The 57,671-nt window shown below is 42.8% G+C and carries 63 protein-coding genes (1 of these 63 running past the window's edge); 48 read left to right on the top strand and 15 right to left on the bottom strand.

Annotation, left to right across the window (positions count from 1 at the left end):
• Both cysI and ACIFSR_RS02700 read left to right on the top strand, forming a co-directional pair.
• A protein-coding gene (cysI, locus tag ACIFSR_RS02705; protein WP_430054760.1) for an assimilatory sulfite reductase (NADPH) hemoprotein subunit crosses the window boundary here: on the top strand, positions 1-306 show its 3' end. The gene continues 1,419 nt to the left of window position 1, outside the view; only the last 306 of its 1,725 coding nucleotides appear in the window; its start codon lies off the left edge, out of view; its stop codon occupies positions 304-306.
• A gap of 149 nt (positions 307-455) precedes the next feature.
• Positions 456-983 (top strand): GNAT family N-acetyltransferase, encoded by a 528-nt coding sequence (locus ACIFSR_RS02700; RefSeq protein WP_430054757.1) that lies wholly within the window; start codon positions 456-458, stop codon positions 981-983.
• Positions 984-1,004: 21 nt separating this feature from the next.
• Here the strand turns inward: ACIFSR_RS02700 and ACIFSR_RS02695 are convergent, their stop codons facing one another.
• From ACIFSR_RS02695 to ACIFSR_RS02685, 3 genes are all read right to left on the bottom strand, one after another.
• The gene (locus tag ACIFSR_RS02695) at positions 1,005-1,364 is read right to left on the bottom strand and encodes a VOC family protein (RefSeq protein WP_430054754.1); all 360 of its coding nucleotides are present in this window, start codon (positions 1,362-1,364) and stop codon (positions 1,005-1,007) included.
• Between the two features lie 120 nt (positions 1,365-1,484).
• Positions 1,485-1,775: a DUF3817 domain-containing protein gene (locus tag ACIFSR_RS02690; RefSeq protein ID WP_076269299.1), complete on the bottom strand. Its 291-nt coding sequence runs from the start codon at positions 1,773-1,775 to the stop codon at positions 1,485-1,487.
• A 23-nt stretch (positions 1,776-1,798) separates the two neighbouring features.
• On the bottom strand, positions 1,799-2,416 hold the full coding sequence (locus ACIFSR_RS02685) for a TetR/AcrR family transcriptional regulator (protein WP_339209096.1): 618 nt from the start codon (positions 2,414-2,416) through the stop codon (positions 1,799-1,801).
• A gap of 133 nt (positions 2,417-2,549) precedes the next feature.
• Here ACIFSR_RS02685 and ACIFSR_RS02680 point away from each other — a divergent pair, with 133 nt between their 5' ends.
• Positions 2,550-4,772 carry an MMPL family transporter gene (locus ACIFSR_RS02680; protein WP_430054751.1) on the top strand — a complete coding sequence of 741 codons (2,223 nt, stop codon included), beginning with the start codon at positions 2,550-2,552 and terminating at the stop codon, positions 4,770-4,772.
• Positions 4,773-4,917: 145 nt separating this feature from the next.
• Entirely contained in the window at positions 4,918-5,499 is a 582-nt protein-coding gene (locus ACIFSR_RS02675) for a hypothetical protein (protein ID WP_430054749.1), read from the top strand.
• On the opposite strand, the gene ACIFSR_RS02670 is transcribed toward ACIFSR_RS02675, so the two are convergent.
• On the bottom strand, positions 5,483-6,895 hold the full coding sequence (locus ACIFSR_RS02670; protein ID WP_430054747.1) for a hypothetical protein: 1,413 nt from the start codon (positions 6,893-6,895) through the stop codon (positions 5,483-5,485). The two genes, ACIFSR_RS02675 and ACIFSR_RS02670, sit on opposite strands and share 17 nt — an antisense overlap.
• Positions 6,896-7,018: 123 nt before the next feature.
• Here ACIFSR_RS02670 and ACIFSR_RS02665 point away from each other — a divergent pair, with 123 nt between their 5' ends.
• Complete coding sequence (locus ACIFSR_RS02665; RefSeq protein ID WP_076269304.1) at positions 7,019-7,459, top strand: DUF6376 family protein; 441 nt, start codon at positions 7,019-7,021, stop codon at positions 7,457-7,459.
• Positions 7,460-7,485: 26 nt separating this feature from the next.
• Positions 7,486-7,770 carry a hypothetical protein gene (locus ACIFSR_RS02660; RefSeq protein WP_430054745.1) on the top strand — a complete coding sequence of 95 codons (285 nt, stop codon included), beginning with the start codon at positions 7,486-7,488 and terminating at the stop codon, positions 7,768-7,770.
• Between the two features lie 61 nt (positions 7,771-7,831).
• Here ACIFSR_RS02660 and ACIFSR_RS02655 read toward each other — a convergent pair whose 3' ends face one another.
• On the bottom strand, positions 7,832-9,283 hold the full coding sequence (locus ACIFSR_RS02655) for a SulP family inorganic anion transporter (RefSeq protein ID WP_076269306.1): 1,452 nt from the start codon (positions 9,281-9,283) through the stop codon (positions 7,832-7,834).
• A gap of 282 nt (positions 9,284-9,565) precedes the next feature.
• On the bottom strand, positions 9,566-10,183 hold the full coding sequence (locus ACIFSR_RS02650; protein WP_339209103.1) for a DedA family protein: 618 nt from the start codon (positions 10,181-10,183) through the stop codon (positions 9,566-9,568).
• A gap of 550 nt (positions 10,184-10,733) precedes the next feature.
• Here ACIFSR_RS02650 and ACIFSR_RS02645 point away from each other — a divergent pair.
• The 13 genes from ACIFSR_RS02645 (at position 10,734) to ACIFSR_RS02585 (ending at position 25,476) form a co-directional block, all read left to right on the top strand.
• Positions 10,734-12,137 carry an MDR family MFS transporter gene (locus ACIFSR_RS02645; protein WP_430054743.1) on the top strand — a complete coding sequence of 468 codons (1,404 nt, stop codon included), beginning with the start codon at positions 10,734-10,736 and terminating at the stop codon, positions 12,135-12,137.
• A 17-nt stretch (positions 12,138-12,154) separates the two neighbouring features.
• Positions 12,155-13,099 carry a serine hydrolase domain-containing protein gene (locus tag ACIFSR_RS02640; protein WP_430054740.1) on the top strand — a complete coding sequence of 315 codons (945 nt, stop codon included), beginning with the start codon at positions 12,155-12,157 and terminating at the stop codon, positions 13,097-13,099.
• A gap of 339 nt (positions 13,100-13,438) precedes the next feature.
• The gene (locus ACIFSR_RS02635) at positions 13,439-14,764 is read left to right on the top strand and encodes a 5'-deoxyadenosine deaminase (RefSeq protein ID WP_430054738.1); all 1,326 of its coding nucleotides are present in this window, start codon (positions 13,439-13,441) and stop codon (positions 14,762-14,764) included.
• Positions 14,765-14,839: 75 nt separating this feature from the next.
• On the top strand, positions 14,840-15,946 hold the full coding sequence (locus tag ACIFSR_RS02630; RefSeq protein ID WP_430054736.1) for an XdhC family protein: 1,107 nt from the start codon (positions 14,840-14,842) through the stop codon (positions 15,944-15,946).
• Positions 15,855-16,484, top strand: a complete 630-nt coding sequence (locus ACIFSR_RS02625; RefSeq protein WP_430054733.1) for a nucleotidyltransferase family protein — start codon at positions 15,855-15,857, stop codon at positions 16,482-16,484. Before ACIFSR_RS02630 ends, ACIFSR_RS02625 begins: the two co-directional genes overlap by 92 nt.
• Before the next feature lie 123 nt (positions 16,485-16,607).
• Positions 16,608-17,534 carry an FAD binding domain-containing protein gene (locus ACIFSR_RS02620; protein ID WP_430054730.1) on the top strand — a complete coding sequence of 309 codons (927 nt, stop codon included), beginning with the start codon at positions 16,608-16,610 and terminating at the stop codon, positions 17,532-17,534.
• A gap of 24 nt (positions 17,535-17,558) precedes the next feature.
• Positions 17,559-19,835: a xanthine dehydrogenase subunit D gene (gene pucD, locus ACIFSR_RS02615; RefSeq protein ID WP_430054727.1), complete on the top strand. Its 2,277-nt coding sequence runs from the start codon at positions 17,559-17,561 to the stop codon at positions 19,833-19,835.
• Between the two features lie 6 nt (positions 19,836-19,841).
• Positions 19,842-20,342: a (2Fe-2S)-binding protein gene (locus ACIFSR_RS02610; RefSeq protein ID WP_430054725.1), complete on the top strand. Its 501-nt coding sequence runs from the start codon at positions 19,842-19,844 to the stop codon at positions 20,340-20,342.
• Positions 20,339-20,881, top strand: a complete 543-nt coding sequence (gene uraD, locus ACIFSR_RS02605) for a 2-oxo-4-hydroxy-4-carboxy-5-ureidoimidazoline decarboxylase (RefSeq protein WP_430054722.1) — start codon at positions 20,339-20,341, stop codon at positions 20,879-20,881. The genes ACIFSR_RS02610 and uraD overlap by 4 nt, the downstream gene beginning before the upstream one ends.
• 17 nt (positions 20,882-20,898) lie before the next feature.
• A complete protein-coding gene (gene pucL / locus ACIFSR_RS02600; RefSeq protein WP_430054720.1) occupies positions 20,899-21,849 on the top strand; it encodes a factor-independent urate hydroxylase in 951 nt (316 codons plus the stop codon).
• A 6-nt stretch (positions 21,850-21,855) separates the two neighbouring features.
• Positions 21,856-22,233 (top strand): hydroxyisourate hydrolase, encoded by a 378-nt coding sequence (uraH, locus tag ACIFSR_RS02595; RefSeq protein ID WP_430054718.1) that lies wholly within the window; start codon positions 21,856-21,858, stop codon positions 22,231-22,233.
• A 67-nt stretch (positions 22,234-22,300) separates the two neighbouring features.
• Positions 22,301-23,362: an adenosine deaminase gene (gene add, locus ACIFSR_RS02590; protein WP_430054716.1), complete on the top strand. Its 1,062-nt coding sequence runs from the start codon at positions 22,301-22,303 to the stop codon at positions 23,360-23,362.
• 188 nt (positions 23,363-23,550) lie between these two features.
• A complete protein-coding gene (locus tag ACIFSR_RS02585; protein ID WP_430054714.1) occupies positions 23,551-25,476 on the top strand; it encodes an ABC transporter ATP-binding protein in 1,926 nt (641 codons plus the stop codon).
• 129 nt (positions 25,477-25,605) lie between these two features.
• On the opposite strand, the gene ACIFSR_RS02580 is transcribed toward ACIFSR_RS02585, so the two are convergent.
• Together ACIFSR_RS02580 and ACIFSR_RS02575 are read right to left on the bottom strand one after the other, a co-directional pair.
• Entirely contained in the window at positions 25,606-26,955 is a 1,350-nt protein-coding gene (locus tag ACIFSR_RS02580; RefSeq protein WP_430054712.1) for a lytic polysaccharide monooxygenase, read from the bottom strand.
• Positions 26,956-27,633: 678 nt separating this feature from the next.
• Positions 27,634-28,473 carry a phytanoyl-CoA dioxygenase family protein gene (locus ACIFSR_RS02575; protein WP_430054710.1) on the bottom strand — a complete coding sequence of 280 codons (840 nt, stop codon included), beginning with the start codon at positions 28,471-28,473 and terminating at the stop codon, positions 27,634-27,636.
• Between the two features lie 132 nt (positions 28,474-28,605).
• On the opposite strand from ACIFSR_RS02575, the gene ACIFSR_RS02570 reads away from it, so the two are divergent.
• The 7 genes from ACIFSR_RS02570 (at position 28,606) to fabI (ending at position 33,687) form a co-directional block, all read left to right on the top strand.
• Positions 28,606-29,502, top strand: a complete 897-nt coding sequence (locus tag ACIFSR_RS02570; protein ID WP_430054708.1) for an AraC family transcriptional regulator — start codon at positions 28,606-28,608, stop codon at positions 29,500-29,502.
• Between the two features lie 75 nt (positions 29,503-29,577).
• Positions 29,578-30,123, top strand: a complete 546-nt coding sequence (locus ACIFSR_RS02565) for a hypothetical protein (RefSeq protein WP_430054706.1) — start codon at positions 29,578-29,580, stop codon at positions 30,121-30,123.
• A gap of 14 nt (positions 30,124-30,137) precedes the next feature.
• Positions 30,138-30,413, top strand: coding sequence for a hypothetical protein (locus ACIFSR_RS02560; RefSeq protein ID WP_430054704.1), 276 nt, complete (start codon positions 30,138-30,140; stop codon positions 30,411-30,413).
• Positions 30,414-30,586: 173 nt separating this feature from the next.
• A complete protein-coding gene (locus ACIFSR_RS02555; protein ID WP_430054702.1) occupies positions 30,587-31,303 on the top strand; it encodes a class I SAM-dependent methyltransferase in 717 nt (238 codons plus the stop codon).
• A 780-nt stretch (positions 31,304-32,083) separates the two neighbouring features.
• The gene (locus ACIFSR_RS02550) at positions 32,084-32,218 is read left to right on the top strand and encodes a DinB family protein (protein WP_430054699.1); all 135 of its coding nucleotides are present in this window, start codon (positions 32,084-32,086) and stop codon (positions 32,216-32,218) included.
• A gap of 69 nt (positions 32,219-32,287) precedes the next feature.
• Positions 32,288-32,878, top strand: a complete 591-nt coding sequence (locus ACIFSR_RS02545) for an AAA family ATPase (RefSeq protein WP_430054697.1) — start codon at positions 32,288-32,290, stop codon at positions 32,876-32,878.
• Positions 32,879-32,910: 32 nt separating this feature from the next.
• Entirely contained in the window at positions 32,911-33,687 is a 777-nt protein-coding gene (fabI, locus tag ACIFSR_RS02540; RefSeq protein WP_076269326.1) for an enoyl-ACP reductase FabI, read from the top strand.
• Between the two features lie 121 nt (positions 33,688-33,808).
• On the opposite strand, the gene nagZ is transcribed toward fabI, so the two are convergent.
• A complete protein-coding gene (nagZ, locus tag ACIFSR_RS02535) occupies positions 33,809-35,074 on the bottom strand; it encodes a beta-N-acetylhexosaminidase (RefSeq protein WP_430054694.1) in 1,266 nt (421 codons plus the stop codon).
• A 137-nt stretch (positions 35,075-35,211) separates the two neighbouring features.
• Here nagZ and ACIFSR_RS02530 point away from each other — a divergent pair, with 137 nt between their 5' ends.
• The 7 genes from ACIFSR_RS02530 (at position 35,212) to ACIFSR_RS02500 (ending at position 41,711) form a co-directional block, all read left to right on the top strand.
• A complete protein-coding gene (locus tag ACIFSR_RS02530; protein ID WP_430054692.1) occupies positions 35,212-36,411 on the top strand; it encodes an oxalate decarboxylase family bicupin in 1,200 nt (399 codons plus the stop codon).
• Positions 36,412-36,585: 174 nt separating this feature from the next.
• A complete protein-coding gene (locus ACIFSR_RS02525; protein WP_430054690.1) occupies positions 36,586-37,134 on the top strand; it encodes an NUDIX hydrolase in 549 nt (182 codons plus the stop codon).
• 28 nt (positions 37,135-37,162) lie between these two features.
• Entirely contained in the window at positions 37,163-37,849 is a 687-nt protein-coding gene (locus tag ACIFSR_RS02520; RefSeq protein ID WP_430054688.1) for an HAD family hydrolase, read from the top strand.
• A gap of 117 nt (positions 37,850-37,966) precedes the next feature.
• Positions 37,967-38,716, top strand: coding sequence for a phosphoribosylformimino-5-aminoimidazole carboxamide ribotide isomerase (hisA, locus tag ACIFSR_RS02515; RefSeq protein ID WP_339209142.1), 750 nt, complete (start codon positions 37,967-37,969; stop codon positions 38,714-38,716).
• 58 nt (positions 38,717-38,774) lie between these two features.
• Complete coding sequence (locus ACIFSR_RS02510) at positions 38,775-40,562, top strand: ABC transporter substrate-binding protein (protein WP_430054684.1); 1,788 nt, start codon at positions 38,775-38,777, stop codon at positions 40,560-40,562.
• Positions 40,563-40,723: 161 nt separating this feature from the next.
• Positions 40,724-41,290, top strand: coding sequence for an aminoglycoside phosphotransferase family protein (locus ACIFSR_RS02505; RefSeq protein ID WP_430054681.1), 567 nt, complete (start codon positions 40,724-40,726; stop codon positions 41,288-41,290).
• Positions 41,271-41,711: a hypothetical protein gene (locus tag ACIFSR_RS02500; RefSeq protein ID WP_430054679.1), complete on the top strand. Its 441-nt coding sequence runs from the start codon at positions 41,271-41,273 to the stop codon at positions 41,709-41,711. Before ACIFSR_RS02505 ends, ACIFSR_RS02500 begins: the two co-directional genes overlap by 20 nt.
• 56 nt (positions 41,712-41,767) lie before the next feature.
• On the opposite strand, the gene ACIFSR_RS02495 is transcribed toward ACIFSR_RS02500, so the two are convergent.
• Genes ACIFSR_RS02495 through ACIFSR_RS02485 form a run of 3 tightly spaced genes read right to left on the bottom strand, consistent with a single transcriptional unit; the run spans position 41,768 to position 42,886 of the window.
• Positions 41,768-41,989, bottom strand: coding sequence for a DUF2642 domain-containing protein (locus tag ACIFSR_RS02495; RefSeq protein ID WP_076269334.1), 222 nt, complete (start codon positions 41,987-41,989; stop codon positions 41,768-41,770).
• A 28-nt stretch (positions 41,990-42,017) separates the two neighbouring features.
• Positions 42,018-42,233 (bottom strand): hypothetical protein, encoded by a 216-nt coding sequence (locus tag ACIFSR_RS02490; protein WP_339209148.1) that lies wholly within the window; start codon positions 42,231-42,233, stop codon positions 42,018-42,020.
• 26 nt (positions 42,234-42,259) lie between these two features.
• Positions 42,260-42,886 carry a hypothetical protein gene (locus ACIFSR_RS02485; protein WP_339209149.1) on the bottom strand — a complete coding sequence of 209 codons (627 nt, stop codon included), beginning with the start codon at positions 42,884-42,886 and terminating at the stop codon, positions 42,260-42,262.
• A 228-nt stretch (positions 42,887-43,114) separates the two neighbouring features.
• On the opposite strand from ACIFSR_RS02485, the gene ACIFSR_RS02480 reads away from it, so the two are divergent.
• From ACIFSR_RS02480 to ACIFSR_RS02445, 8 genes are all read left to right on the top strand, one after another.
• Positions 43,115-43,510: a GNAT family N-acetyltransferase gene (locus ACIFSR_RS02480; protein ID WP_430054676.1), complete on the top strand. Its 396-nt coding sequence runs from the start codon at positions 43,115-43,117 to the stop codon at positions 43,508-43,510.
• Positions 43,511-43,543: 33 nt separating this feature from the next.
• Entirely contained in the window at positions 43,544-44,257 is a 714-nt protein-coding gene (locus ACIFSR_RS02475) for an alpha/beta fold hydrolase (RefSeq protein WP_430054674.1), read from the top strand.
• Positions 44,258-44,391: 134 nt separating this feature from the next.
• Positions 44,392-45,360, top strand: a complete 969-nt coding sequence (locus ACIFSR_RS02470; protein WP_430054672.1) for an ABC transporter substrate-binding protein — start codon at positions 44,392-44,394, stop codon at positions 45,358-45,360.
• A 143-nt stretch (positions 45,361-45,503) separates the two neighbouring features.
• Positions 45,504-45,881, top strand: a complete 378-nt coding sequence (locus tag ACIFSR_RS02465) for a glyoxalase superfamily protein (RefSeq protein ID WP_339209156.1) — start codon at positions 45,504-45,506, stop codon at positions 45,879-45,881.
• A 38-nt stretch (positions 45,882-45,919) separates the two neighbouring features.
• Positions 45,920-46,723: an inositol monophosphatase family protein gene (locus ACIFSR_RS02460; RefSeq protein ID WP_430054670.1), complete on the top strand. Its 804-nt coding sequence runs from the start codon at positions 45,920-45,922 to the stop codon at positions 46,721-46,723.
• An 81-nt stretch (positions 46,724-46,804) separates the two neighbouring features.
• Positions 46,805-47,536, top strand: a complete 732-nt coding sequence (locus tag ACIFSR_RS02455; protein WP_054024887.1) for a ZIP family metal transporter — start codon at positions 46,805-46,807, stop codon at positions 47,534-47,536.
• Between the two features lie 112 nt (positions 47,537-47,648).
• Positions 47,649-48,614, top strand: a complete 966-nt coding sequence (locus ACIFSR_RS02450) for a nucleoside hydrolase (RefSeq protein ID WP_430054668.1) — start codon at positions 47,649-47,651, stop codon at positions 48,612-48,614.
• Positions 48,615-48,620: 6 nt separating this feature from the next.
• Positions 48,621-49,133, top strand: coding sequence for an acyl-CoA thioesterase (locus tag ACIFSR_RS02445; protein WP_339209163.1), 513 nt, complete (start codon positions 48,621-48,623; stop codon positions 49,131-49,133).
• A gap of 424 nt (positions 49,134-49,557) precedes the next feature.
• On the opposite strand, the gene ACIFSR_RS02440 is transcribed toward ACIFSR_RS02445, so the two are convergent.
• Positions 49,558-49,686 (bottom strand): hypothetical protein, encoded by a 129-nt coding sequence (locus ACIFSR_RS02440; protein WP_256710960.1) that lies wholly within the window; start codon positions 49,684-49,686, stop codon positions 49,558-49,560.
• A 155-nt stretch (positions 49,687-49,841) separates the two neighbouring features.
• Between ACIFSR_RS02440 and ACIFSR_RS02435 the strand changes: the two genes are divergently transcribed.
• From ACIFSR_RS02435 to ACIFSR_RS02420, 4 genes are all read left to right on the top strand, one after another.
• Positions 49,842-50,492 carry a phosphatase PAP2 family protein gene (locus ACIFSR_RS02435; protein ID WP_339209167.1) on the top strand — a complete coding sequence of 217 codons (651 nt, stop codon included), beginning with the start codon at positions 49,842-49,844 and terminating at the stop codon, positions 50,490-50,492.
• 186 nt (positions 50,493-50,678) lie between these two features.
• Entirely contained in the window at positions 50,679-50,975 is a 297-nt protein-coding gene (locus tag ACIFSR_RS02430) for a hypothetical protein (RefSeq protein ID WP_339209169.1), read from the top strand.
• Between the two features lie 339 nt (positions 50,976-51,314).
• On the top strand, positions 51,315-52,265 hold the full coding sequence (locus ACIFSR_RS02425; RefSeq protein ID WP_339209170.1) for an alpha/beta fold hydrolase: 951 nt from the start codon (positions 51,315-51,317) through the stop codon (positions 52,263-52,265).
• 445 nt (positions 52,266-52,710) lie between these two features.
• Complete coding sequence (locus ACIFSR_RS02420; RefSeq protein WP_339209172.1) at positions 52,711-53,388, top strand: stalk domain-containing protein; 678 nt, start codon at positions 52,711-52,713, stop codon at positions 53,386-53,388.
• A gap of 103 nt (positions 53,389-53,491) precedes the next feature.
• Here the strand turns inward: ACIFSR_RS02420 and ACIFSR_RS02415 are convergent, their stop codons facing one another.
• Positions 53,492-54,043: a TetR/AcrR family transcriptional regulator gene (locus tag ACIFSR_RS02415; protein WP_430054663.1), complete on the bottom strand. Its 552-nt coding sequence runs from the start codon at positions 54,041-54,043 to the stop codon at positions 53,492-53,494.
• Positions 54,044-54,192: 149 nt separating this feature from the next.
• Between ACIFSR_RS02415 and ACIFSR_RS02410 the strand changes: the two genes are divergently transcribed.
• The gene (locus tag ACIFSR_RS02410; protein WP_430054661.1) at positions 54,193-55,116 is read left to right on the top strand and encodes a ketopantoate reductase family protein; all 924 of its coding nucleotides are present in this window, start codon (positions 54,193-54,195) and stop codon (positions 55,114-55,116) included.
• 28 nt (positions 55,117-55,144) lie between these two features.
• Positions 55,145-55,762, top strand: a complete 618-nt coding sequence (locus tag ACIFSR_RS02405; RefSeq protein ID WP_430054658.1) for a hypothetical protein — start codon at positions 55,145-55,147, stop codon at positions 55,760-55,762.
• A 306-nt stretch (positions 55,763-56,068) separates the two neighbouring features.
• On the opposite strand, the gene ACIFSR_RS02400 is transcribed toward ACIFSR_RS02405, so the two are convergent.
• Positions 56,069-56,920 carry an SDR family NAD(P)-dependent oxidoreductase gene (locus tag ACIFSR_RS02400; protein ID WP_430054655.1) on the bottom strand — a complete coding sequence of 284 codons (852 nt, stop codon included), beginning with the start codon at positions 56,918-56,920 and terminating at the stop codon, positions 56,069-56,071.
• Between the two features lie 166 nt (positions 56,921-57,086).
• On the opposite strand from ACIFSR_RS02400, the gene ACIFSR_RS02395 reads away from it, so the two are divergent.
• Positions 57,087-57,593 carry a MerR family transcriptional regulator gene (locus tag ACIFSR_RS02395; RefSeq protein ID WP_430054652.1) on the top strand — a complete coding sequence of 169 codons (507 nt, stop codon included), beginning with the start codon at positions 57,087-57,089 and terminating at the stop codon, positions 57,591-57,593.
• Positions 57,594-57,671 lie beyond the last annotated feature (78 nt).

The following is a 57,671-nucleotide window of genomic DNA, read 5'->3' as shown; positions in this document are numbered from 1 at the left end:
GACCAGGAGATCAACATTAGGATGACTGGATGCCCGAACGGCTGCGCAAGACCAGCGCTTGGAGAAATCTCATTTATCGGCAAGGCACTCGGCAAATACAATATGTATATGGGCGCGGGCTATGCAGGTGATAGATTAAACAAGCTTTACCGTGAAAATATCGATGAGACCGAAATACTCGATACTTTAAAACCGATTATTAATCAGTATGCGAAGGAACGGGAAACGGGCGAGCATTTCGGAGATTTCGTAATCCGCGCGGGTTATGTAAAGGCTGTTCATGATGGTCAACAATTCCATAACTAATATAAGCATAATTTAAGCAAAAGAAGACTAAGGCGATATGCCTTAGTCTTCTTTGTTATGAAGAGCACGATGAATCATCGATGAAATAAGATTGACCCTATTCATTAAATGTGTTAATTTGGTGAAAATCATCGGAGTGGAGCGTGCTTATGCCAAAATCAGCGATATTAATTAAACCAACGATCGAATACCGCGACGCGTATATATCCTTTTATGAGGACTGGATAAAGAGCGGCGAAGATATGGTGCCGTGGGTCATTGAGAGAGAACCGGAAGATTTTAATGCCATGATAGATTTTTTGTATGCTGAAGATACCGAATCCAAAATATCAAGCAGTGATCGTGTTCCACATTCCACTTATTGGCTCCTAAGTGAGGACAACTTAATTGTAGGAGCGGTTAATATTCGGCATCGCTTAAATGAAAAACTGCTCAATCAAGGCGGCCATATCGGATATGGCGTTCGTCCATCGGAGAGAAGAAAAGGGTATGCTAATATCATATTATCAAACACGTTGGAGCTGTTAAAAGATTGGGGCCATCAAAAAGTGCTAGTTGTTTGCGATAAAGGGAATATCGGGTCAGAAAAAACGATTTTAAAAAACGGTGGCGTGATGGAATCAGAATTCGTAGAGGAAAATGGCAATATTATTAAAAGGTTTTGGATAGACCTATAATCAATGCAGCTAGCTATTTTTTTAGCATTTGCAAACCATAAGCAGGTTTCCGTCAGGGTCTTTAAAGCTGAAAAAGTGACCATGTTCAATTTCGCTTACAAGCTCTACATTCTTATCACGCATGAATTGAAAAGCTGCATGGATGTCATCCGTATTAAAATGAAAAATAGGTGTTCTTGCATAGGTGTCTTCTGTATAGATTTTACTGTCTAAAACAAGGTTTTGGCCGTTGTTATCTAAAGGAATACAGCATAAATGACCTGCGATGATATCATAGGTAGGATCCAATTCAAGAATGGAGCAATACCATTCACGAGCTTTTTCAATATCGCTAACCGTAACAAAGATTGCTCCTACTCTATTCATAATAATACCCATCATGAAACACTCTCCTTTAATTTTACATTTATTCTATCATGCTTTGAGGGCTAGCTCACATCATTTCTTCCATTATTATTAAAAAAAGAGGTTATTCCAATTGCTCGGAATAACCTCTTTAACTTATTGATCGCGAAGCAGTTTCTTATCAAGAATAAATGTGCCAAACGGAAGGAAAGCTGCGATAAACGCTGCTGCTGCCTTTAGAATCGACCAGCGGTGTTTAATCCATACATGGAAGACAGCAAGGATATAAAGAACGAATAAGAGGCCATGAAGTCCGCCTACAATAGTCACGGGTTCTGGAATATCAGCCCAGTATTTGAGGGGCATTGCTATTAAAAGCAGTAATAGAAAAGATAACCCTTCGATGAAACCAACGACCCGCAGACGACCCATTGCGGTTTTAAGCATTAAAAAACCTCCAATTAATAAGATTACGAGCGAGGCTCTAGTCCTGCCCACAATAGTTCTACGATTTCGAACGCGGCTTGTTCCACTGTTTTTTCATTATTAATGATTTCTTTACGATTTCGAACCGTTAACATAGCTGTAAAGACATGAGCAAGCAGCATCGAATCACCTCGTTTGATTTCGCCCTCGTCCATTGCCTTCTGAAATACACTCCCAATTAATTCGTGTATCGCTTGCTCACTCGTACGAATGCTCGTAATTTGCTCCTCAGTCAAACCGCTGGAAGCTTCTCGCATCATCGTTTCAAACTCAACATGAGCATTGTTCATATGGCGTTCAGCAACAACAAGCATTCTTTCCTTCAGTGACCCGGTGCTGCTAACAATTTTTGAAGTTTGATCATAAGCCATCTTTAGAACAAATTGAAGACATTCCGTGAACAAAACGCTTTTATTATTAAAATAATAATAAACGCTTGCTTTAGTAACCCCGCATGCTTGGGCTACACTTTCTAATGAAACTTTTTCGAAACCTTGCTCCATAAATAAAAAGGCTGCTGTGCGCAAAATTTGCTGCATCGTCTGAATTGAACCTGTGCCTTTGGGCCGGCCTGGTTTGCGTTTTATTTGGTCCTCGCTCATCGACATGCCCTCCATTCATCAAATTGTAATAAATATGAATTGATTAATTAACCTTTCGGTATATATAATTAAATTATCGCTTGAGTTAATTTTAAACGATATTAGTCGTAATGTGAAATGGAGGATTTGTCAAATGATCGAAAGATTAGCAGGAATGGTCGCTGGACGACGTACAAGGTGGATAACATTAGTTGCGTGGATTGTATTAGCCGGGCTGCTAACTGTATTTCTGCCAGCTGTGGGCGACAAAGAAGTAAGCAATGCTCCAAACCTAGAGGCTGACAGCCCGTCCGTTGTCGCTGATCAATTAATAAAGGATAAGTTTCCAAGCTCCTCTGGCATTCCAGCTTTGGTGGTCTGGCATCGAGAAGGCGGCTTAACAGAAGCGGATTATGCGCTTATTCAAAAAACGACGCAGAAGATTGTTGAAAATCCGTTGAAAGAGCAAGGCGAGGTTATACCTCTTCATCAAATGCCTTTACCTGCTTTGCAAAAATTTGCTTCTGAAGACGGAACGACACTCGTTCAGCCGATTCAGTTCGGTGAAGCAACAGAAACTGAAGTTTTGAAGGAAAATATTGAGTCCATAAAAGCTATCATCGGAGAAGCATCAGGTAAAGAACCTTTTTCCGTACCTATCGATGATGATGCTGAATTAAGCGTGCGTGTTAGCGGTCCTGTTGGTATTTCAGTTGATGCAACCGATTTGTTCAAAGGAGCGGATGTATCACTGATGATCGCAACGGTACTTATCGTACTAGTCTTGCTGCTCCTCATCTACCGCTCACCGATTCTTGCTATCATTCCACTAATTGGTGTTGGATTTGCTTATGCTGTTACAGGACCATTGCTTGGCTTTATGGCAGGTGAAGGCTGGATAACGGTGGATGGGCAAGCTATATCCATTATGACTGTGCTCTTATTCGGAGCGGGTACTGATTATTGTTTATTTTTCATCTCGCATTTCCGTCAAGAGCTTACTCGTGAAAGTGATAAAATGAAAGCACTAAAACGATCGTTCAAGGACGCCTCAGGTGCTATTGCAATGAGCGGCTTTACGGTAGTTCTTTCTTTGCTAGCTTTGCTTGCGGCTAAGTACGGTGCTTATGATCGCTTCGCAATTCCATTCAGTTTATCGATCCTTATTATGGGAATCGCAAGTTTGACGCTGGTTCCGGCATTGCTTTCAATTATTGGAAGAGCCTCATTTTACCCGTTTATTCCGCGTACAGATGCAATGGCGCATGCACATGCGGACAAAAAAGGAAAAGTGTACCGTAAGCCGAACACGGAGAAGAAGCTCGGCACCAAAATTGGAAAGCTTGTTATAACGAAGCCGTGGATGGTTGTTATCACCTCTGTTTTGATACTAGGAATTTTCGCAAGCTTCTCCAGTCAAATTAAATTTACTTATGATCTGCTGTCTTCTTTTCCAGAGGATATGCCTTCAAGAGAGGGTTTTGAAGTAATTTCGAAGTCATTTACGCCAGGAGATTTAGCACCGATTACAGTGGTTGCTGCGACGGATGGTGCAGTGCCTGAGTTAGCAGAAAAGCTTGCTGCTGTGCCGCTTGTTGATCATGTTCAGGAGCCGCAGCCGAGCGTTAATGACCCTAATTTACAATCGTATACGGTCATCTTGAATACGAATCCATATTCCCAGGAAGCAATGGAGACGATTCCGTTACTCCGTGCGGCGGCAGAAGCTGCGCTTACGAATGGAAACGTTGCTGAGGCTGATCAAAAAGTATGGATCGCTGGCCAGACAGCTACGCAATATGATGCCAAGGTGCTGACGGATCATGATAATAATGTCATTATTCCTTTAGTTATCGGACTCATCATGATTCTGCTGTTTGCTTATTTAAGATCCATTACTGCAACATTGTACTTAATCGGCACTGTATTGCTGTCGTATGCAGCCGCACTAGGCTTAGGCTGGGTGATCCTGCATTACATCATGGGCGTTGACGCCATTCAAGGTGCAATTCCGCTTTATGCATTCGTTTTCCTCATTGCGCTTGGTGAAGATTACAATATATTTATGATCTCAAGCATTTGGAAAAAGAGCAAAACGCTGCCGCTGAAGCAAGCCATCAAAGAAGGGGTAAGCGAAACAGGCGGCGTTATCACTTCAGCAGGACTTATACTTGCGGCTACGTTTGCCGTGCTTGCAACGCTTCCTATCCAAGTGCTTGTCCAGTTTGGCCTCATAACAGCGATTGGGGTATTAATGGATACCTTTATCGTTCGTCCATTCCTCGTACCGGCTATTACGACTTTACTAGGCAAGAGAGCGTTCTGGCCAGCGAAAGTATCGCTAGTAGAGGAATCCAAGCAGAAGGTAAAAGGATAACAACTAAAAAAGCTGTTTCGAACGTAGCTTCCACTACGGGAGAAACAGCTTTTTTATTGCTATAAATGAAACATTTTTCCAAAAGAAACCGTCTTAACCTAAAGGCATAAATGCCTGCTATAGAGAAAAGGTTGGGGGAGTAGATATGATCAATAAAAAACAGAGACTTTCAGTTGGATTCATTTTCATATTTTTTATTAGCAGCTTATTGTTTATTCCATCGAATGTCCAAGCCTGTTCTTGCGTAAAACCAGGTACGGTGGAGGAGAGCAAAATCAAAAGTGACGCAGTGTTTGAAGGAACGGCAACTTCTGTTAAAACATCCTCACAATCCTTGTTTCGCTCCTCTGAGAGAGCGGTCAAAGCCAGCTTCCAAGTCAATGAAGTGTGGAAAGGACATGTTGCTCCAACGCTTGAAGTGAAAACGGCTGAAAGCGAAGACAGCTGCGGCTATACGTTTAAAGAAGGAGAACGTTATTTGGTTTACGCAAAAACAACTGGAAAATCGCTACAAGCACTCTGCAGCGCAACATTATTGCATAGTGAAGCAAATGAACATATCAAGCTGCTTGGTATTGGTTCATTGCCGCCGCAGCCGGAGATCCCCTTGCAGAAAACGAAAAGCTCATTAACACAAGGCTGGTACATAGGGCTTGGCGGTATTGCTGTAGTATCACTCATCTCCGTATTTTATCGTCAACGAAAGCAATCTAAATCAAGAACATAGCAACGATTGTTGTGACACAAAGCCCGATGAGCACCGGTTTTAAATTGCGACGCGCAAGTTCAAACGGATCTACCCCGCAAATGGCTGCAGCAGGGATAAGCGCCCAAGGAATGATTGTACCGCCGCCTACCCAGATTGCAGCAACTTGACCAAGAGCCGTCAAAGTGGCAATCCCGGAGCCTATGGCGTGGCCAAAGAGCTGCGCGATCGAGCCTGCAAGCGAGATACCAGAGAAGCCTGAGCCATCAAGGCCTGTCACTGCTCCGACTACTGTTAACGTAATCGAGCCAACAACTCCATTAACGGGCACGACATGAGCAAGGGCAATGCCGAGGTCATTAACTATTCCGTGCGACGCTTCAGGAAGCTTGTCGCCGAACATGGCTAGAAATCCAGAGTCGCCCAAGTAAAAGAAAGCCGCAATCGGTATAACCGGTCCAAATACTTTGAAGCCGAATAGGAAGCCTTCAATTAAATAACTAGTCGTTTTCTCGAACCCTTTGCCACGGTGTGTCAGCATTGTAATGAACAGCATAATGAGTATGGCTGTTCCGCCAATCAGCGCAGTGGCATCACCGCCTTGAAGCTTAAGCACGAACATGGCTGCCACATCAAGTGCGAATAACAAAGGAATAATTGCTGCGAGCCAGCGCTTTGTACTCAGTGACAGCGCATTCCGGTCGGCATCGAAGCTGGGGTCGTTTGATGGATCTGGCCCTGTGGCTGAAAGGACAAGTCCATCACGCCATGTACCAAGTTTCTGATCACGTCGCATTATCCAGTAGGCAGCGACGGTTGTGACAACCCCCATGACAATGACTAACGGAATGCTGGCCTGCATGACGGAGCTGACAGGAATACCAGCAGCATCCGCAGTAAGCTTAGGTGCGCCTTGGATGATATAATCACCAGACAAGGCGATGCCATGTCCGAATAAATTCATCGCGACTGCTGCTCCGAGTGCAGGCAGCCCAACACGCAAAGCTACAGGGAGTAAGACGGCACCGATGAGTGCAACCGCTGGCGAAGGCCAGAAGAAAAATGAGGTTACCATCATAATTAAGCCGATTCCCCAGAAGGCGAGCGCGGGTGTTCTAAGAAAACGGGTAAACGGAGATATCATAATCTCGTTTATACCGGTTCGAATAAGGATACGACTCATGGCGACGATGATGGATATAATTAAAATCGTTCCCAGCAATTCTTTTATGGCAAAGATAAAGCTGTTAAAAATACCGCTTACAGAACCGCTTGCCGATGTGGTTGCTAGTATTCCAATTCCTAAGATCCCGGCAATACAAATAAGCGTTGTATCGCGTCGCATCAGCATAAATCCAATGATTGCGATAATAAAGGTCAAATAAACCCAGTGAATCGCCGATAAATGAATATCCATCTCGATCATCTCCTTGTGACATACACGAAACCAGCATGAGCTGTTAATCGTACAGTAATGTATGCATCAACTCGAATAGGCGTTCATCTCGGTAGTAGGATGATTATGACAAGGAGGTTGCTTATGATTAAACGGGGCGTTTCGATAATATTGCTCTCCATAATGCTAATGACATCTGGGTGTGGTATTATTGATCAAGTAGGTCAAACGGTAAATTTTGCAACAGAAACGACGGATTACTTACAAACGTTAACGGATTTCGGACAAGATATGAATACACTTGCAGAGCAAGCAGTGACGGATTTGGACAAAAGAACGGATTTAAAGGAGAAGCTTCTTGCTTTGAAGGAACAGGTTGTCCATTATGAGGGACTGCAGGTACCTGATTACGCAAAAGATATCCATCAATCGATTGCCGATTACAACGCGACGCTGCAGCAAGGTATCGATCAAGCTCTAACGAATATTGAGCAGGGTAGAGCTGCTTTTGAATCGACGGGTATTCCAGATACGATCAACAAAATTAACGAGCTGTTAAATCAAATCAATCAGCTCGCACCGTAATGAACGATGAGAAAGGAAGAACAGAAGTGATTAACATCAATGTATTACAGGCCACTATGACGTATTCGAAAGAAGACGGTTACGTAGGCAATGTTCAATTTGGGGTAGAAGGACATAAGAATGAGTATGAAATTGCACTGCACAGTAAGCGGGGCAAAGAGTGGGGTTATGGCTTGTTTTTCCTTCATGAATCAGGCAAGGAAGAAGAACTGCTGGCACTTGAGGATTTGTTAGAGGAAGATGACGAGTTGTTTGATTTCTTCATCGATACAGCCAAGGAAAAGCTAGTTAAGGAAGAAAAACAGGAATAAAAAATGATTAGAAAAGCTCATGCTGGCACACCGACAGGTGCACTTGCATGAGCTTTGTTTGTTAATGACCGCCTGATGAAGTTAAGCCCAAATGACGTATAATTAATTTGCTTTCCTCATTGAGCCCCGTAAATGAAACTTTCTTGTTCAGCTGCTCATATTTGTTTTTAACCTTCGCTATGGCGGTTACCGCGGATTGATCCCATACATGCGAGCCGCTAAAGTTAATGGTCACATGTGTTGGATCGTCTTTATAATTAAAAAGAGTCACAAAACGACTGGTTGTCCCGAAAAACAACTGTCCGGTTACATGATACGTAAGATTCTTTGAGCGTTCACCTGCGATGGAAACGCGGATTTTCGCCATTTTACCAACGAATACAAATGCACTTAGCACAACTCCAGCAAATACGCCTTTAGACAAGTCATGTGTGATAAGAACAATAACTACTGTAACGATCATGATTAGCGCATCGGTACGTGGAACTTTATGAATATGAAATACTGATTTCCAATCAAATGTGCTAATAGATACCATAATCATGACGCCGACTAAAGCAGCCATCGGAATTTTATTGACGACATCACTTAATACCATAATAAGAAAGAGCAGGAACGAGCCAGCTACGAATGTGGAAAGCCTAGTTCGGCCGCCTGATTTCACATTGATAACCGATTGACCAATTAATGCACAGCCTGCCATTCCGCCAAAGAAGCCTGTCACCATGTTTGCAATGCCTTGACCGCGTACCTCTTTGTTTTTGTTGCTTGTTGTATCTGTCATTTCATCAAGCACCGAAGCTGTTAAAAGCGACTCCAAAATTCCTACGATGGAAAGTGAGAAGGAGTACGGCAATATGATCCACAACGTATGAAGCGAAAATAAGGTATCCGGAATATGAAATAGCGGCAATGTACTTTCGATTAAACCTCTGTCGCCAACGGTTTTGAGATCCGCGCCAATGGCAACGGCTATAATGGAAACGATAATAATTGCAGCCAGCGGCGAAGGTATAACCTTTGTGAATTTAGGCAGCGTATAGATAATGACTAATGTTAATGCAACGAGAGCATACATAATCCAAGTAGCACCCACAAAATGAACAAGCTGGGTAGTGAAGATGAGGATGCCTAATGCATTGACAAAGCCGAGCATGACGGATTGCGGAATAAATTGAATAAGCTGCCCTAGCTTGAGAACGCCCATAATATACTGCAATACACCCGCCAAAATCGTAGCAGCGAACAAATACTCGATGCCATGATCTTTAACTAGAGAGACCATCAGTAACGCCATCGCTCCTGTCGCAGCGGAAATCATTCCGGGCCTGCCGCCAACAATGGAAATAATGACAGCGATGCAAAAGGAGGCGTACAATCCAACCATTGGCCCAACACCTACCATTAAAGAAAAAGAGATAGACTCCGGTATGAGCGCTAACGCAACTGTAATGCCCGCCAAAATATCACCGCGTACATTTGAAAACCAAGATTTTTTTAGTTGTTCAAGCAAAGCAAATAAACCTCCCAAATTGCAGTCATTTGTCTAATTTTACTGACACCAATAACATAACAATGATATTGATTGACTTTCCTCTCGCAGAAAAGTCGGGGCCGTTGCACACTGTTCGTTATTATACAACAAATAACGTGAAAACAACGAGGCACGATGTCTTGAGAAAGCGATTACATCCAGTGAATTCGCCAGTTATCTTACATTATCTAATTTTCAGGCATAAGGCTAGGAATAGAAAAGAACCACCGCGGCTTGCGATGGTTCTTAAATCTGTAACGGCTACATTGGCCGTTCGATATGATCCTTTTGTTGTTTGCTTTTATAATATTTATAAATGATAAAACCAACAACGATAACAATGATGGCATAAATGACCCATATTAAGTATTTGTAAATATGATCAGAGAGGTCTTGCACTTGATCTCCCACGAACGTACCAATAATAAAGTAGATGAGTGTCCATACAAATGCGGATGGGTAAGCGAAGATTGCGAATCTTTTGTAAGGCATGCGATTCATCCCCATAACATAAGGCGTGACATGTCTTAAAAAAGGAAGACAAAGGCTAAGGCTGATGGCGTAGCCGCCGTACTTTTCACTTAACTGTTCGGATTTAGCGACAAATTTACTTATGTTTTTCTTCTGGCTGAACCAGTTGGACAACTTGCTTCCTGCAAATCTACCGATGCTGAATCCAAAGGTCATCGCGGAGCAAATACCAAGACACGTCATAATAAAAGCGGGTATCGGCGATAATACACCGGATTCAGCTAAGGCTCCGCCAGTCATCACGACTGCTTCGTTAGGTATGGGCAAACCGATTAAACCAAGACATAAAACGAGGAATAAAGCGAAATAACCAAAATCATCTATTATGTTCAATAATAAATCATACACTCGGCAACATCCTAACCTACCAAAAAATAGAATTTTTATTATTCCACTTCAAACATGTTAACATATCCGAATCCGAAAGGATACCATACATACGATTGGTGAGAGGAAAGGATTCAAATTTAACCATTTCGTAACTAATTGCTTTTCAGGAACAGTTACAATAGGGAATAGGTTTTATGTGTATGAAGGGGCGACTATTCTCATGCTGGATTTCCAAAAAAAGGTGGATGCGTTACGGCGATATGAATCGCTATGTTTTACGGTTTGCGTCACAATCTTAATAGAAGAACATGCTTCATATAAAACAGCTGAACAGGCTTTATGTCAGCTTTTTGGCGATCGTGAATTTTGGCGTACAGCTGAAGTTGATCGATCACAATATATATTGCGGGTTTGTACTAAATTATGCATGCAAAAGAAGGAGATTCGTTTATCGCGAACGTCTTGATTGAAATAAATACGTTGATATTTCATGCTTCCAGCGACCATAATAGAAAGGTCGTGTGAATATTTTTTTTATTTATCATGTTATTCACAGAAAGGATGAACAATGAACGCTAATCAGACTCGGAAAAAAGTAACCATTGCATTATTCGTCGCCACATTTCTTGCTGCCATCGAGGGGACGATCGTTAGTACAGCCATGCCTAGCATTACGGGAGAACTTCAAGGAATCCAGCAGTACAGCTGGATTATTTCGATCTATTTGCTCGCAACCGTTATTACTACTCCTGTTTACGGCAAGCTATCCGATCTTTACGGTCGAAAGAAAATTTTTATTATCGGTGCATTGATTTTTCTTGCAGGCTCCATGTTATCTGGTGTAGCGCAATCCATGAATCAGCTTATTATGTTTCGTGCTTTGCAAGGACTCGGAGCAGGTGCGCTCACGACGATACCTTATACGATCATTGGAGATTTATATCCCTATGAACAGCGTGCGAAGGTACAGGGCTGGATGTCAAGCATATGGGGGATAGCGGGTATTTCAGGCCCATTGTTTGGCGGTCTGTTGGTCGATTACATATCCTGGCGGGCAATCTTCTATATGAATTTGCCGTTTGGAATCGTTGCTATTTATTTGCTCTCCACTTCACTGCGGGAGACATTGGAGAAGAAAAAGAGACATATTGATTATCCTGGCATCATTACCTTTACGATCGCTATGTTTAGCTTCTTATATGCGATGACGCTAATTCGCGATGCCGATGGTGGCAACGGCGGAAAACTAACGATTAGCGTATTATTTGGTGTAGCTGTACTATTTTTCGTCATTTTTGCTCGTATCGAAAAACGTTCTCCAGAACCGATCATTCCATTCCAGCTATTTCGGAATCCGATTATTAGCATGGCGAATCTTAGCAGTTTCTTATTGTGTGTGATCAATGTCGTCATAATATTTTATTTGCCTTTATGGATTCAAGGCGTTTACGGCAAACCAGCTACCTATTCTGGACTTGCCATGATTCCATTATCCGTAGCATGGCCGCTGGGCTCAATATTAGCAGGAAACTGGATAGCCAAAAAAGGATTGCGCTTTATTAGTGTGGCGGGCTCTTGCTTCTTGTTCGTCAGCAGTATTGGTTTCGCTTTTATGACAGCTTCAACATCCATTGTATTATTTATCATTTATACGTTTTTGGCGGGACTTTCGTTTGGCCTTTCTCTTACATCCATAACGGTAGCCGTATCTTCAGCTGTTGGCTGGGAGCTTCGTGGATCTGCTGTGGCCAGCAACAATTTCATTCGTACACTCGGCCAGACCATTGGGATTACTGTGTTTGGTTTGCTGCTTCATACCGGTCAAGCTGATCGAATTGAAGCAACGGTTCTTGCAGGAAGCTTGCATACGATATTCATATGGGTAGCGGTATTATCTGTTTTTGTTGTATTTGTATCAATTGGCATGCCTAAGATTAAGCAGCCTGAACAGCAGCAAAGAAATGCTTCTTAGAAAGGTCGATTAAACAGATGAATCCTATAGATTTGGAAGCAAGTAACAAGCTGTTAGCCGAATGGAAAATGAAATCTGTTATCGTGCTTCAAGGACAAAAGCTGCTTGGCGAATGGTATGAGAGCGGACAGGATTCAATCGGTCCGCTCTATTCTTGTACAAAAAGCGTCTTATCCGCGTTGATTGGAATCTCGATTGATAAACATTTTCTGAAGAGTGTGGACGAGCCCATTACGAATTATTTGGAGCATCCGCCGGAAATAAGCGAAGCGCTCAGCCAAATCTCAATCAAGCATTTGCTTACCATGACGCCTGGGTTTGATTGGCCTGACTTTGACAAGCCATATAAAGCCTTGAAAGCAGCGAGAGATCCCATACAATTCGTATTTAATCAGCCACTGATTTCTGAACCTGGAACGGCTTTTGCTTATAACTCGGGTGGATCTCATCTGTTGTCTGCGATATTGACTTCAGCGACTGGGATGCCTGCTCTTTCGTTTGCCAAAGATTATTTGTTTGGTCCGCTTGGCTTTCGCAGTGCGAGATGGATGGAACGGGCAGGTATTAATGAAGGCGGAACCGGGCTTCAACTGTATGGCAGAGATCTTGCGAAGATAGGCAGTTTATTTGTAGGTAGTGGACATTTTGACAACGAGCAGCTGCTGTCAGCTTCATGGATAGCAGAATCGACGCAGCTCCATCATCGCGGATTGATGCAGTATGAACCGCCGATATATGGCGGCTATGGCTATCACTGGTGGTATTCGCCGGAGAGTCACAACGGGCAATGCGATTGTTATTTTGCTTTTGGCCATGGCGGTCAATATTTGCTCATCGCGCCAGAACATGAGCTTGTGATCGTCGTTCGAAAACAAATAACGAAACGAAATGAGGCAATATGGTCAAGACGCCTTATATTTGAACATATTATTCCGTCTTGTTTAGGAACAAATAAACAATAAACGGTATGTGAATAAATCAAAAGCCGCTCCAAACGCGATTTTTTCGTGTTTGGAGCGGCTTTTGTTCTTTTTGCTGAATTGAATTTTTTCGATGGAACATTAATGTCACATTAATGTTAAGTAGTTCCGATATTTCATAGTGAAGCATATAAATATTTAAATAAACGTATTGCCTAACGATCAATTCTGCATTATTATGTTAGATAACCTTACACAAAGAAAGTGAATGCCTGCATTGTCTTTCCGTTTGTAGGATGACGGTGATGCTGTAATTAATAAAGGCAGAATATTTGGTGAATTTTACATACTAGCACTTGAGGCATGAGGGGGAATTTTTGAATGACAACTATACTTATTCGGAACGCAGTAGTTATGACTATGAACCACGACAATCAGATTTTCACAGGTGATGTCTTAATAGAGGGAAGCCGAATTGCCCAAATGGGCGAACGGTTGGAGACACAGAATGTTGATCGTGTTATTGAAGCAGGCGGCAAAGTGCTGCTGCCCGGGTTTGTACAAACGCATATCCATTTATGCCAAACGCTGTTTCGAGGGAGGGCTGATGATTTATCGCTCATTGAATGGTTGAAGGAAAAGATTTGGCCGCTTGAGGCTGCTCATAGTGAGGATTCTGTTTACTACTCAGCCATGCTCGGGATTGGCGAACTGATTCGCAGCGGTACAACGACAATTCTGGATATGGAGACGGTTCATTATACAGAATCGGCTTTCCAAGCTATTAAAGAAAGCGGCATTCGAGCACTCTCTGGAAAAGTGATGATGGATCATGGTACGGAGGTGCCGCTTGCTCTGCAGGAAAATACTCAAAAATCGCTGCAGGACAGTGTGGATCTTCTCGAAAAATGGCATGGTGCTGAAAATGGGAGAATTCAATACGCCTTTTGCCCGCGTTTTGTTGTTTCATGCACCGAGGAATTGCTTATTGGCGTTCGTGACTTGTCTGCCAAGTATGGCGTAATGGTGCACACGCATGCATCGGAAAACCAGGGCGAAATTGCAATGGTTGAGGCGGAACGCGGAATGAGAAATGTCGTCTATCTCGATCATATTGGACTTGCGAAGCCGAATCTCATTTTGGCACATAGCATTTGGTTAGATGAAGAGGAAAAAAGAATTATACGGGAGAGGGGAGTCAAGATTACTCATTGTCCGGGCTCTAATATGAAGCTTGCGTCAGGAGTTGCAGAAATTCCGCATCTTCTTGAGCAAGGGATTGATATTGGCATTGGTGCGGATGGCGCGCCTTGCAACAATAATTTGGATATGTTTCAGGAGATGCGCTTAACCGCTTATATGCAAAAAGTGAAGCATGGTCCTACGATTATGAATGCAAAAACGGTACTGCGGATGGCGACGATGGGCGGTGCGAAGGTGCTTGGCTTAGAAAATGAGATTGGCAGTATTGAGACTGGGAAACTCGCGGATTTGCAGCTGCATGATTTGGAGGATTTCCATGTGTATCCATCATTCGATGCAGATTGGTATTCAAGAGTTGTTTATGCGGCGACAAGAGGCGATGTTGATACCGTTCTTATCGATGGGCAAGTGGTCATGGAAAACAAGATTGTGAGAACGGTTGATAAAAAAGTTGTCTTAAAGGAAGCGGATCGCTCGCTCAAAAAATTGATCGCTCGATTGTAGCTGATTGGTTGAAGGCTAGACTGAATGATTACCATGCGAGGGCTAAATGCGCTAATGCTAATGGAGGGATAGCGGATGGATATGCATGATGTATTGGAATCGTTGAAGGCAAGCGACGAGCCGAGTGTGCTCGCTACCATTGTATGTGTTGAGGGTCATTCCTATCGTAAGACCGGAGCGTCGATGTTGTTCAGCTTCAGCGGTGATCAGATTGGATCGGTTAGCCCTGGCTGCTTGGAGCAAGATTTGTTGGAAAGGGCGGCGGGTGTATGGGATTCCGGTCAATTCATTTGTGTCGATTATAATATGAAGCCTGAAGAGGATGCTATATGGGGTGAGAGTGTGGGCTGCGGCGGCGAGATTCGCATGTTGCTGGAGCCTGTGGAAGGGCGATTGCGGGCGATTTTGCTTGAAGCGAAAGCAAAAAATGATGCCGGTATTTCCGTTAAGCTAATGCGAAGCTGGGATGAGAAAGAAATCAGCTACGCTCTTATTGATAACCTTGGCGATCACTCACTGGTGGACTATGAAGATGAACTGAACAACAATTCCAATCAAATGACGATCGTAATTACGCCTAGACCTCGTTTGGTGTTATTCGGGCTAGGAAAAGACGCGGAAGCTATCTATTCGTTAGCGATACAAATTGGCTTTCGTGTTATAGCAGCTGATTGGCGGCTGGCGTTATGTACGAAGGAAAGGTTTCCACACGCCGAATGTGTAATTGGATCTCCCGTACAAATAATGGAGCAGGTGCAACTCCGTCCAGATGATTATTTAATCGTATGCAGCCATAATTTGTCTCAGGATAAGGACATGATTAGGCTTGCATTGCCTCTAAAGCTTGTTTACATTGGCGTTCTTGGTTCAAAGAAGCGGATACGGATGCTGTTTGAGACCTTTCTCATTCCATCCAATGTGCACGCTCCGATAGGCCTCTCCATTCATGCAGATGGACCGTATGAAATAGCTGTCAGTGTTGCGGCTGAATTAATTGCCATACGTGCAGCAAGGAAAGGGAGCCAGCGACAGGAGGGGAGCAAACATGCGAATATCAGCCCTTTATTTAGCAGCAGGACAGAGCAAGCGCATGGGAGTTCGAAAGCAATCGCTCGAGCTGTCGAAGAACAAGCCGCTGGCACGGATGGGGCTGCTGGCTCTGTTGTCCAGCGATCTTCATGAGATCAAGGTTGTTGTTAATCCCGAAGATTCAAATGATTGGATCCAGGCAGAGGATAGTGCTGTAAGTGCTGCTCATCATTTTCAGTCTAGCGGTGTCACTGTGATTGAATGTGCGGATGCGCAGAAGGGAATGTCCTATTCGATACGCTGCGGCCTTGAAACGCTTCTGAGAGAGGGAGCTGCGCTTGATGCAGTTGTGGTTGTACTCGCTGATCAACCCTTTATTACTTCCGGAATGATTAATAGGCTTATCCGCTGCTGGAGCGAGCGTCAGGAGCTCGATTTTGTCGCAACCGCAGTGCATGAAGCGAATGAAGGGGAAATTGTTCTAATGCCTCCGGCGATATTATCCCGCTCCATGTTCGATTCTTTATTTCAATTAAGGGGCGATGCTGGAGCTCGTAAACTGTTCGAATCAACTGAATTTCAAGGCTATGGGCTGCTGGCGTTAGATCGTGAGACATTATTTGACGTAGATACGCCAGCTGATTTTGCTTTAGCTAAAAAAAGATATTTGGGTTTGTCTAAAGAGTGCTAGAGATACCTTTTTTTAGCAGATCACTTCGGGCCAAACAAATGGTACGCAGGCTTGCAATGACCATGTTTGGAGCGGGGGAACGCACTTATTTAGATGCAAACGGATCGGGGGAGTAATGTGAACATGAATGCTCAGGAGATCATGTCATCTCCTCTTGTATGGCATCCTCAGACGGCCGCAGAGGCATGGCTGCTTAAACAAAGCTATGGGTTTGATGGATTATATATTTCAGGTGGAACCTTGCTTCGAACGCAGTGGGAATCTGGTGTTTCTGCTATCCCGAAACATTTGATCAATTTGAGTGCTATTCGTGGATTAAATGAAGTTAAAATCGGCGAATCAGGCGTCATTATTGGCGGCCAAGTGACTTTGCAGGCTTGTCGGACGAATGCATTCCTGCAGCGTAATTTTCCACTAGTCACCGATGCTGTACGCGCAATAGCAGCGCCGTCCATACGGCGTTTAGCAACGATTGGCGGCAATGTTTCCTCATTAATTGGTGACGCTATTCCCGCTCTCCTTGCCTATGATGCTGAAGTGATTTGGTACAACGGTGCAATAGAGCAGCGCGCTCCTTTATCCAGCTATTTGCTTCTAGCAAACGATCCGGCTCAAGGATGTGAGAGATTGCTCCTCAGCATCGTCCTGCCTTTCACATTATTTACGGAAGAGAGCACGGCGTGTGGGGATGAAGAGGAAAATACTATTTCGAAAATCAAGCATTTTGGCGCCTACCATAAAGTAGGACGTCGTGAAGCATTTACTCCTTCTATTGTAACTGCAGCCATATTAGGCGCGATTTCGTCAGCTGGCGTGCTCATGGAACTAAGAATCGCGCTTGGAGGAGGACAAACGCTTCCGCAAAGACTAGAACGATTAGAAACAGAAATCGTAGGAACGGTTGTAGATCATCAGCTTCTTCAGCAAGCCTATGATTGTATTTTGCAAGAGTACGAACCTAGGGAAGATTTATTCGCATCATCGTCGTATAGGAAGATTACAGCAGCTAACGTCATCGCAGCGGAGCTTTGGCAGGCAGCTAGAGATTGAGGAATGACAGGAAGGAGTGAGCGTATGCTCTTAAACCGCACAAGCAGCGGAGGTAGATGGCGAATCCGTCCTGATGGTCCAGGTAAAGTAACAGGCAATCTGGCTTATTTAACCGATATGACTAGGGAGCATATGCTTTATGGCCTTGTTCTACGAAGTGAATATCCTCATGCGCGTATTCTGTCCATTCATACAGATAAAGCCAAGCGACTAACCGGCGTCCACGCCGTGCTTACCTTTGAAGATGTCCCTGGATTAAATGCTTTTGGCATTGCGCATCCTGACCAGCCTGTTTTATGCGAGGATCGGGTGAGATATGTGGGTGATGCAATAGCGACAGTAGCTGCTGAATCCCTTGCCATTGCACAAAGAGCTATTGCACTTATCGAAGTTGAATATGAAGTTTTGCAGGTAGTGGATGATCCTGAGCATGCGCTGCGGGATGATTCACCTCTGCTTCATCCAAAAGGCAATGCGATGCACCGGGCATCCTTTCATAGAGGGAACGCTGAAGCTGGATTCGAGCAATGTGCTTATATCATAGAGGAAACCTATTACACGCCGCGCCAAATGCACACCTATATGGAAACGGAAGGCGGCTTGTTCGTGCCGGAGGCGAATCATCGGTTAACCGTATATTCACCAACGCAGCACGGCTTTATGGATCGTATGCAATTATCACGTATTTTAGCTGTACCACAAGAGGATATTCGGATCGTATCCAGCCCCATTGGAGGTTCATTTGGCGGAAAGGACGAGTTGAATGTGCAGCCTTATGGGGCACTGCTCGCCACTTACACAGGAAAACCAGTCAAGATGCATAATTCGAGGCAGGAATCGGTTCGTGCTGGCTTAAAGCGGCATCCGATGAAAATTACGATGAAAACGGGCACTGACGCAGCAGGGAGATTAATCGCCCACCAAGTCAGACTTATTTCTGATACGGGTCCCTATTCAACGCTTGGAGCCGAGGTGCTTAATTTTGCTGTAGAGCATGTAATTGGCCCTTATAAATACGATCATTTGGACGTTGAAGGCGTATCGGTATTTACGAACAATGGTATGTCGGGTGAATTCCGTGGTTTTGGCGGCAATCAAGCTATCTTCGCACTTGAGGGGCAATTGGATCGACTGGCTGAGCAGGTTGGCTTAGAGCCTTGGGCATTTCGTCAATTAAATATGCGCCAAATGGACGATCTCGGGCCATTTGATCAACCGATCGTGATGACGGAAGGTGCCGAGCGAGTATGGAGTGCTATAGCAAAGAGCCCATTGATGCAGGAAAAGCTGCAAAACAAGTCACGAAGCAAAGATGGCGCAGAACCTTGGGTGAAAACGGGCATCGGAGCAGCTTTTACGATGCATGGCGCAGGACTTGGGGTTGGTATTCCTGACCCTGCAGGCGGTCGCTTAGAACTTGCGAAAGACGGGAAGATTGAAGCTGTATTCGGCTATGAGGAGTTTGGGCAAGGTCTCATTGCATCGCTGGAGCAGATGCTCATCGAGCAGTTCAAGTTAGGAGCAGATGATTTGCGGATCATTATCGGCGATACCGATGTCGTGCCAAACAGTGGTTCAACAACGGCTTCGCGTGCAACAGCAATGATGTGGAAATCACTTCAAAAGTTAAAGCAGCCATTTACAGAGCAGTTGCTAAAACGAGCTGAAGCAGTGTTAGGACAGCCAGTTCAGGAGCTGCAATTGGGTGAAGGCGGCATAAGAGAGACGTTGAGTAACGCACTGCTGCTTACCTACCATGAGCTTGCCGAAGAATGCGATTTCCCTATTCGCTGTGAAACTTCGTTTTCATTTCCAACCTCATCTACAGAACGAGTAGGCGCACATTTTATGTATACCTATTCGGCCGTAGTTGTAAAGGTTGAGATTAATACGCTGACAGGGCGAGTTAAGGTACTGCAGCAGTATCATGCGGTAGCGGCAGGACCTGTCATAAATCCACAAGGCTTCCTTGGTCAAATCGAAGGAGGCAGCAGTATGGCTCTTGGTTTTACACTTATGGAAGATGCGATTATGGAAAAAGGTCAATATATTACGCGAAATTTGGATACGTATCTTGTTCCAACGATCATCGACCAAAAAGGGTTAGTAGAAGTGGAAGCCATTGAGCATTTGCCTGAGGGGGATGATTATGGGCCACGCGGTATTGGCGAGGTCGGATCGGTCACTCTAGCACCAGCTATCGCAGCTGCTATAAGGCAAGCTTGCGGGAAATGGGTGACTAAACTGCCGGTAGACCCTGCTTTTTTGCAAGAAAAGCCATTTTTTCTTATGAAGGGGTGAACGGAGATGAGCGATCTTACTGCAAAAGCCCAAACACCGTTTGCACTCCAATGCTTCATTAATGAACAGGAGCTTAAGATTGAAACGGCAGCTTCCACCAGATTGCTGAGCATATTGCGTGATGACTTGGCGCTTACGGGGACGAAGCGATCATGTGATATCGGCAGGTGCGGTGCATGTATGGTATTGATTGACGGCCAGGCGGTCAATTCTTGTTTAACGATGGCTTATCAATGCACCAGCAAGCGGATTACGACGATAGAAGGTATTTCGTCAGAGGGGATCGACCCGATTGGGCAAGCCTTTCTAGAGGAAGGCGGCTTTCAATGCGGCTATTGCACACCGGGAATGATCGTTTCCGTAAAAGCGCTGCTCGACCACCAGCCAGAGCCGTCAGACGAAGAAATTGCAGAAGCCTTGTCAGGTAATTTGTGTCGCTGTACTGGATATGGCGGAATATGGAGAGCTGTGAAGCGAGCCATTGAAGGGAGGCGTCAAGCGATATGAGAGATGGGCATGAGATCGATTCACGAGGGGTACTGGAAATGAAATTAAATATGGATCAAATCAATGCATGCACCCGCGAGCAGTTCATAACATGGCTTGGAACGATATTTGAGCATTCGCCTTGGGTGGCGGCTTCGGCAAGTGCAGCACGTCCGTTTGCTTCGGTCGAAGCGCTTCATGACGCGATGATGAACGTTGTGCGGGAATCAAGAGTAGAGACGATTATTGATTTGTTCCGCGCCCATCCCGATCTTGGAACCAGGCTTGCGGTTGCCGAGTATTCCGCGATAGAGCAGCAAGGTGCTGGTTTGGATCAATTGACGGCAGATGAATATGAGCTCTTCCTCGGATTAAATCAAACGTATGTAAAATCTTTTGGTTTTCCCTTTATTTTCGCAGTAAGAGGAAAAAAGAAAGAGGATATACTCGCAGCGATGGAAGCTAGATTATGGCATTCTGCTCCTGAAGAAATAGAGCAAGCATTGCGAGAAATTGAGAAAATTTCCGGATTTCGTTTAAGAGATCTCATCATGGAGTAGAGAAAGGAACGATCATTATGCTAAAATTACGCAGCGGACGAACATTATATTATGGCAAAGGCGATGTGCTGAGCTACCGGACATACGCAATACCGCTTTCTGTTAAATCGATCCCTCAATCAACGTATACGGGTGATCCTAATATTATTTTTGCTCATAACATAACCTTCTCCGTGAGCAGCGAGGTGCTGCTTACCTCCTTTACGGAGGGTGACAATGCGCAGGTCGTAGCTACTGACTCGATGAAAAATTTTATATTACAGCAAACTGCTCATTATGAAGGAAGTACAACAGAGGGACTGCTAGCTTTCATAAGCGAGCGATTTATGGAGCGTTATTCGCATATTGATGCGATTGAGATTCGTGCGGATCGGCTGCCTTTTAGCTCCGTCACGATTGCAGAAGGCAGCGGCTGGAACGATAGCGAGCTTGTGTTTCGAAGATCGCACAACGAGCATGCGAGCGCTTCGCAAAAATGGATACGTACAGCTAATAGCTTGCAACTCGCTGAGCAAGAAAGTGCTTTGTCCCACATTCAGCTAATTAAGGTGAGGGGCAGCTCGTTTTATGGATTCGTTCGCGATGAATATACAACTTTGCCTGAAAGCTATGATCGTCCTTTATTTATTTTCCTTCATATCTTTTGGACTTATGAGCATGAAGAGGATGCATTGGACAGTCGGCGCGGAAATTATGTTCCATCCGAGCAGATTCATGATTTAGCCCACACGTTGTTCCATCTTGCAAACTCACCTTCCATTCAGTATTTAATCTATCAAATTGGAAAAAGCATTCTTACTACCTTCCCGCAGCTGTCTGAGGTTCGATTCGAGTCGAACAATCGGACATGGGAAACGGTAATGGAGCCTGAGCATTCCGCAGCAGCAGGCGTGTTCACTGAACCACGTCCGCCTTATGGCTTCCAAGGATTCACTCTTACAAGAGCTGACCTGATTGAGGGAGAGTGATCCAGTTTGAACGGGAAAGTTACGACGCATGTTCTTGATCTCGCTGGAGGCAAACCGGTTGTTGGCATAACCATAGAGCTATGGTATTTGGGTAAGGAGAGCGCGGAAGCTGCAAACCAGCCTAGGCTCATTGGTTCTTATCAGACGAATGAAGATGGACGCGTTGATGAGCCATTGCTTCTGGGTGAAAGTATGGAGTGCGGAACCTATGAGATCGTTTTTGATGCAGGAGAATTTTTTCGGCGATCGGAACATTTGTCGGCGATAGATGAGAGCATATTTGATGAAATTCCGATTAGGTTCCGAATTCGCGATAAAAACTCGCATTATCACGTGCCATTATTAGTTGCTCCTGGCGGCTACAGCACCTATCGCGGAAGCTAGCCCAATCTGCGTTCATGTATACAAACAATCAGGATAGTGTATGAATATACCGAAAGGGGATTTGACGATGGCGTTAATGAATGAAAAAACTGCAGCTATGACAACGTTATTGTCGCAGCTGCCAAAGGTTGATTTGCATGTGCATTTGGATGGGAGCGTAAAGCCGGAGACCATTAGGGAGCTCGCTATAGAGCAAGGGAATCCTTTACAAATAGACTCGGAAACGGAGCTTCTGTCTCATATGCAGGTTGGAGAAACTTGCGAGAGCTTAAAGGAGTATTTGGACAAGTTTGGTTTTGTATTGCCGTACTTGCAAACGGGATCAGCGTTAGAGAGAGTTGCTTATGAGCTTGTTGAGCAGGCTGCAATCGATAAGGTAAGCTACATTGAGGTTCGCTTTGCTCCTCAGCTGCATCGCACACAAGGATTAACCATTCAGGATGTCATCCAGCATGTGATAAATGGCTTAAAGCGCGGTGAGCAAGCATTTGGCACGGTAGCTAGAGCCATCATTATTTGTATGAGGCATCATTCCTATGCGCTCAATAAGGACGTTGTTGAAGAAGCAGCGCGATTTTATAATAAAGGTGTCGTTGCCGTCGATTTGGCTGGTGACGAGGCAGGATTTCCCGCCAAGCTGTTCCTTCAGCTCTTTGAAGAGGCACAGCAGCTGGGGCTGCCGATTACGATCCACGCTGGAGAAGCGGCAGGTGCGGAAAACGTCCGAGTCGCTGTTACGGGCTTAGGTGCTGTACGTATCGGCCACGGCATTCGAATGCCGGAAGACCCGGAGGTCGTTGCTCTCGTGAGGGAACGGCAAATACCTTTGGAGATGTGCCCGCTCAGCAACATCCAGACAAAAGCTGTTCCAAGCTGGGACGCGTATCCGATCCGCCGTTATTTGGAGGATGGGATCATTGTTACAGTAAATACCGACAACCGAACGGTTTCGAATACGACGATTCAGAAGGAATACGAACAGCTGGCTGAGCATTGCGGCTTAACGATGAATGATATCGCCAAAATCGTGCTAAACGGCGCTAAGGCTGCTTTCTTAGAGGAAGCAGAGAAACAATTATTGATTGCTAAGCTGGAAAATGAATGGGCAGCAAAAGGATTTAAGGTTTAACAAAATATAAGGTAAAAGGCTTCACGTCAGATTTTGACGTGGAGCCTTTGTTTTTGCCCCTAAATCCTTGAATTTATTGAAAATGTTTCATCTGTGCTTTGACAGATAGACATTACTCCCAATCGCAACCATTTTCTGCTATATCCTGTGCACCTTGGGCTTTGTAATCCCTTACATCATGAACTAAGATGGAAAAAGTTATTAATTGTGTTTCGGGAGGGATTCACATTAGTCCAGTTAAACGATATTTACTATGGGCAAAACCTTATTGGTGGTCGATAGGACTTATCATTTTGTTAGGCATGGTTCAATTCGTTGCACCTCTATCAACACCCATCTACACGCAAATTTTGCTCGACGATGTACTTGCAGGCAAAGGGGACTGGGGGCTTTATCAAATTGTAGGCATCATGGCTATTATTTTATTTTTTGGTGTTATTGTCAGCTTTTTAAGAAATTATTTCTCAGCGATGCTTGGCAATCGGATGATGAAGGATCTTCGCGAGCAGCTGTATCATCATCTACAAAAAATGCCTGTCAGCTTCTATGATCAGAGGCAAGTAGGAGGAATATCCTCTAGAGTCATTCATGACATCGGAGGGGCTCAAAACTTGATTGGCGGGGGCATCATTAACCTTGTTCTCGATTTGTTTATGGTGCTTTTTGCGGGGTTTCTGTTATTTCGGATGAATGTGTACTTAGCATCGCTTTCACTTATTATTTTGCCTTTTTATTACTTGTCATTTACGAACATGAATGTGCATATTCGGCTTGCATGGCGTTCCGTTCATCGGCAGATGGAGCGAATCTCAGGCACACTTGTCGAGCGTATGGCGGGAATACGGATCGTGCAAGCATTCAATGGTGAAAGACAGGAGCGGGCCCGGTTTGGCAAGCAGACAAAGCAGCATTATAACCATACGGTGTACGCTCATTTATTCTCAAATGTACTTGGCAGGCTAAGTGAATCTTTTGCCCATATCGGCGGCATTATCATTTGGCTCGGTGGAGGCAGCTTAGTGCTTGCCGGTAAAATGACAGCAGGTGAAATCATCGCTTTTCAATTGCTGCTTGGCAATCTTTATGGGCCGATACAGCGATTCGCAGATGTTAATGTCACCATTCAAAACTCGATTACAAATATCGAACGAGTGTTTGAAATGCTGGATGAGAAACCTTCGATTAAGGAGTCAGAAGATGCGCTTCCTATGCCAACGTGTGATGGGCATGTCGTTTTCGTTAATGTTACCTATAACTATAAAACGAGAAATATAATACCTGCACAAACCGTTAACGGTACTGAAGACACGGATATTATCGAACGTGAGAAGGCGACTAAACGCTTTTATTGGAAACCAACGAATGTACATCCATTCCCGCCGGAAGTCACGATTGAAGAAAGACAGGGCATAAAGGATATTACGTTTGAAGCGCGCTCCGGCGAAGTGATTGCGCTTGTGGGGCCAAGCGGCGCAGGCAAATCGACTTTAATCAACCTTATTCCGCGATTTTATGAGCCTGTAGAAGGTTCGGTATTTATTGACGGCGTCGATGTGCGTGATTACAATCTGGATGATTTGCGAAAGCATATTGCATTGGTTTTACAGGAAAACATACTTTTTTCCGGCACGATCAGGGATAATCTGGTTTATGGTCGACCCGATGCTACGGATGACGAGGTTGTTGCAGCTGCAAAAGCAGCAAATGCCCATGATTTCATTATCGCGTTTAAGGACGGTTATGAAGCTGTCATCGGCGAACGAGGCATGCGATTGTCGGGCGGACAAAAGCAAAGGCTGGCCATTGCGAGAGCGATTTTGAAGGATCCCAAAATATTAATTTTGGACGAAGCGACATCTGCTCTTGATTCCGAGTCGGAAGCTATGGTCACAGAAGCGCTTGAACGCCTCATGGTTGGAAGGACAACATTTGTCATTGCGCATCGTTTAGCTACTGTTGTTCGCGCCAATCAGATATTGGTTATCGATGATGGAGAAATTGTACAAAGAGGAAGCCATCGCACGCTGCTTCGGGAAGGCGGGCTTTATCGCAAATTGTATGAACAGCAATTGAAGGCGATGAAGCCTGAAGAGATGACAGGATTGGCGCAATAAAGAACAAAAGAAGAGGCTGTCCTTCAAGGTCTAGATCTACATTGACCTTGAGGGACAGCCTTTTTTGTTACGAGGCATTTATTGTACTCATTCGAGGTTTGAAACCCAATTGGCTCAGAGAAGCCCGAATTATTTCAAAAGCCATAGCGAAGGAACATTAGAAGGTTCCCAGCCTACAAGCGAGGTATGAGATTGACGACACTCGTATGTGGAGCCATTGTACGAAACAAGTGTACCTGTTGTGTATGCTGTATTTGCAGCCCAAGGTGCAGCCGTTGAAGCGGCAGCCGTTGTTCCAGTAACCGTGCTTGCAGCGGAAACATTGCCGGCAGCATCGATCGCTTGAACATTAAATGTATAAGCTGTGCTTGCGCTAAGTCCTGTAACCGTGTAGAAAGTTGCAGTGCCGGCTACTGTTGTAACTAACGTTGTTCCGTTATAAATGCGGTAGCCTGATACTCCTACATTATCAGTTGATGGGTTCCACATAAGCATTAAGCTGCTGGATGTTGGCGCACCCATTACATGAAGGGCGCCTGGTGCAGTTGGCGCTTGTGTATCATTGCCGACCGTAGCGTTCGTTGTAACTGACAGCGAGTTGCTTGCACTGGATTCATTGCCAGCATTGTCGATGGCCTTGATGCTGAATGTGTAAGCTGTATTCGCAGCTAATCCCGTTACATTGTAAGCAAGAGTTGTTCCAGAAACGGAACCAGTTAAAGTGCTGCCGTTATATATCCGGTATCCGGTAACGCTTACATTGTCTGTCGAAGCATTCCATGCTAAGGACACGCTGTTCGTAGTTTTCGCTGTAGCCGTTAAAGCGGAGGGTGCTGTAGGGGCTTGTGTATCAACAGGATTGCTGCCGCTGAAGTTTGCATCAATGACATTGTAGAAAGCGTTCGGTGTGTCAGCGACTTCCCAAACCGCCAAAATGATATGATATCCGCTGCGTTCAGGTACGTTGCAGCTGTTCGAATAGGAGAATGGAGGCTGCGTGCCGCCATAATTTACAGAACAGAATGGCGTTAAATCAAAGGAGTCCCGAGTTAGCGCAGCATTTGGATTCCAATTTGGTTTCGTTATATAGTATTTCCAGCTAGCTGTTGCATGATTAGCAGTCAGCTTCCAAGTAAATGTATTTGGACCGGAAGACATATTCACTTTCGACCAGCGAGTAGCGGATTGCTCATCAAGTTTAGGGAAAGCGCCATTAGCGCTAGCTATTTTACCGTCAGCAGGACCTGCTGCGGGGAAACCCTTAGGTGCTTCAAGGCTTTGAGGCTCATAAACGATTGGACCACAATCGGTATTTTGACCAGATTTACAAAGTGCAGCACGGCTGGCAGGCCCTTCAACATAACCATGTGCAAAAAGCTGTTGCGAGAATAGCGTTAATCCTAGAGCAGTAATAAGCAGAATGCCAATGTAAGTACGCAGATTTTTTACCTTAAGATGTGATGAACGAATAGTTGACAATGCAGTAGCCTCCTTCAAATTTGGGGAAGATGGAATTGCCGTCACGTCTAAGAGCTGGAATGACCAACGCTTATTCGTTTCGTGTTGCATTTGAGCAAACGTGCGGGAACAAACCTCCTGTTCGTAGAGATTGTATATATAAACTCCAAAGAGTTCATATCCAGTTTAGTTTGTGTATTCTGCGCTGTTCAAAAGGGCAATTGGCTCTAGATTGATGAATGGCTAAATCATTTTAGGAGGTCATTACGGGTGTTTAGGGGGGACAAATGTATAATGTGTTTGTCGCTGAACTCAGTGTACTACATTTTCGCGACAATTATGAGTGTATTTTGGAGCATTTAATCAAACTTTTGATTGAATACCACAAATAAAGGATTAAAACGATTATAAAATGACGCTTATGCCGCATGGATAAAGGCTTTTTTGATGAATGGTGAAAGGTATTATTATCTTTTTTACATTGATTTTGGAAGATATTATAGGACTTTGGATAGGAGAAAAATCTCTTTTTACTGAAAAACCCAGCAAAGACAGCCATATTGCAAAAAAAGTGGTTTGACTATGAATAGTATTTAATTAGCTTACATATAGAAAAGCATAAAAAAAGCGAATTTTCATTCCTAATAGAATGGAAATTCGCCTTTATCGCTTTAGATATATTTTTTAATTATCAGTAGATTATTTAGTTGCAGCAGCTGCGCTGTAAACTACAGGGAAGTGCTCGCCTGATAAAATATCTCCCTCATTAACCGTTACATAAGGCACCATGGGATGATTGCTTGTTGGCGAATAGATGGTGTGGCCAGGCATGTAATGAACAGCGATTGCTCTACGTTTAAGCTCGGAACGGTTATGCGGGCTGCCATGCCAAGTGAGGCTGTGATGGTAGCCGACCTGCCCTTTCTTTATCTCGAACGGTACAGCTTCAACGACTGCGCCTTCAGGCAGCAATTCGGGCTTGCGATGAAAAGGCATAAAGTCAGGCGTACTTGCAAGATATTTCTGGTGATCGCCCCATCTATGACTGCCGGGTACCATCCACATGCAGCCGTTTTCAATGACTGCATTGTCAAGGGCAACCCATGCACTGACGAGGTCAGCTGGCTGAATAACCGGCCACAGCGGATGATCCTGATGCCATGGCGTCGGTCCACCCGTTACTGGTGGTTTATACTGGATCTGATCATGCCAGACACGAAGGGTATCGGTTTTGCATAATTGTGCGATTTCTTCGCAAATAACCGAATGTCCGGCATGTTGCAAATAAGCATCGCTAGCCATCCATATATTTACGATTTGGACTACCTTTTCACTGACGCTCATCTTCATGCCTTTGTATAAGGAGTCAGCTTCTTCCTCACGCATATTATGGTTAAGAATGGGTTTCTTGACCGCTTTTCCTTCCATAACCAGATCTAGTTCCTCGCGTAAACGTTCAACCTCAGCATCGTTTAAGACCACATCGCCTTTCAAAAAACCATTTTTCTCAAATTCAGCTAACTGTGCAGCATTCAACATACTCTTGCACCTCTCCTCAAGCTTGATTATGATTGTTGATAACTTAATCATAATGAAAGCGTGAAGCATTGTATTTTCCTAAAACAATGAATCATTTGTGTTTTTCTTATCATGTGGAGAAAAGGAGCGCATATGTCTACTATCGAGCTTGAGAAAATAGCGCCAACAGTCAACTTCGCCGTTAGACAAACGGCGGAAGCAGGCGAGAATTGGGGAGTAAGAGTCATTCCCGACTGCCAAATCATGAACGTCATTACGGGCTGTGCCGAGCTATATATCAATAATCAGACCTATACGATCGGACCTGGAGAATGCGTGTACTACGGTCCTGATTGTCAGTCCTATTTGAAAGCAACGGAGAAAACGGACTTTTACAGCATTCATTTCAGTTGGCAGCATGATTCTCCAGAGCCTGTGCATCCTGGACTTGGCATTCGGTTTTTCAATTCATGGCCGCCACAGGGTGTTTCTATCAATCCGGTACTTGTGTGCGGGACGGCAAGCCAGCTTCTTATGCCCACATTGTTTGAAGTGCCTGGGCTGGAAGCGATATGGACGCGTATGGTTAAGGAGTACAAAGGGGAGCAGCCGGGGTATACCATGGCACTGCGTGCCTTAATGATACAAGCAATCACGGTTATGTATCGGCATATGCTGGAAGGCAGTTTGTCGGCTAATGCCAATCATAAAATAGAACCTGCTATTCAAGCGATGCAGCTGCAGCCCGATTACAACTGGTCGGTAGCGGAGCTTGCTGCATTATGCGGTTATCATCCTATCCATTTCTCTAAATTGTTCAAGGAAGAAGCGGGTCTTACACCGAAGCATTTTATGATTAGAGAACGGATAAAGAGAGCGAAGCAGGCACTTCTTCTAGGGGAGAAGATGGAGTCGCTTTCGATAAGGCTCGGATTCAAAAGTATTCATTATTTCAGCCATCAATTTAAGGAAGTAACGGGGCTTACGCCGTCTCAATTTCGCATGCTTGGACAAACGAAGAAAACAATAAATGATAAGAAGCAAGAATGAGGTATCGAAATCATTATATAGTTGCTATACTAGTTGGACATTTGTTTATAGGTATAATTTGAAGGTGGAGATAGAATGGTAGACACGAATAGTCGTGCACAAGAGTTATTCATTGCCTACTACGGCAATTATTTTCAAATGCACCGCGCGGGAGAGCTAGAGGAGTACAAGTCCTACGAGATTGCAAAAGAAACGGAAACGGCATGGTTCGATGTTATGATTGCCAAAAACGCCAGTGAGCTGTCGATTAGAAACTGGGACGCTGTACTTGAGCTGCTGTCGATCGCCAAAAACAATCCAGATCCAATAATAGTAGAGCATGTTATGGCTTTCGCTAATCGCCACGTCAAGTCGTCCGATAGTATCGTAAAGCTGATGTATGCTGAAAATATGATCGAAATAATTAAACTAGTTAGAAGTAAAGCGAGTACCGAGCTGCTTCATCAAGCGTATAAATCAGCCGCTCAGCTTCTGGATGACGTTATGTCGAGTGCGTTGATCATCGATCCGGGTCATGATTTAAAATCGTTAAACCTAAAGGACAAAAAGTCCTTGAATCATCGAGCAGCAATAAATATTGAGATGATAAAAGAAATGCTTGCTGAGGATCAACAAGCTTAATTTTGGAGGTAGATATGAAAAAGACTAACAGGCTCGCTGCCATCGGAATGATCCTATTGCTCTTGTTTGCATTAGCGATATGGAATTCTTACTCGAATGTAACAGGAGCACAGGTGAAAGTGATTGAGGTTCATGAAACAGCCATCAAAATTCAGGATTTGAGCGGGCAGCAAGACATGATTCAAATTCCTAAAGGCATCTATAAATTAATTGAAGTGGATCATGATTATTTTATTAAATATGAACACCGAAAATGGGAAAGACCTACGCTCGTTTCCATTGAGCCATAATAAATCTAAAGGGATTGCTCGGCGCGAGTCAGCAATTCCTTTTTTTTTATTTACCCATTAATTATGCGATACCTGTGTAAAATTTTGTTGCTTCCACCTCATCGTTATGTCAGGATTTAAGTAGACCTATCAATATTACCCAGTACGCCACATAAAAGAGAGAGGGTTTTTTTATGGATGAGAGGGTAGCGAGAATTAGAGAGGAAGAGAAAAAATATCACGAAGCCTGCTATGATGATTATAAATTGTTTGAGGAAGGCTCGTGGCTGCATAAGCCTGTGCTGACGGTTATGAAAAATCTTGACTTACTTGATCAATCAGGCCCACTATCTGTTCTTGATTTAGGCTGCGGAGTAGGTAGAAATAGCATACCGATAGCGAAGGTATTGCAAGAACATCATATTCAGGGACAAGTGGTATGCGTGGATCTCTTGGAGTTAGCCCTGCGTAAGCTAATGAGTTATGGCGAGCAATTTGGAGTGCATCCTTTACTAAAGCCGGTTGCAAGCGATATAGGCAATTTTACAATTTCAGAGAAAGAATATGATTATATTGTAGCAGTATCCTCGCTGGAACATGTGAATACTGAAGCGATGCTGCATCATACACTGCATCATATGACTGCAGGTACAAAAGATAATGGAATCAATTGTATCATCATAAACACCAATATTCGCGAAACAGATATACGAAGCGGTGAAAGTCTAGAAGTTCTTATTGAAGTAAATATGGAAACACAAGCGATGGAGCATTTGTTAAGCAAAGCATATACGAGCTGGGAAGTCATTGACCACCACGTCAAACAGCTGGAATTTGCAATCGTTAGAAATGAAAGGGATATTTTGCTGAGCAGTGATTGCATCACTTTTGTCGTCCGTAAGATAGGATAAGTTGTACGTTGACAGTAACATTGAGGGGGTTGAGCATATGAATCTTAAACCGATGAAGTCCATCTACACGGGTCTTCTGGCAAGCTTTGTATTTGTTTTGAATGCCGTTATTCAATTTATAAACATTTATTTGAATGATGGTCCTGAAGCTCTAGGATTCTTTTTCTTTCTTGTAACATTTGTAATGATTGTTTTTTTTATAGTATACGTCGTGGATGTATTCAACAAAAACTACCAAATCATCCATGCCAAAATGGTTAGCAAGCATAAAAATATTATTTATGTTTTAAACGAAAACGGCAAAGTGAAACGAATTAGAATCATCTATCCTGAAATTTTAAATGAGTTAGTTCCTGGGCAGCAGCTCGAAATCACATTGTCATCGACTCTATCAATACCGCTTCATATTGTTACAGTTGGCAAATCTAATGAAGGGCATTTACATAACCATTTTGTGAAGTGTTTCCAACATATCGCGTGGGCGAATGCTCAAGTTATTATGGTGTTGAAATCGAGTGACCTTCCTATGGAGAAGCCATTAAGCTTGCTTAGTCATGTTCTTGCTGCCGAGAAGGTATGGCTAACCCGTATTAATGGAGAAGATAGTGCGGGGATGGCGATTTGGCCGACGCATACCTTAGAGCAATGTGAACGCATCGCTGAGCAAAATAAAGCGGACTATGAAATTTTGTTCTCCAAGCTGGTTGAATCGGACTATGGGAATGAAAGTGATAAAATCCGTTTACTACAAAAATATGTGATATCCTTACGCAGGTTGTTTTGCATGGCAGCTACCACCGCGGACAAATCGCTTTATTGCTTAGGCAAGCTGGAGCAGAACCGATACTTACAGATTATATTATCTATGAGCGACAGTCAGCTTTAATAGAAAAAAGTATTCCAATTTCGAAATAGAAGTTGAATATAACGAAGCGAATCGTTAGTATAGAACAATGATATGACAATGATGTCGAGGTGACAGTCATGATTATATGGATTAATGGCGCGTTTGGCGCTGGGAAGACACAAACTGCGTATGAACTGCATAAAAGAGCGGAACATTCATTTGTATACGATCCAGAGAATGTTGGTTATTTTATTCGTAAAAATACGCCGCGTTCAACTCATACGAGTGATTTTCAACAAAATCCGATGTGGCGTGACTTTAATTATGCGATGCTGAAGCATCTCGATGAAACCTATGATGGCATCATAATCGTACCGATGACAGTCGTAAATCCGCAATATTTTGAGGAAATCATTGGTCGCTTGCGGGGAGATGGAGTGGAAATTAATCACTATGCTCTGTGTGCAACGGAAGAGACTTTAATGAAACGGCTTCGGGGCAGAGGCGAGCGGAAAAACTCTTGGCCGATACAGCAAATAAAGAGATGTGTGGCAGCTCTTTCGGATGAAAGGTTTGGTCACCATCTGCAAACGGATCATTCGTCCATCATGGATAATGTGGAACATATCGCTTCTCTTTCGAATATTCAATTGCTGCCGGACCAAAGAAGCTCGTTAAAAAGATCGTTTGACCGCGTGATCACGCAGGTGAAGCACATTCGATTTTAAGAAAAAGAACTTAGGAAACTGGGAGGAACATCATGTCTAACTTAATGAACAACAAGGTAATCGTAATTATGGGTGTAGCCAATGAACGCAGCATAGCTTGGGGAGTAGCTAAATCACTGCACAATCAAGGTGCTAAGCTGGTTTTCACTTACCGTAAGGAAAGATCATTGGAAAAACTCAAAAAACTGCTCGAGCAGCATCAAATTGAAGCGTTGGAAGCCGTTTCCTGCGATGTGCTTGATGACAATAGTGTTATTGAGGCATTTAAGCAATTGGAGCAGAAGGTTGGCGTTATTCATGGCGTAGTTCATTCCGTCGCGTTTGCTGAGAAGGATGAGCTGCAAGGCGAATATGTAGACACAACAAGAGAAGGTTATTTGCTTGCGCAAAACTCCAGCTCCTACTCGTTAGTTGCCGTTGCGCGTGAAGCGAAGAAGCTTATGACCGAAGGCGGAAGCATCGTTACGCAAACGTATATCGGCGCAGAACGAGTGGTAAAAAACTATAATGTTATGGGCGTTGCGAAAGCCGCGCTTGAAGCCAGTGTAATGTACCTCGCTGAGGATTTGGGCAAATATGGCATTCGTGTTAACGCGGTATCTGCAGGTCCAATTCGGACGCTTGCTGCAAAAGGCGTTTCAGGCTTTAATGACATTATGTCCACGATCGAAGAAAGAGCGCCGCTTCGTCGCAATATAGATCAGGATGAAGTTGGAGATGCAACGATGTTCTTGCTTAGCCAGTTGTCGAGAGGCATCACAGGGGAAGTACTTCACGTGGATGCCGGTTATCACATTCTTGCTTTGTAATTCGTTCAAATAAAAAATGGCTCAGATCTCATAACGAGGTCTGAGCTTTTTTTATGGATGTTTTTACTTATACTGTAGAGTCGATTTGAACAATAGGTAGATCTGTCTCCTGCAATTCACTTTATTTTGATTGAATAGCGGCTTTGATTTGAAGATTGACAGCTTTTACATCTATAGAAGGTAGTGTTTTATCTTCAAGCTTATACTTTTCTTTTAAGCTTAAAATGCGATAAACGCTTTTATCCAGCATATCCCTCGAAATAACGCCGTCGCGTGCACTTTTTTTGAGCGATTGGAGGACGGATAGCTGCGTTTTGTAATCATGTCCGATGAGGATGATATCACTTCCAGCCAAAATCGAGGTGACTGCAGCTTTCCCAACATCAAAATGCTCCGTTATGCCGCCCATCGTCATATCATCAGTCATAACGACTCCTTCATAACCTAGTTCCTCGCGCAATAATTTAGAAATCATCTTTTTGGAAAGGGAAGCAGGGTAGTCTTTATCGATCTTCGGAATTAACAAATGGGCAATCATAATCGCATCGGTATCCTGCTGGATCGCTTCGACGAATGGAAGCAGCTCAAATGCCTTAAGCTCTGCCAAGGATTTATTCACGACAGGCAGATCGAGATGAGAATCTACTGAAGTATCGCCGTGTCCTGGAAAATGCTTGACGACTGCAGCCACTTGCTTAGACTGAATGGCTTTCATCGTTTCCAGGCCATGTGTAATGACTGTTTCTGCGTTGGTCCCGTAGGATCGATTGCCGATGACAGGATTTTTTGGGTTGCTGTTAATATCTAATACAGGCGCAAAATCCATGTTAAATCCGATGGAGCGAACTTCTTCACCAAGAGCTTGTCCAATTTGAAATGTGTAATCGGTATTGCCAGCTTTACCAACCTCAGCGGGGGGAGGAAGCTTAATGTATTCTTCGGGCATACGATTCACTTTCCCGCCCTCTTGATCGACACTTAGCCATAGAGGTGTTAGGTTTTTTTGATTGGTTACTTTTAGCTGATTAAGCAGTTTTAATATTTGTGCTGCATCGTTCATATTGTCCTTATACAAAATAAATCCACCAACCCGGTATTTTTCAATCAGCTCTTTTGCCTGCTTATCCATTGAAGTACCTTCAAGGCCTACGATGACCATTTGGCCGATTTTCTCATCTAAAGTCATGTTGGCGATTTTTTGTTTAAGCGGATCATTTTGTTCCGCTGGCTTGTCAGTCGATCTGTCAGTCGGTTTCGGACTAGGCATAATCGTTGGCTGGTCACTTGGACTTATTGTTGGTGATGGAGATGTTGAAGTGTTACCCGTGCTGCAACTTGAACAAATGATTAAAAGGGTTAGTAGTGTAACTGCTTTTTTTATCATCATAAAATCCTCCCTCGTTGCATGATCACCTTTATTGGCACGACTTATGCCTGCTGACAATTTGAATATTCCTCATTTTCCCATCATAAGCTGTATAGGTTATGAAAGCTACTACACATATTTTAAAATCGAGGAGGACTATGATGGAGGATCATCCCCAAGATCCAAATAACAGCACAGTTATCCCTCAGCCCATTCGAGCAAGTGATGGAACGGGAAATATAGACCAAGGACCGCGTGATATTATGCGTGATATTGAAAACCCGAACATGCTCGTTCCCCCCGTTACCGATTCGGGTTTGCTTCCTAATTTGAAATTTTCATTCTCGGATACACATATGCAATTAAACAAAGGCGGCTGGTCACGCGAGGTAACGGTTCGAGATTTACCGATTGCAACAACTCTCGCGGCAGTCAATATGAGTCTCACAGCAGGCGGCGTTCGGGAGATGCACTGGCATCAGCAAGCCGAATGGGCTTATATGCTGCTTGGTAAAGCGCGAATTACTTCAGTTGATCAAGCTGGACGCAATATGATCGCTGACATTGGTGAAGGAGATCTTTGGTATTTTCCAGCTGGCATCCCTCATTCCATTCAAGGGCTTGAGGGCGGCTGCGAATTTTTGCTTGTTTTTGATGATGGCACCTTCTCTGATTTGAATACATTATCCATCTCCGATTGGTTTGCACATACCCCAAAAGACGTGTTGTCTGCAAATTTTGGCGTTCCCGAAAGCGCTTTTCAACATATTCCTTCCGATCAGGTTTATATTTATCAAGATAAGGTGCCAGGGTCGATTGAAAGCCAAAAGGTGCAATCTCCCTATGGTGAGGTTCCATCTCCTTTTACACATCGCTTGTTGGCGCAGCCACCACTTAAAACTCCTGGCGGAAGTGTGCGGATTGTGGATTCCTCGAACTTTCCCATCTCGAAAACGATTGCTGCTGCCCTCGTAGAGATACTACCGGGAGGAATGCGTGAGCTTCACTGGCATCCAAACAACGATGAGTGGCAATATTATCTTGCTGGCCAGGGTCGAATGACCGTGTTTGCTGGAAACGGTATCGCTCGAACCTTTGATTATCGTGCTGGTGACGTTGGATACGTTCCATTTGCTTATGGACATTATATCCAAAATACGGGCAGCCAATCACTTTGGTTTTTGGAGATGTTCAAAAGTGATCGCTTTGTTGATGTGTCATTGAACCAGTGGATGGCGCTAACTCCGTGTGAACTGGTTGAAAGTAATTTACATGTCGGTCCGGAGCTGATGGATGCCCTGCGCAAAGAGAAATGGCCTGTCGTAAAATATCCAAACTTCTCCTATAAACCGAAATAAGCAGATATGATGATAATGAAGATTTTCTAAAAAGTGATTTCATGCTTTTTGGGAAATCTTCTTAATTTTGTGGACAGGTTCTCTTCTAAAACAGCAATGTGGTAAAGTATAGCTATGATGATAGGTAGGAATAGTACAAATTTTATATAAGAACACGAACATAGGAGAACGATCATGCTGAAATATAATATTTGTTTTATTAAACGCTCAAATGAAATATTATTGCTTAATCGTGAGAGATCCAGCTGGATGGGCTGCTGGAATGGGATTGGCGGCAAGCTCGAAGCGCAGGAGTCTCCGAGGGAAGCGATGATTAGAGAGATTGAAGAAGAAACGGGTATTTGTCATTACGATTTGCATTTTAAAGGATTAGTTACCTGGTCTGGCGATAATTTTGATTTTGGCGGCATGTATGCGTATATAGCGGAAGTGCCGGCTTCCTTTGAATATGCGACACCTAAGAAAACAGATGAAGGGATTTTAGATTGGAAAACATTCGAATGGATTATGGATAAAAACAATGTCGGCATCGTGTCCAATATTCCAATCACACTGCCTATGATGCTGAATGAAGCCATTAGTTACGATCATCATTGTGTCTATAAAAACGAGAATTTAATCGATATTAAACATAAAGATATTTCTTCCAGCATCGAATCAGATACTTCTAGTAGAGAGCTATATTTAAGCAGTTACGCGATCAAACAAGAATCGCATAGATAATGATTGTACAGTAGAGAGGATGAGTCGATTGATTAAAGCGTTGGTCTTTGATTTTGACGGTCTTATTATTGATACGGAAACGCCATCTTATTATGCTTTTCGTCAAGTTTATGAGGAGTATGGAGTAGAGCTGCCTGTGTCGCTGTATGCCAAATGTGTAGGGACGTCGCTGGATCAATTTAACCCTTATACTTATATTGCCGATTGTGTAACAGAAACGATAGATTTAGCAGCTGTTAAAGCAAAATTCAAAGAAGTCTATACAGAGCTTCTTAAGTCAGCTGATATTCGCCCAGGCGTGATGGACTACTTGAATGAGGCGAAGCGAATGAATCTCAAAGTTGGTCTCGCATCCAGCTCTCAGCTTTCTTGGATAAAGCCATATTTGATTAAACATCAATTGGATCATTATTTTGACAGCTTCAGTACGGCTGATGAGGTCGAAATGGTCAAACCTAATCCGGAGCTGTATTTGCTGGCGCTGCAGAAGCTTGGAGTTGAAGCGAGTGAAGCAATTTCATTCGAGGATTCTTTAAATGGCTTTTTGGCAGCTAAAGCAGCGGGACTAAATACTGTGATCGTTCCAAACGAGCTGACGAAGGATTTTGCTTTCATGGATTATGATTTACTGATTCCTTCAATGGCAGATAGAAGCTTGTCTGAGCTTATTGAAACGATAGAATTAAAGGCACCACGTATAGTGGAGAAGCGTTAAGTATAAGTAATATATACATCAAGATTGTGCAGCATTGTTGATTTACATAAAGGATTAGGTTATTTTTCATATAAGAGAATATTCATACTTACAACATACAGAATTGAGGAATGAAAATTGAAATTTAGACCTTGTATCGATTTGCATGACGGTAAGGTAAAACAAATCGTCGGTGAAACTTTGAATGCCGAAATTATAGAAAACTTTGTATCCAAACAAGATTCAGCTTATTATGCAGAACTTTTTAAGAAAGACGCGCTTACGGGCGGCCATGTTATTATGCTCGGCGGCGGAAACGAGGAAGCGGCAGTTCGGGCTCTTGCAGCATATCCAGGCGGCTTGCAAATTGGCGGTGGTATTACTGCAGATAACGCTGCCTTTTATTTGGAGAAGGGCGCATCGCATATTATTGTGACCTCCTATATTTTTAAAGATGGTCAGCTGAATGAGGATCATCTTGCAAAGATCGTCGCTGAAGTGGGGAAAGACCGTTTAGTAATCGATCTAAGCTGCAAGGAGAAGGACGGGCAATGGTTTGTTGTGACGAATCAATGGAAGCAATTCAGCGAGTTCGTTGTTAACCAACAAAACATCTCATTCCTTGAGCAGTATTGCAATGAGTTTCTTGTTCATGCTGTTGATGTGGAAGGCAAGCAAAGCGGCATTCAGCAAAGTCTCGTTCGTTCATTAGCTGATTGGGTAACGATTCCGACAACCTATGCCGGCGGAGCAAGGTCGATTGCGGATATGGATCAATTTAATGAGCTTTCAAACGGCAAGCTGGATTTAACAATCGGAAGTGCGCTTGATATTTTTGGCGGGCAATTATCCTATGAGGAAGTTGTTGCCTACAGTAACAAGGCTTAGAGAGAAAACAGCAACGAAGCTGGCTAAGTGAGACTTCGTTTCCTAGGTGGTGTTAAGGATGGATGTGGAAGAATATTATTGCAGGTTAAGAAACACTTTTCCAGCAAACCCAGAACGCGAGCCTATTTTTTTATCCATGGAACGGATCTGCGACATATTGTCTTGTACACGCAGAAATGTACAAATACTTTTAACAAAAATGATGGAAAAGAGCTATATCGAATGGTTGCCCGGTCGTGGCCGCGGAAATCTCTCGCAAATCGTATTTCTTGTTTCATACCGTGATATCGTACTCGGCAAAGCGAAGGGGCTAGTCGAGAAAGGGAAGATCAACGAGGCTTGGAGCATGCTCGAGATGCTTCAGGATCCAGCTGTGAAATCCGAAATTATGACATGGTTGTCTGAATTGTTTGGCGTGAAGCGGGATATGGAGGAGAAGGATATACTGAGGTTTCCCTTTTATCGTCCTCTCTTGCGCTTAGATCCTGCTTTCGTCTGTCGCCGCATGGAGACGCATTGGATAGAGCAGGTTTTTAATACATTGGTCAGATATTCAAATCAGGATGGTAAATTCCACCCTCAGCTTGCTCATTACTGGGAAAGCAACGTTATGAAAACGAGCTGGACGTTTTTTTTGCGCAAGGGCGTTCGTTTTCACAATGATAAGATAATGACCTCGCGAGACGTCGCATTTACTTTTCAAAGACTGCTCACAAGCTCGCCTGCGGAGTGGTTAACGTCCAAGATAAAGGAAATAAAAGAAACGAGCAAGTACAGCATTACCTTTGAGCTAAACGAGCCTAATGCGCTGTTTCTTCATTTCCTTTGTACGGAACGTTATTCCATTGTACCTGAAATGCTCGATGGTACTGGTTCTGATGAGCAGTTTGCCGTCATGCCTATTGGGACTGGACCGTTCAAAATTACCAAAAACAATGAGTCTATGCTCGTTGCAGAAGCCAATGAGTATTATTTGGAAGGTTGTCCTCATCTGGATCGCATTGAAATGTGGGTGTGGCCAAACTATGAGGAAAATCAAGAGCAGCTGCAGTCGGACGGTGAAGATCAACTGGTTTATTTTGAAGCGCAAATCAAGGAGAGTTTAAGGCCAGCGCTGGCCCAATTGGAGAAAGGCAGCACTTTTATTACCATCAATACAGCTAAAAAAGGCATCACACAGCAAAAGAAGTTCCGCCAAGCTTTGCACTTCGGAATAGATCGGCAGCAAATGATCCACGAATTAGGCGGCATTAGGCACCAGCCTTCAACCGGCTTTAATTTAGAGGATACGGATAAGGCTTTCTATAACGAATATGATACGCAACTAGCGGCAACATTGCTTGAAGAGTCAGGATATAAGGGCGAGACCATAACGCTATATACTTATGAAATGCCTGCGAATGATCAAACTTCGAAATGGCTGCAAAGGGTATACAAGCATTTAGGCATTTCAGTAGAAATCGTAAAGCTTTCGCTCGAAGAGCTTGCTAATCCCGAAATCATAATTAAAGCGGATATGATACTTAGTGGGGAAGTACTCGGAGAGCAGCCCGATATTTCGCTTATTGAGATGTATATGTCAAAGAACAGTTTTATTACGAACCATTTGGGTCCGGTTGACAAGATGAATATCAATCAACAAATTTCGAATTGTTTGCGGTATGAGAATTCAGATATTAGAATGGGTTATTTAATAAGCATACAAGAGGAGCTCAAACGAAATTTCAGCATATTGTTCTTATATCATAGCCTGCAGATTGTAGGACATCATCAAACGCTGCAAGGAATTTCGTTAAACGCATGGGGTAAAATCGATTATAAAAACGTCTGGTTAAGAAATACGTGATGAATAGATCGTTTTTATTTGGATTTGCGAGGTGGGATTATGAACGAGCAGGAGCTCATCGACAACATTGTCAAAGGTATAGACACCCTTCATGGCAGCAGACGAATTTCAAAAATAAATAAAGGTTATATATACAATTGAATTGGAAGCGGGCCAAGAGCTTGCTAAGATGCATAAGTGGCATGCTCCTGCTTCAGTCTTGTCATGGCATGACCGTAAGCTTGCAAAGCATAAAAGCTATATCGAGCAGTGGGGCTCGAATGAAAGACGATGCGCAGATTCTATCCTTTATTGAACAAAATCTGTATCTGATGAAGGATAGGCCTAACGTTTTTCAGCACGATGATTTCCATGTGGGCAATTTAATTGTAAAAGAAGGCAGATTAGCCGGCGTCATTGATTTTAATCGATGGGACTGGGGAGATCCGGTACATGAATTTCTGAAGGCCGGGATGTTCAGCAGTGAAATCAGCATTCCATTTACGATGGGTACGATTAAAGGGTATCATGGCAATCGAGAGCCTGATGAGAAGTTCTGGACCTTATATTCTCTTTATCTTGCGATGACGATTATCTCCTCAATCGTATGGATATTGAAGGTTCGACCAGTTGAGCTGCCTATTATGGTAGAGAAGCTGGAGCGAGTGTTAGAGGATCATCATTATTTTGACAGCATAGTTCCACGATGGTATTTGGAGGTACATGAATATGAGACCGGATCATTATAAGCTTATGTACGAATTTGTGAAATGGGCAGGCGGACATTCGCATATTACTGGAATTGCTTTGGTTGGGCCTTGTGCGGACGATGAGAGTGAAGATGATTCGAATTTAAGCTTTCTTCTCATTACCGATAAGAAGCAAAAAACAGTAGATGCCATTTTATATCAGTTCCAATACGAGGCTATAGAGCAAGCGACGAAAGAGGAATATGATTTGCTAACTTCTCTAAAAATAGAGTATGCAAGTGGAATCGAAGCTGACTTTGGTGTTGCAGATACCGAGTGGCTGCATAGGCCTTTGGAGCAGGGATTGGGTGACTTGTTAGTGCAAGGCTTCAAAGTCATTTGGGAACAAGAAGAAATGTTCGATGATATTTTAAGGGCGATTGCTAGACATGCTGTTGAACTAGAAAATGGGGCTCTTTAATATAAAGCAGGCTGTACCTAATGGTCAAAAACCTTTAGATCCAGCCTGCTTTTTTATTAAGAACGAAATGTGAAAGAGACTAGCTCTGCTGTTAGTACATATTTGGTTTCTAACGCAGTTGTCGTAATGGTCAAAAAGTTAGCGTTAAATGCCATCAACTGGCCTTCTTCATTTCCTGTTGAGGTCGTTATATAAATAATGCTGCCAATATGGCGCTTGAGTAAACTATAAATAGCAGTACCTGGAAGAATCTGATTTCCATTTGAAATAATAGACATCGCAAGCCTACTCTCCTTAGAATCTTGTTTATGAAACTGCTGGATTCTCGTGGACATAAATAATGTTTGCATAAAAGATTCTCAGCTCGTAAAGAAAGCTATCTTGATCGAAGGAAACGAGTATAAAGTCGTTACCAACCTGATCGAGTCTTCCGATTACAGCAAGCTGACCAAAGCCATTTGTCATGACAAACACTTCTTTGCCGAGTAATGCGATCAAATCGCCCGAAAGCGTTGTAGACATGAGCACAAACCTCTTCTCATAGGGAGTTATGATATTGTTTCAATGTTCGTGATGAAGGAAAGCGGGATGAACATCAAAGTGCCTGCGACCGTGTTTAATTGGACTAGTGTCGATTGCACGCTGATTACTGTTCCAGTGAACCCGGTCGGCTGTCCCGGTGTCATGACATTAATGATAGTGCCAACAATAAGGTAGCCGTTAAGTAGTGTAATGAGTTCTGTAAAGTCAAACTCGCTTGACGGACCCGGGGGACCTTGAACGCCTTGAGGACCCTGAAGGCCCTGCGGTCCTAATGGACCGGGAACGCCTTGTGGTCCTTGAATGCCTTGAGGACCAACAGCTCCAGCCGCTCCTTGTGCTCCTGCTGAGCCTTGAGGACCTGTAAGACCGGTTGGACCGGCAGGGCCTTGCAAACCTCTTTGCCCACTTGGACATCCCTTTTTCTGTACATTAAGGTGGCAGCGATCGGTCTTTCTGTTTTTGTGTTTCCGCACAACTTTAGGCTTACATTCCGTATTGCTCAGACTGCCATTGCTATGTTGTAAGTGCAGCTTGCCATGAATAACGACATTTCTCTTTTTACTCACTATTTTTTTCCGTTTTTTGCTCACAGTCTGAAGCTGCACTGTGGGTGATTTTGCAGAAGCTATCAAAATATAATCCCTCCTATAAAGCTATTGCTCCTATATATGTATTTCTTTTTGCCAGAAAAGGGACTAGGGATTACCCCAATTATGCTAGTGAAGAGGATAGATAGGCGTATTTTCATAGTTTTCAAAAATGATTTCAATGGCAAAAGGGATGATAAAAACAATCTACCCTAATATGAACTTAAGATGTATAATCATGGGAATCAATAAGCAAAGGAGAGAGGAATAGTTATGATACATTATCAGAACGATAAAAATTTGTCCGCGCAAGACTTGTCGCAAGTATTTGCGAGCTCTGGGATTAAAAGACCCTATCAAGATTTAGAACGCTTGCAAAAAATGATCGAACATGCAGATATCATTATTAGTGCATGGGACGGCAATAAACTGGTCGGAATAGCGCGGGCGATTACAGACTATTCCTATTGCTGCTATCTGTCTGATTTGGCAATTGATCACGACTACCAAAGATTAGGCATCGGCAAGGAGCTGGTAGAGCGACTTAGGCAAACACTTGGTGCGGAAGTGTCACTTGTCTTGTTGTCTGCGCCTTCAGCTGTCGACTATTACCCGAGAATTGGATTTGCCTCTACGGATAAAGGCTTTGTTATAGCAAGAGAACGTTAAGTCTAATTAGAAACGTAGAGAGGGGGAGAGTCAGTGATCGATTCGAAAATTGCTATAAATCAAGATGTTCAAATTCATTACTTAGATTCAAAACCAGATGCAGATCAAAAATTAACCCCATTAATCATATGCCCAGGGTTATCGGAAACAGCTGAAGAATATGAGGATTTATTGTTATATTTATTGCCTCGAAGAGCAATTGTTCTCTCGTTCCGCGGGAGAGGACAAAGCGATACGCCGTTTAGTCATTACGATCTAAAAGATCACATAGCAGATCTTTCAGCTGTTGTTGAAGCTGCTGCCGTGGATCGCTTTCATCTGATGGGATACTCTCGCGGTGTATCTTATGCGCTTGGTTATGCTCAAACGAACGAGCATCACTTAGAATCACTTATTTTAGAAGATTATCCTGCAGAGCATAAACAAATGTCGGCGGAATGGCGTCACGATTATATTTTTAATTATTTGAAGCCGATGAAGCGGGAAGAGAAAATAAGAGAACAAGCGGTTATCGGCATTGAACGGGACTCTTCACAGCTGCAGCTGGATGTGAAGCTTAAGCTGCCTGTTCTTGTTATGAGAGGAATGCTGGAGGGATCATTGCTTAGCGATGCGGATCTAATTCATTACAAGCAGTTGTTCAGCAATATAACGGTTAAAGAGTTTTTTGAGTCCGCTCATAATATTCGCGGTACCGAAAAGGAAGAGCTATATCAAACAATCGAACAGTTTATCGAGCATCGTTAGAAAAAGTAGGACGGTTGCGGTTCAACTTGAAAACCCAGTTGACAATGAAAATGATAATTGTTATCATTAGATGACTTTTGAGGTGAAACTATTTTTACTTCACAGCCATATATCGTCTTACAGGGGGAACTATCGTGAGTAACCGCAACAAGAGATTTGTACTTATATTTATGAGTTTGATTGTCCTATCCATTTGTCTAGCAGCTTGCGGAGGTAATAAAACAAATAATACACCTGCTGCTACAGTGGCTCCAACAGATGCGCCAACAGATAGAAAACTAACAGATGCATTAGGTAACGAGGTTACCATTCCAGCTAATCCTCAGCGCGTCATCGCTTCTTATTTAGAAGATCACTTAGTAGCTATAGGCATTAAGCCAGTTGCTCAGTGGTCCGTTCCTAACGGTATTCAAGATTACTTGCATGATTCACTTGCTGACGTTCCAACTATACCGTATGATCTTCCATTCGAAGCCGTAACAAGCTTTGAACCAGACCTTATTCTTATGGCATATGATGCGAATGTGGAAGGCGATAAATTTGCGCAATACTCCAAAATTGCTCCAACCTTCACCATTGGCGATAAATTGATTGCTGACTGGCGTGCTACTTTGCTGAAAGTCGGAGAGGTTTTTGGAAAGAGTGCAGAAGCGCAAAAAGCTTTGGATGAGTATGATGCAAAAGCGAAAGCTGCTAAAGAAAAATTGCAAAGCGCAATCCCAGGTGAATCAGCTGCAGCTCTTTGGTTTGTACAAGGCAACTTTTATATCGTAAGTGAAAAGCTATCGAGTGGTGATCTTCTTTATAATCAATTAGGTTTGACTGTTCCAGAGGTTGTAAAAGAAGTTTCTGCAACAGGAACGGGCAACTGGAACGCCATTTCGCTAGAAAAACTAGCTGAACTTGATGCTGACCATTTATTCCTCGTTAACAGCGGCACAGATGCGGATTCGCAAGCATTAAGCGATCCAATCTGGAAAAACATCCCTGCTGTGAAAAACGGTAAAATTTATGAGTACCCAAGCACATCAAGCTGGTTGTACGCAGGTACGATTGCTTACTCGCAAGTCATTGATGATGTATTGGAAAGCATTGTGAAATAATAGCAGTAGAGTTGAACAAAGGGCTGTACCTCCGTGCGAATTGTGCATTGGGGTACAGTCCTTTTCTCTGTGGCATGCCTTCCGTACCTTTTGAAATCCATGTATAATCATGGAAGATAGGACACTGGACAAGGAGTTGTATAATGATGACTTTTCATATGAAATCAACCGTACCGATTCTTCGCATTTTTGATGAAGCAAAAGCACGAGACTTTTATTTCAATTTCTTGGAATTTAAATGCGATTGGGAGCATCGTTTTGAGCCAGACTTGCCGCTCTACATGCAAATCTCTAATGGCGATTGTGTCATCCATTTATCGGAGCATTATGGCGATAGTACGCCTGGTTCAGCAATCCGCATTGAAGTCGACAATGCCAAGGCGCTTCAAGAGCATTTGTTAGCCAAAAAATATAATTTCGCTAGACCAGGCTTTGATGAAGAATGGAATCAAGTGAGTATTACAGATCCATTTGGAAATCGTCTGCACTTTTATTCTGCTAAGACTGAGGAAATTAGTTAGATACGGTTGAATAAGAGACATGTGAAGGGGCTGAAATATTGGATCAATTGATATTAAATACGGCTAGAGAGGTTGCTATTGCTGCAGCTTATGAAGCGGGCCGGCTAACACGCGAGAAGTTTGGAACATTGGATCATTATGAAGAGAAAGGCGACCATGGCGATATCGTTACGGAAGTCGATTATTTGGCAGAGAGCATCATTCTAAATAAGATTAGAAGCGTATTCCCCGATCATCGCATTCGATCAGAGGAATATGGCGAGAATGATCTGACTAGCGAATGGCTGTGGTTGGTCGATCCCCTTGATGGAACTAATAATTTTGCGGTAGGATTGCCGTTGTTCGGCATCTCGATCACGCTCTCTTATAACTTTAAACCGGTGTTGGCGGTCATTTATGAGCCGATGACAGATCGTTTGTACGTGGCAAGCTCAGGCGAAGGCACTTTATGCAATGCTAGGCCAATACATATGAAACAATCAAAGGCTTTTGCAAAAGCGAGAGTTGGCTGGATACAAGGTCATGCGGTGCAAAATGAACAGCGTGCCGTAACGCTTAGGCATTACATAGACGTTAACACGAAGCGGATGATGCGGCTGTGGGCGCCAACGCTGCAATGGACGATGCTTGCCAGAGGGGATTTGGATGCAATCATCGTTTACAACTCGGAGGGTGAGGATCTATATTCTGGTATTGTAATGGTTCAGGAAGCCGGCGGCGTTGTCATTGATTACGATGGCAATCCCTTTAAGGGCGTAAATGAAGAGCCTTATTTAATTGCATGTCACCCTGATCACCAGACGTATTTTATGAACCTTGTTAAACAAGGACTGTCAACGTAAGAAAAGGATGGAAATCGCATTATTCGTATAAAATAAGGAAACAGTTTTTGGGTAGTGATCGACCCGCTAAGGAGAGACAACATGGTAGAAGCACTCATAGGAAGCTTTATTTCTGCAATGGCTACCGTGCTAGGCGCGGTTCCGCTGCTCTTCGTCAAAAGTCTTTCGGAAAAATGGAAGGACATATTGATTGCTTTTACAGCTGGCATCATGGTTTCTGCGTCTACCTTTGGCTTGCTGCCGCAAGCTCTCAAGGAATCTGGGCTAATCCCACTGACGTTAGGACTTTTAATTGGCGTGATTGCGCTTGACCTCATTGAAAAAAATCTACCCCATATCGATATTGAGCAAAAAAGAGGGATCTCATCCTTTGACAGCAAGTCGCTGCTCGTCATATTTGCATTAATCATCCATAACATTCCGGAGGGCTTAAGCACCGGCTTTAGTTATGCTAGTGCGAATGGCGGACTTGGACCGATGGTAGCTATTGCAATCGGGGCTCAGAACATGCCGGAAGGGCTCGTCCTTGCCATCTTCCTTATTCATTCCAAGGTGAGCAAGCTGAAGCTTATGCTAATCGTAACCTTGACGGGTCTAATGGAGGTTGTCTCTGCGATAGTCGGTTATTTTGCTGCAAGTTATGTGGCTGGGCTTATTGGCTATGGACTTGCGTTTGCATCTGGTGCTATGTTGTTCATCGTCTATAAGGAGCTGATTCCTGAGACACATGGACATGGTTATGAACGTTCTGCAACCTATTCCTTTATCATAGGGCTGCTTGTTATGGTGTATATTAGTCATTTCTTTGGTTAATCATTCCAAAATCAAGATGTAATTTTGAAGGGAAGCACAAACTTTATATTTTAATTGGTTTTTCAAGCTTTATTCGTTTACAATGAACGATAGAAAAGGGAGGTATCATAATATGTCGAAGATAAACAGGATGTTGCTTGACGTTGATACAGGCATTGATGATGCTTTAGCCATCTTATATGCACTGCTTTCACCAGAGATTAAGGTAGAGGGTATTACGACGGGATTTGGGAATATCGACGTTGAACAAGCTACGGAAAATACGCTGCGTGTCATTCAAGTTGCAAATTGCGGTTATGAGGTTCCTGTTGCGAAGGGTGCTTCAGGTCCGCTCAAGCGTGTGTTCCCAGGCGCTGTCGCTCATATTCATGGACATAATGGCATCGGCGATGCAGAATTGCCGCCAACTCATCAGAAGCCTCTGGTGGGTATATCTGCAGCGGAATTCATCGTTCAGAAAGTGAATGAGAGCCCAGGAGAGCTTATTCTTGTAACCGTTGGCAGACAAACGAATCTAGCGCTTGCTTTACAGCTTGATCCTTCCATTGTGACGAAATTCCAAAAGGTCGTTATTATGGGTGGAACAGTGTTCGCACCAGGTAACATTACACCGGTGAGCGAAGCAAATCTGTACGGTGATCCAGAGGCAGCAGCGCTTGTATTCGAATCAGAGCTTCCAATTACAATTGTCGGCTTGGATGTAACACAGAAGACTCGTCTTACAAAAACACATATGGAGCAATTATCACGCGAGATTGCTGATGATAAACATGAAATCCTTGATTTCCTAAATGTCGCTTTAGAGCGTTATTTTGAATTTTATGCATTTTCCAATCACTTTGACGGCGAATGTGCAATGCATGATCCGTTAGCTGTTATTGTAGCTATTAATCCTTCTCTCGTGAAAATAGAAACGATGAATGCGGTTATTGACTGTGGTGAAGGTTTAACGGCAGGGATGATCATTACGGATCGAAGAGTACGTTCGGTTGTAGGCCGTCCTGTTGATTTCTGTTTGGAAGTTGAGCAGGAGAGAGCGATCTCCCAGCTATTATCCGTATTTAAAAAAGGGGAATAATCATCAATGGAGCAGAGGCATTCACGCGAGTCCAGATGTTACAAAACGGCAAGAGTTTTTCCGCCGGACGTCAACAATCACAATACATTGTTTGGCGGGAAACTAATGGCTTACATCGACGATATTGCTTCGATTGCAGCAACCAAGCATTGCCGGCGTTCAGTCGTGACCGCCTCCACAGACTCTGTTGATTTTTTGCATCCCATCAGGCCTTCAGATTCGGTATGCTTAGAAGCATTCGTAACGTGGACAGGCCGAACCTCAGTAGAGGTGTTTGTGAAGGTAATCAAAGAGGATTTGCTAAGCGGCGAACGTAAAATTGCAGCAACCTCTTTTTTAACCTTTGTTGCACTGGATGAGAATCGGAAGCCCGTTCCTGTACCAATCGTTGTACCGGAATCGGAAGAGGAAATAAAATTGTTCGAGACAGCTGAGCACCGAGCGGACATGCGCAAGGTGAGAAGAGATGAAAGCAAAAAGTTTGCTGGATTTTTGACGGTTACTTATCCTTGGGATTAACTTTTGATTTCTCAAAAGACTGCGACAGCATAATAATTGCTGTCGTGGTCTTTTTTTTTGATGAAATTTAATTTTTAGCAATATATTTGTTGAATCGCTCTCTGTTTTTTGTGGGGAATGAGAGAAAATACAGCGTATTTGTATCGATTTATGTATAAAAATGATCCGAAATACGGGTGTAGAACGAATGTTCTCGTATAATTCAGCCTAATTAGATGATATTTTTCATCATCTTGGGCAAAATTTACTTAAATGCCGACCTGATAGGAGCTATTGCATTAAAAATTGGGTGAATTGACTAAAATTAATGGTTTTTATCACCAATATGCTCGTTTTGCGACTAGGAAACATCTGTTCCCTTTTTGTAATTTAGCGCTCAGATAGTAAAGGCAGCTCTTTTTATCGGAGCTGCCTAAACATTAAATTAGCAGCTTTTGTCCTTTTTCTTCGGTATAGCTTCGTCGTTTCTGCTTTGTTTATCACCAAATTGATCGAGCCTGGATGGACTTGAAGCTGGTCCATCATTATCCGGTTTATTGTTTCTTCCTGTCAATGTCATCACCTCCAGCATTATAGGGTGAGCAGGATCTGTCCATTTCATACCTACAAAAAATCGATGAATTGGAGCCTGTTTGTCCAATTAGACGTAGTAGTGTATGTACATCATTTTTTCAGTCTAATTATTCAGAGTATGGAGAGTGCTGCAGGATGAATTTCACTTTCGTTTTTACACGTGCATTTTTGTTAAGTTTAATGGGTGCAATCGGGTTCATATGGATATCCATTTGGATTGGCGATCAGCGAATTGCAAATTTTGATCAGAGCATCATCAGTAAAATTCAAGGATCGGAATCTGATACTCTTACAGCGATAATGAAGTTTTTTTCGTTTATTGGATCAGGAGTTATGGTTTCTATTTTAGCCATCATCATGTTAGTCGTATTAGCAAAATTGCAATATAGAAGAGAACTGTACTTTTTTGCAGGAATCTTAATTGGATCAACCATTTTAAATAGTGTGCTAAAATTGAGTTTTCAACGTGTCAGGCCAACGATTTACCGCATTATTGAAGAAAATGGCTACAGTTTTCCGAGTGGACATTCCATGGCCGCTTTCACTTTTTACGGGATTATCATTTTTCTATTATGGAAGCATATTCCGAAGGCGTATTGGCGTATCATTTTGATCTTAGTTGGTTCAGTTATGATACTGGGGATAGGGATTAGCCGGATTTATTTAGGGGTCCATTTTCCAAGTGATATTGTAGGTGGATATTTGGCTAGTGGGACATGGCTTACTGTATCGATCGGTTTGTATCAGTATGTGCTCGATAGAAGAAATGGGAAATTGAAAAGTTAACTGGGCTGGGACTTTATCAAGCATCATTATATGTATATGAATGATTAAAACAACGGGTTTGGCCAAAATTATCCTAATTCTTAATAAAATGATCGGAAGAGAGTGTCTCTTTCCGGTCATTTTTTTGTAAAGTGTAGAGACTATTTGGTATAGTTGTCGTTAATGACGAAGCATTGAGGAGTAAATATGAATTGTATTGCTATCCAGCATTATTATAAAGTGAAAAGAGAAATCACAAGTGTAGAACAAAAAACAGTAGTGGATGAACGTCTTATGTATTTATACAAAGAGAAAATTGTTACTAAGTACCGTGAGTTTCCGATAACGGAAGTATTCGATCTATCTTTTAAACCGATTGGCGGGGATGGTGGTATTTTCTATTTGCACACGCTGCAGGGTGTTTTCTCGTATATGATATCCGCAGATCCAGTGTCTTTTATAGAAGCGTTTAAGGATTTAAGCAGCTCTTCTCCAAAAGAATGACTCATGTAGAAAATGAACCAATAGCGTTGTAGCTCTTGATGAGACCGCCCTTGATTAAAGGCGGTCTTTACATGTTTAAACAGGTATCCATTTCGCCGAATTTGAAGAAGAACGAACCTATCTGCTGTAATCTTAGCTGTAATCTTAATGGAAGCTTAATTGTTGGCTCCAATAATGAATAAGAGTTAAGGTCTAGTTAAAACTGAGTTACACAAGATCTAAGAGTGGTTTGTTAGTATGAGGAAGACAAAAGCAAAGCTATATAAATAAGCAGGTGATTTATCGGAGATTCAACTGAATTGGTTAAAACAAAGAATGTAGAATAAGGGGAGAAAATGAATGATGAAAAAAATACTTAGATTTTTACTTAAAGCTGTAATTGTCATTATTATAGCTATTGTAGTTTTTCTAGCCGTCGTTTTTATCGTTAATATCATCAGCAATAAAACGGACAAAGATAAAATCGTATCTTATGGTCAGCTTGTACCTGTAGATGGAAAAAATATGAATGTTTTAATTCAAGGGGATGGCACAGAAACGGTTGTCCTGCTGCCTGGTTACGGAACAGGAGCGCCAGCGCTTGATTTCAAACCACTAATTGATGAGTTGGCACCATTTTACAAAGTAGTCGTGATTGAGCCATTTGGGTATGGCTTAAGTGATGTTACAGAAAAAGAACGTACTACTGAAAATATAGTGAAAGAAATTCATGAAGCGCTGCAACAGCTAAATATTAACCGCTACACGTTAATGGGCCACTCTATAGCTGGTATTTACGGTCTAGATTATGTGAACAAATATGAGAATGAAGTTACAGCATTTGTTGGGATAGACAGCAGTGTTCCAACACAAGGCGGTTTAGATGAACCATTTCCATCAGATGTTTATAAAATACTCAAAAAGACTGGTTTCTTGCGATTGTTATCGAAACTAACCGACGATCAGCTTATTGCACCAGAAGTTAATGATGAAATGAGAGAGCAGATTAGAATAATCTCTCTCAAAAATATGATGAACCCCAATATCATTAGTGAAGGGGAAAATTTCAAGCCTAATTTTGCCGCTGTTGAGAATTCGAAATTCCCGAAAGACCTTCCTGTTATTTTCTTTTTAGAAGCGAATAATACGGATGTTGAAGGCTGGGGAAAATTGCATGATGAACAGATAAAAGATCTAGTTCATGGAAAATTGATGACATTTGAAGGCACGCATTATCTACACCATACAAGGTCCAAAGAAATCGTGGAAAACTATAGGAGCTTTATGGAGGATGTAAATAAAGGCCAGTAGAAAGTTCTGGCAATATACAATTGAATATAAAGCAGGCGCTCCTGGACTACTGCCGGGAGCGCCTTTTTTCGTGTTAAGTATGATAATACATAGAAGAAACCTCGATTTTGTTTCCTTAAGCATGGATTTGAAAACCCTGAAATCATCATCTACCTTTCTATACAAGAGTGAACAGCCGGAATGAGAGAAGTAGGGAAATAAACTGACAGCGTGATCCTTCCGGAGCCTATGCCCTTAGAAAGGGTTGGGATAATCAGCAGCTTGGAAGAAGGGAGAAATAGAAATGAAGTATTGGGCTTTGTGATATAATAAGGTAAAATCTTCAACACCATAAACGAAGAGACGATCCCACATGTAGCGTCATCTTTCAGAGAAATTATCTCTCAATAACCGTTGTTTCCGGAGTTCCTGGATTTGAAGACATCCCAAGAGGAGGAAAACAGAAATGAAGAAGAAGATGGTTACGACTTTATGCGGTACCATGATACTTTTGGTAGGCATAGGCACAGGTGCTTTCGCGAGCTCGAATCTCCAAGAAATTAAAGCGTTGTTAAACGGAGATTTAAAAATCAGAGTGAATGGGGAGATTACCCCTCTCAAAGATGGCAATGGCAAAGCGGTACTTCCTATAACTTATAAAGGAACTACATATCTTCCGGTACGATCTGTTTCTGAGCTGCTGGATGTTCCGGTGAAATATGACGGGACAGCCAAAGAGGTGATTATTGGCGAACAGCAGGCAGGCATTTCCGTGAAGCAGGAGGATTTTAACACCAGTCTGCATACCAAGGACCCTGCACTGACCAAATACGGCGGCAAGAATTATAAGGAAGTTCTGTACAGCGCACCTAATTCCAATATTAAATATACCGCGCTCAGCCCTAACGGCAAATATCAGAAGCTTGTTCTGCAATTCGCTGCAATCGGCAAGGAAGTGGAGATTCTTGAAATTAGGGATAATGACAAGAATGTGCTCCTTAAAAAAGTAGAGAAGATTCTCCCTAATAGTGATCTCCAGACGATTGAGGTAGATATTTCTGGAGTAAAGAACATCGCAATAAATGTGACACAAGCTGTTGACGGCGGGTTCATTATTCCGCTAGATACTTCAATTTACAAGTAATATTAAGCAGAGAAGCCCACAATGCCCGTATAGGCGTAGTGGGCTTATTTTCATGTGAAATTACATTAGATTTTTTCTTGTTCTTTTGGTTCGAATGACAGACTCATTCTTTAAAATAGGGCGTAATCCCGCTTGAATATAGGTTCTCCACTAGCTTGAAAAATTGTTCTGACGATAAATCCTTTTGACGCTGGAGCCAAAGACGAAATAAAGAAAGGGAAGTTGTCAGGTAAAACTCAATTAAGTATGGCGTTAAGGAATGGTTTTGCGGAACGTTTAATTCTAATTGATCCAGAGTTATTTCATTTTTTAAGCGTTTTAAAAAACGGGCACTTCCATAATCACCCAAAAGGGCATTAAGAACCAGGAGATGTTCTCTTTTGTCCAGACAATAGAGCGTATCTTGAACCGTATGAATCGATAGCTCTTTATTCGCCAATTCTTTTTTCATGTCATTCAATAAGTCATTTTCAACAGAGTCTAACAATTCGTAAATGTCGATAAAGTATTGATAAAAGGTGCTGCGGTTATATCCTGACTTATTCGCAATTTCCTGAACCGAAATTTTCTCAATCGGCTTTTGGCTATATAACTCACAAAAAACTTCTATAAATTTTTGTCTTGTTTTCTCCGTTATTTGGGGTTGCTTTTTCATGTTTCCCTCCTATTAGCGAATCAGAATATCATCCGACAAATAATAAAAAACTGATGGTTGATCAAGGAATAATAAAGATTTACAATCACATCATACAACATGTTGTCTGATAATCAAAAAGGAAATGTTAATAAGTAGGGGGGGGTTAAATGTCAGCAAAACAAGATAGAATTTTAATTTTTGGTGCAGGTGTCATCGGGAGCATGTACGCAATTAAGCTTATTGAAGCAGGGTTTGACGTTACCCTGTTTGCACATTCTAATAGATTTAAATCATTAAGAGAAAATGGCCTGCAATATAAAGTAAAAGATACAGTTAGATCGATACAAGTGAATGTCATTGATACGCTCGAAAATGACGATATATACGATTTTATTTTCGTTACCGTTCGTTATGATCGGTCCGAATCAGCGTTGTTAGCGCTAAAAGATAATCAAAGCAAAAATATAGTTACGATGACTAGTAATTCAATTGGATTTTCTTCGTGGCTGGATATCGTAGGGGATAGACTTTTACCAGCTTTCCCCGGCTTCGGCGGACAGATTATAGATGGAGTATTGCATGCTCGATTTCTACCAAAGATTATAGCGGCAACTTCATTTGGGGAAATGAATGGTGTAGTGACAGAACGCATAGAAAACCTAGCAAAATTATTTAAAACAGCAAAGCTTCCCTACGTTATTAAAAAGGATATGCAGGCGTATCTAATCACACATTCCGTATCAGACATTGCTATGTTGAGCGTTTTGCATTCTGAGAATAAGATAATTGACAAAAAAACAGTCAGAACCAGAAAGACGGCACGCCAAATAACAGTCACGTTAAAAGCGTATCTAAGGGCAATACAAAAAGCAGGCGTTTCAATTGATCCACCAATGCTTAAAATAGTGCTTAAATTTCCAAACTTATTTTTGGATCTTTTCTTTATGACATGGCTACGAACTAATATGGTTAGGGATATGATGTTGCCGGATTATGCGAATAATGCTAACAATGAGATTTTGCAGCTAAGTAATGATTTAATGAAATTTTTAAGTCAAAACGATATCAAATCGGAAATTCATGTTCAGTAATATTCGAGTATTTTTAAGGAGTGAGAAAATGAATGTTTACTCGAAACACATTAGAATAATCATTCTTGGTGTTGTTTTAACCATTTGCGTAGTGGGAGGAACTATGGCGTTTCAAAGCGATGCTAAAAGCACGATTAATCAAAGCCTCACAAATCTTCCTAGCTATCCTGAAAATGAAAATGGACAGACATACGGTTCTGCCAATGAAACCACTTCTGTTGAAATGCAGCCTGACTTAATTTTTTCAGGAAGTGTGAATGGCATTGCAGGATATCTGCTGAAAAAAGATTATCTTGGTGAACTTAGTCGTAATGTCCCATTATATGATGTTGATGGAGTGAACATAATTGGTTCTTTGTATATTAGCCCTAAGAATATGAATTATCCTAAAAATAAAAACGGACAGACATACGGTTCTGCTGCAGATGCCACTTCCTACGAAACGGGACCTGATTTAATTAGTGCAACAGGTGTGGATGGCACTACGGGATATTTGCTAAAAAAAGATGTAGATGGTGAGCAGCCTAAGACACCCGAGGAAGCTCTAGCTATACAAAACAGTAGACCCCCAGGTGGTTATGATATCCCGCTATATGACGTTGATGGTAAAACCGTTATTGGTGTCTTTCATATTGGAGGCAATTGATAAAAAAAATGTCTTTCAATTGTTAAGCTAACGGGAGGTTTAGTGCAGGGTAAGCAGGTGCTGAACGAGTTGAGTGTCTTATTTGTGAACTTTACGATGGACTAGCCCGCAATTCAAAGTAAGTCCATTGTCCATGAGAAAGTATCTAAGTTTTACTTTGAACGGCTGCAAAAGTTGAAGGAAACAGTGCACTAAAGGGAGACAATAGCGTAATATCCAGGGAGCAATTCGCCGTTGCGGCAATTGCTCCTTCTGTCATTAAGCTAAAGAGTAGGTTAGTGCAGTATTCTGTTCAAGGTCTGGGCTTCAAGACAAGAGAAATTCGTGTTCATAAATCGCTTGAATCCTTTCCAGAACGTTCTGCGCCTGCTCTTTAAACTTTAATTCCGCAACCCGTCCTTTTAGCAAAAATACGCCGTTCTCATGATGGTGTTCACCAAGAGCCCCTTCATATAGCTTGTTGGCACCGAGGGTAGGAGGCGAGAAAAATAGCTTCATCAATACTTCAACCAAAACGGGTAGTCCGGATTGTTTCCCTTTTCTAAGTGTATTGTTGCTACCTGGGTCAACGCTACGGATCTTGATACCATTCTTGGCGAGCTGAGGTGCAATGGCCTGAGTCCACAGAGAAAGAGCTAGCTTTGAGGTCGCGTAAGGACCAAGCAACTTGCGAAAGGTTTTGGGATGCTCCAGGTCTTCGATCGAAAACTCTTTTGTAAATTTTAGAGCAGAAGATGAGGTATTGATTACCGTTTTTAAACGACTGATTTTAATGAGTTCCTTCAATTCCATCAGAATAATATACGGAACGACAGTCATCAGTTCATAATGTTTCTCGCGTCCTTGTTTCGAATAGCTCAGCTCGGGAAAAGACCCTCCGGCGTTATTGAACAAAATATCGATCCGCTGCTCCTTGCTTTTGATCTCTTCCAAAGTAAGTCTCAAGCAGGCATAATCGGCGAGATCATCCGTTTTATAAATTCGAAGCGAACCGCTCTTGACCGCATTGTGGATGCTCCTATCATCGGCTGGAAAATCAGAACGGTTTACAGCAACCACATGCCAGTTCTCCGACAGTAATTTCCGTGTTAGTTCTAACCCGATCCCAGCGCTTGCGCCTGTAATCAATGCGATATGTTCACTCTGGTCCTTGTTCATTGTACATCTCCTTTTTAATTTGATTCGATAGTGCACATTCTATAACTTGAAGTCGACTCCAAGTCAAGACGCGAAAACAAAGCTTTTCTCCAAGGATAAGAGATTTGACTTAGAGCCAGCTTCAAGATGTATAATGTACAAAAATCAATCTTAGGGAGGGAACAGGATGAAGGAAGAGCAATGCTTTACGATAAAGCAAACCGCTGGACAAACCGGAATTACTGAGGATACGATCCGTTATTACGAAAAGATCGGGCTGCTGCCTCGCGCAGAGCGGAAGGATAACGGGCACCGCATCTATCGGCAGGAGGACATCAATACGATCCGGCTGATAGCATGCCTGAAAAAAACGGGGATGCTGCTAGAGGAAATTCGACCTTTTTTGGCGGTCTCGGCCGATACTGATCCAGCGGAATATCCGGAGCTTGTGGAACTCTTAAGAAGTCATCGTGAAAATATTATCAGCCAGATCACATCACTGCAGCAAGTTGTTGATTTTATCGACATGAAGTTGGAGGAGGGGAGATATAGACGGGACTGCAAGGATGAAGGTCTAGACGGCGTACCAGAGAAAATGTTGGGTGAACCGAAAACAAAGCCTGTCTCACCCGGCGAGATGAGGTATTTTTCCGTATCGGCCAAAGCGGGCAAGTCACATGCTTCGGTAAGATAAGCTCGCCATAACAAGAGGAGAGGTTACTTCCCCACATAAACTGTTGTAGTCCGTTGAGCTAAACATTCCTGTTAAGGC

The organism is Paenibacillus sp. NRS-1760, assembly GCF_050467785.1.
Lineage (GTDB): Bacteria > Bacillota > Bacilli > Paenibacillales > Paenibacillaceae > Pristimantibacillus.
This window is presented reverse-complemented; position numbering and strand designations above follow the sequence as displayed.

Coding starts and splice junctions, on each gene's coding strand:
- ACIFSR_RS02700 (WP_430054757.1), top strand. CDS start 456: ATGCCAAAATCAGCGATATTAATTAAACCAACGATCGAATACCGCGAC.
- ACIFSR_RS02695 (WP_430054754.1), bottom strand. CDS start 1,364: ATGATGGGTATTATTATGAATAGAGTAGGAGCAATCTTTGTTACGGTT.
- ACIFSR_RS02690 (WP_076269299.1), bottom strand. CDS start 1,775: ATGCTTAAAACCGCAATGGGTCGTCTGCGGGTCGTTGGTTTCATCGAA.
- ACIFSR_RS02685 (WP_339209096.1), bottom strand. CDS start 2,416: ATGAGCGAGGACCAAATAAAACGCAAACCAGGCCGGCCCAAAGGCACA.
- ACIFSR_RS02680 (WP_430054751.1), top strand. CDS start 2,550: ATGATCGAAAGATTAGCAGGAATGGTCGCTGGACGACGTACAAGGTGG.
- ACIFSR_RS02675 (WP_430054749.1), top strand. CDS start 4,918: ATGATCAATAAAAAACAGAGACTTTCAGTTGGATTCATTTTCATATTT.
- ACIFSR_RS02670 (WP_430054747.1), bottom strand. CDS start 6,895: ATGGATATTCATTTATCGGCGATTCACTGGGTTTATTTGACCTTTATT.
- ACIFSR_RS02665 (WP_076269304.1), top strand. CDS start 7,019: ATGATTAAACGGGGCGTTTCGATAATATTGCTCTCCATAATGCTAATG.
- ACIFSR_RS02645 (WP_430054743.1), top strand. CDS start 10,734: ATGAACGCTAATCAGACTCGGAAAAAAGTAACCATTGCATTATTCGTC.
- ACIFSR_RS02640 (WP_430054740.1), top strand. CDS start 12,155: ATGAATCCTATAGATTTGGAAGCAAGTAACAAGCTGTTAGCCGAATGG.
- ACIFSR_RS02635 (WP_430054738.1), top strand. CDS start 13,439: ATGACAACTATACTTATTCGGAACGCAGTAGTTATGACTATGAACCAC.
- ACIFSR_RS02630 (WP_430054736.1), top strand. CDS start 14,840: ATGGATATGCATGATGTATTGGAATCGTTGAAGGCAAGCGACGAGCCG.
- ACIFSR_RS02625 (WP_430054733.1), top strand. CDS start 15,855: ATGGGAGTTCGAAAGCAATCGCTCGAGCTGTCGAAGAACAAGCCGCTG.
- ACIFSR_RS02620 (WP_430054730.1), top strand. CDS start 16,608: ATGAATGCTCAGGAGATCATGTCATCTCCTCTTGTATGGCATCCTCAG.
- pucD (WP_430054727.1), top strand. CDS start 17,559: ATGCTCTTAAACCGCACAAGCAGCGGAGGTAGATGGCGAATCCGTCCT.
- ACIFSR_RS02610 (WP_430054725.1), top strand. CDS start 19,842: ATGAGCGATCTTACTGCAAAAGCCCAAACACCGTTTGCACTCCAATGC.
- uraD (WP_430054722.1), top strand. CDS start 20,339: ATGAGAGATGGGCATGAGATCGATTCACGAGGGGTACTGGAAATGAAA.
- pucL (WP_430054720.1), top strand. CDS start 20,899: ATGCTAAAATTACGCAGCGGACGAACATTATATTATGGCAAAGGCGAT.
- add (WP_430054716.1), top strand. CDS start 22,301: ATGGCGTTAATGAATGAAAAAACTGCAGCTATGACAACGTTATTGTCG.
- ACIFSR_RS02585 (WP_430054714.1), top strand. CDS start 23,551: ATGGAAAAAGTTATTAATTGTGTTTCGGGAGGGATTCACATTAGTCCA.
- ACIFSR_RS02575 (WP_430054710.1), bottom strand. CDS start 28,473: ATGTTGAATGCTGCACAGTTAGCTGAATTTGAGAAAAATGGTTTTTTG.
- ACIFSR_RS02570 (WP_430054708.1), top strand. CDS start 28,606: ATGTCTACTATCGAGCTTGAGAAAATAGCGCCAACAGTCAACTTCGCC.
- ACIFSR_RS02565 (WP_430054706.1), top strand. CDS start 29,578: ATGGTAGACACGAATAGTCGTGCACAAGAGTTATTCATTGCCTACTAC.
- ACIFSR_RS02560 (WP_430054704.1), top strand. CDS start 30,138: ATGAAAAAGACTAACAGGCTCGCTGCCATCGGAATGATCCTATTGCTC.
- ACIFSR_RS02555 (WP_430054702.1), top strand. CDS start 30,587: ATGGATGAGAGGGTAGCGAGAATTAGAGAGGAAGAGAAAAAATATCAC.
- ACIFSR_RS02545 (WP_430054697.1), top strand. CDS start 32,288: ATGATTATATGGATTAATGGCGCGTTTGGCGCTGGGAAGACACAAACT.
- fabI (WP_076269326.1), top strand. CDS start 32,911: ATGTCTAACTTAATGAACAACAAGGTAATCGTAATTATGGGTGTAGCC.
- nagZ (WP_430054694.1), bottom strand. CDS start 35,074: ATGATGATAAAAAAAGCAGTTACACTACTAACCCTTTTAATCATTTGT.
- ACIFSR_RS02530 (WP_430054692.1), top strand. CDS start 35,212: ATGATGGAGGATCATCCCCAAGATCCAAATAACAGCACAGTTATCCCT.
- ACIFSR_RS02525 (WP_430054690.1), top strand. CDS start 36,586: ATGCTGAAATATAATATTTGTTTTATTAAACGCTCAAATGAAATATTA.
- ACIFSR_RS02510 (WP_430054684.1), top strand. CDS start 38,775: ATGGATGTGGAAGAATATTATTGCAGGTTAAGAAACACTTTTCCAGCA.
- ACIFSR_RS02500 (WP_430054679.1), top strand. CDS start 41,271: ATGAGACCGGATCATTATAAGCTTATGTACGAATTTGTGAAATGGGCA.
- ACIFSR_RS02495 (WP_076269334.1), bottom strand. CDS start 41,989: ATGTCTATTATTTCAAATGGAAATCAGATTCTTCCAGGTACTGCTATT.
- ACIFSR_RS02490 (WP_339209148.1), bottom strand. CDS start 42,233: ATGTCTACAACGCTTTCGGGCGATTTGATCGCATTACTCGGCAAAGAA.
- ACIFSR_RS02480 (WP_430054676.1), top strand. CDS start 43,115: ATGATACATTATCAGAACGATAAAAATTTGTCCGCGCAAGACTTGTCG.
- ACIFSR_RS02465 (WP_339209156.1), top strand. CDS start 45,504: ATGATGACTTTTCATATGAAATCAACCGTACCGATTCTTCGCATTTTT.
- ACIFSR_RS02455 (WP_054024887.1), top strand. CDS start 46,805: ATGGTAGAAGCACTCATAGGAAGCTTTATTTCTGCAATGGCTACCGTG.
- ACIFSR_RS02450 (WP_430054668.1), top strand. CDS start 47,649: ATGTCGAAGATAAACAGGATGTTGCTTGACGTTGATACAGGCATTGAT.
- ACIFSR_RS02445 (WP_339209163.1), top strand. CDS start 48,621: ATGGAGCAGAGGCATTCACGCGAGTCCAGATGTTACAAAACGGCAAGA.
- ACIFSR_RS02435 (WP_339209167.1), top strand. CDS start 49,842: ATGAATTTCACTTTCGTTTTTACACGTGCATTTTTGTTAAGTTTAATG.
- ACIFSR_RS02430 (WP_339209169.1), top strand. CDS start 50,679: ATGAATTGTATTGCTATCCAGCATTATTATAAAGTGAAAAGAGAAATC.
- ACIFSR_RS02425 (WP_339209170.1), top strand. CDS start 51,315: ATGATGAAAAAAATACTTAGATTTTTACTTAAAGCTGTAATTGTCATT.
- ACIFSR_RS02420 (WP_339209172.1), top strand. CDS start 52,711: ATGAAGAAGAAGATGGTTACGACTTTATGCGGTACCATGATACTTTTG.
- ACIFSR_RS02415 (WP_430054663.1), bottom strand. CDS start 54,043: ATGAAAAAGCAACCCCAAATAACGGAGAAAACAAGACAAAAATTTATA.
- ACIFSR_RS02410 (WP_430054661.1), top strand. CDS start 54,193: ATGTCAGCAAAACAAGATAGAATTTTAATTTTTGGTGCAGGTGTCATC.
- ACIFSR_RS02405 (WP_430054658.1), top strand. CDS start 55,145: ATGAATGTTTACTCGAAACACATTAGAATAATCATTCTTGGTGTTGTT.
- ACIFSR_RS02400 (WP_430054655.1), bottom strand. CDS start 56,920: ATGAACAAGGACCAGAGTGAACATATCGCATTGATTACAGGCGCAAGC.
- ACIFSR_RS02395 (WP_430054652.1), top strand. CDS start 57,087: ATGAAGGAAGAGCAATGCTTTACGATAAAGCAAACCGCTGGACAAACC.